The organism is Draconibacterium mangrovi, from assembly GCF_010586825.1.
GTDB classification, from domain to species: Bacteria; Bacteroidota; Bacteroidia; order Bacteroidales; family Prolixibacteraceae; genus Draconibacterium; species Draconibacterium mangrovi.
In genome coordinates, this window is record NZ_JAAAGB010000001.1 from 288,358 (window position 1) to 346,028 (window position 57,671).

A 57,671-nucleotide genomic window follows, 5' to 3' on the forward strand; every position below is an offset into this window, starting at 1 on the left:
TGTTCGATCCGTTATCAAACTTCAATTGGTTCAGGATAATTCTGTATAAGCGAAGGAAAAATATTTTAATAATAATTTATCGAATGCTGTATTTCACTTCTAACAAATAACAACACAATTCAAATAAACATAAAAATTGAAATTAAACCGATGCTGTGACTACTATCGTAACATCCTTCAATAATTAATAATAACTTTACCTAAACGTTAGGTAAAATAGAAGTGCGATTAAAGGATTTGCTTCAAAATTCCTTTTTAGAAAGGCAATTGCACGATATAAGTGATTTTCGACAGTTCTTTTTGAAAGTCCAGTTTGTTTTGCAATTTCATCGTTTGTTAATCCTTCTATTTTACTAAGTTTAAAAATTTCTTGTTGCTTTTGAGGTAACTCATTCACTAAATTAAAAAGCTTCTGTTCCGTTTCATTGTAAATGATTGAATTCCATGTTTGATTTTCAGAATCTTCCTGATTGTTTAGAATGTAATCTGGAAAGGTATATTTCAACTTTCGTTGTCTCATAAAATCGTAAATGGCATTTACTGATACTTTAAAAATAAAAGATTTGATATTTTGTGATATATCGATCAATTTTCTTTTTTCCCATATCTTTATGAAAATTATTTGAACCAATTCGTCTGCATCATTTTTACTTTTCAAATATGAATGGGCAAATTTAAATATCCTTGGTGCGTATCTTTTAAAAAGCTCTTGAAAGGCCTTTTCTTCTTCTCTTTTGATTAGGATTACAAGTTCATGATCAGATATATTGTCATATTGATTCATTAGAAAGAAAAATTAGTTAGTTTCTAATAAAATTCCGGTCGTGTAAAGTAAGGTATATTTATTTAAAGTTTTATACATTTATATTAATTGAGTTTTTCCTTCATACGCTGATGCCTTTCATCTGAAATACATTAAAAAGAAAATTACATAATCTCTACTCCTGAATTCAGACATAGTATAATCACGGCTACAAAAAATCCTAAATTATTTTCAATTCCAAACACCTTCGTTTAGTTCTAGAGTTGCTCAAGTCCATAAAAGAAATCATTCTCTATTAAAAAGAGCACATCAATTATCAATCTGGTAATAATTCTGAACCCATTACATCTGTTTTCTTTGTCTTTTTTATCTCTTCCGCAAGTTCTTCAAGTGTTTCAAGTAGCTTATGAATATGATTTGCCCTTGTTCTGGGATTTAATAATGTAACTCTTAAATAAGTTTCTCCTTTTAAAGCTGTTTGCACAATGTAAAAGGTTCCATCGTTAATCAGTTTCTGACGCATCAGTGCATTTAATTCATTGGGATTATCACAATCAACATATCTAAAGCACAAAATATTTGAATCTGGTTGATGAGCCGTGTCAAATTTTGGATGGCTATTAATAAGTCGGGCAAATTCTTTTGTTAAATCATACTGATAATCAACAAAATCTTCAAATATTTTATCTCCAAACTGTTTAAATAGGGTATATACTTTTAAAACGGTCATACTTTTAGTACACTCGTAAGTACTTTTTCCACCATGTTGCCATTCGAAATTTTGTTTTTCCCATAAATATTCAGCCTCTTGCCTGAATGTTTCAAAGGCTAATGTTCTGTCTTTTAATAAAACAGCAGTAGATATGCTTGGTGTTAACATCATTTTATGAAAATCCAGAACTATCGAATCTGCATATTTACTGCCATTTAACAAATGTTTATACTTTTTTGAAAAAATGGCAGGTGCACCATGAGCACCATCTGCATGAAACCAAACCCCTTTGGATTTACAGAACTTACCGATAGTTTCTAAGTCATCGTAAGTTCCAGTTGAAGTAGAAGGTGCAGAGGCAACAATACAGAATACCTGATAACCTTCTGATACAGCTTTGTTATAATACCTTATTAGCGTATCAGGATTCATTTTATAGTTCTCATCGGCAGGTACTTTTATTATCCTTTCCTTACTTAATCCCATTGTTATTGCTGCTCGTTCAATACAATAATGCGATTGGTCTGAGGTTATAATGCATAGTTTATCGGTATCTATATCTCCTTTACTAACGTGATAGAGGTAATGTGATTTTGCCGTAAGAATTGCGGTTAATGTGCCAAGTGTACCACCCGAGGTAACAAAGCCTCCGGCATTATTACCCATATCAAGTTTATCGCACAGATGTTCGCATACAACTCTTTCTAATGTATTTCCAACCATTCCAACTTCATAAACACCCATTCCGTTACTTAAAAAGTCAATAACAAGTGAGGCCAAAACGCTTGGAAGCGCAGGAACGGCTGTCTGATGACCCATATAATGAGGATGATGATATAAAATTGATTTTTCTATAACATCCTTAAAGAAATCCAAAGGCTCGCTTTGTTCTTTAAAGCTGTTTTTCCAGTATGCGTATTGTTCCTCTGGCGTTTTATAAGGAATCACATTTCTTTGACTGGCAGTTTCAAAGATATTTGTCAGGTGTCCAATTAAATTGAGTCCGGTTTCCTTAAAGTTGTTAGCATCAAATGCTTTAGCTAATATATCTGAGTTCATATCAATATTATCAATGTTAATACTAGTTGTAGGTTAATAAGTATTCTGAATGTTAATCATTTATCAACAACATATTTGGCCACTGTTTTTTTTGTGAGAGGCATAACAACCATTACGACTGGTAATGCAACTATATAGGAAAAGAACCAGGAATTTAACCATGTTGTTACGAAATCGTAGGAGAATCCCATACTTTTTATAGTTCCTATGAAAGTAACAACTGATGTCATAATCAGAACCATAATGACCAGAACAACTTTCATCTCATGCTTTCTTTGAATCTTCATTTAACTTTTATTTAGTGTGTATAATCCAGAATTGTTATATTATTGCCAAGCGTTTTTGATATACTATCCTTTATTTTCTCTGCATTAGGACAGGCAAAATCTATTGGATTACCTCTGGAAATACATGATGCAATGGCAATTATTTCAGCGCCTCTGTCAACTAACATTTTTGCACGAGAGATCGTCTTTTTACCGGGACATCCACCGCATGTTACTATTCCAATAATTTGACACTCACCATAACCGGAAAATGCTATTTTCCCTTTACTTGCAGCAATAATACAGGCCGTAGCAGGACACATGTCTTCAGTTTGTTGACAACGAATAATTCCAATTCTTCTCATCTACTTTTAGTTGAAGTATTTTTCTTTTACCCATTGATAATCCGGGAGGTCGTTGCAATTCCATTTTGCTAAGATTGTTCCCTTGTGAAGAAGTACTAATCCAGGATTTGCTCTAACTATTGTTTTTAATGGAATTTGGTCAACAAAACAGAAATCATATTTGATATTCCATTTAGACTTGAATGTTTCCATTTCATCTGTAAATGCTGAAGATAAACCAATAAGTTTCTGATTATCTTTTTGTACATTATCATAAAAGCGATTAATGTTTTGCATATTTTTAGTTTTAGTTTGATGCAAATCATAAGCTACAATCAGAAAATAATATCCTTGGTCAGAAAGAACTTCTTCTTTTATATCAGTATCATCTTTAGAGAGAATCATAAAATCAGTTATTGGAATTTCGTATCCCTTTTTTACTAATTTGAGCTCTGACGCACTGATGAATTTCCATTTTGAACCACTATACCAATAGGTAGAATCTTTTGCATACACAGAACTTTCTATTGAAATTTCCTTTCCACTCAATGTGTCTTTTATTGTATAGTACTGTTCATAAATATCACTTGGTGCACCCTCCGGAAATTCCATACTCTTTGGTATATTTGTGCCAATTTTGTAAGGACGAAAGTCCATTATTGGCAGGTGTTGATAATTATAAATTGAGAAGCTGCTTATAGTAATAACTACAGCAATTGAAGCTGTCCATTCCATTTTGGGTTTTAACCAGATTTTTATCTTGTCTCTAAATAGAAAAGAGAATGAAACTAGTGTAATTAGAATAACATTTTTAAAAAATGTTTGCCAATTTGTAAGTACTAATGCATCACCAAAACATCCACAGTCATGAACCGGATTGGAAATTGCTAACCATAGTGTAAGTGGTGTGAAAATCAACATAAACAACATTGCTCCCCAATTGGCTAACCTATGTTGAATAAATGTCAATAGTGAAATGCCAATTAGGAATTCTAAACTCGCTAATAGAATAGCTAGAGGAAATGCAAAATTGCATAACCAAGGCATGTGAAATGCATTAAAATAATCGATGAATTTGTAGGTTGAACCTAATGGATCAACTGCTTTTACAAAGCCTGAAAAAGTAAATGTGAGTCCGGCTATAATCCTTGAACTATAAGCGCCCCACTTAATTAGTTTATTTGATATATCCATGTTTTTAACTTCAATGTTTTGATTATTACCGCCAACTGTATTTTGCATACTCTGTTACAACCACGATTCATGTAATAAAAGCCTTTGAGAATATCCCAAAGGCTTTATTATTTAGAAGTAGGTGATATTAATAATCAGACTAAAGAAAATTACCCCTGTAAGAACTTTTAAGTCAGTTTTATTTCTATTACCTAATCTCTTGCAAATTAAGCAACCTCGTAAATTTTGATTTCAGGTGCTTTGTCAAACAGTGGAGATAATTCTTTTACAACATCATTATTAAAAATATCTGTTTTCAAATAAGCATTTGCATCTTCTACTGATTCGAAACCATGAAGCACTTGAACATCTTCATCACGAATTAGCAAATCCTTTGATGTTGCACCTTTGATTTCATTTAAAAAAGGTTGTTTGTATTTGTTGTAAACTCCAGCTGCTGTTGGCCTGTTTGTGTTACTCACATACATTGTGATTTCTAAAAAAGCTTTTGCCATTTTTTTAAATTTTAATTGTTTTGTTATTAATTACTGACACTGCAAAGATGTTGTATCCTGACTAGAGTGGTGGTGTACAAAAGAGAATCAAAATGGTAAATTTGGGAAATGCTAATTATTGGCAGGTATTAGGTGCAGTTTTTAGATGTACTATCTTAAAGATTGAGAAGATAACAGCTGCTGATTTAATGAAGAGGAATATTATATGAGTGATAATAATTTGTTCTCGTCAAACCATTTTTCTAAACTATTTCTGGCATCTTTAAGTTTGCTTTCCCAAAGTTCAACAGAGTTTTGACCAATAATATCAGTAATATATTTCACAGATATAAAAGGAATTTTAAATTCTTTACATACAAAAGCTTGAGTGTAGGCTTCCATATCAATAATATCCCCATTTATTTTTTCTGCATTGGTAACAAATGAATCTCCGGTGTTGCAGATACCTTTTTTCTCGTATTTGTCAATCCATTTTTTTATAGGAAGGTTCTTGTGAAATAAATCTTGGCCGTCAATTTCAAATTCTAAACCAGGTAACCTGATAGTTTCGTAATCTCTATCAATAAAATGGGTAGAGATAAAGATATCCCCAATTTGATGCTTTAAAGTTCCGGCTGTGCCTATGTTAAGAACTAAATCAGGTTTTAATTGACAAATATTCTTTGTTAAGATATGTGCTGATTTTGTTTTTCCTACACCGGTATATATGTGCTTGATTGCAGAATTTGCAGCCCCAATAGGAATGAACTCTTCTTTTACTGCGTGTGTAATAAAAATGGTTTTCATATGTCTTATTTAAACATTGTTTAAAAGTTGACAAAGCTTAAATAATATGAAAAATTACGAAGGGTAGATTTGGGAAATAAAATGGTAAATTTAGGCAATGTTCACTTTAAACTCCCGAGGAGACATCTTTACGTGTCTTTTGAAAAATTTGACAAAATATGAGGGGTCTTCAAAACCCAATTCAAATGCTACTTCATTTACATTTCTCTCGGAATATGACAATAACCTTTTGGCCTCAAGAATTAAGCGTTCATTAATAATCTCCAACGGAGTTTGATGAGAAATTTCTTTTGTGCAGTTGGTCAGTGTTTTAGTTGATACATTTAGCAATCCGGCATATTCTGCAACGGTATGAATTTTATGAAAGTTTTCTTCCAGGAGTTTTCTGAAATTCACAAACAAAATATGCGAAGGATTATTCATTGTAAGGGCACTGCAGTTATTTCTTATTCCAAACCGCTGAGTAACTATAAGAAACAGGTGTAGAAGTACTTTAAGATAATCGCTATGAGCAAACTGGTTTGGGGTCCACATTTCAGTTTGAATTTGATTTACGATATTATGAAGTTCATTACTGTCTGATTCCTTTATTCTAAATACGGGTTCTTTCTCAAAGGAATGAAAGATATTATGTTTTAGGAATACATCAGTAAAGTTCTCATTGTAGGCCATAAACGACTCATTAAAATGAAGGATACAACCTTCCTGATAGTTGTCATCAAAATGATGTATCTGACCTTTTGAGATAAAGAATAGTGAATTGTCTTTGATATCATATTCGTTAAAATCCACATAGTGTTTCCCCGTTCCTTTCATAAACCAGACCACCTGATAGAAACTATGAACGTGCGGTTTTTGTGTATTATGAGCTTTTTGAATGAGATACTCCTTTAACGGGAATATCTCAAACTGTAGCTTATCAGGTTCATCTTTATGGAGATGATATTTTTGTATCTCGAGCTCAGACATAAATGAGTTATTTCAATAGAAAACAAAAATAGTATTTTCTCTTCCTTGACGACTTTAATAAATACTACTTTTAAATAATCTCTTACCGGTCAATCAAGAGCATGGCTTCTCGCTAAAAGAATTATCATTTCAACTAAGCACACTAATTATATGTTTTGACGCTTACATCAAGTTGGTCCAATGTTCGACAAAAAAGAAAAGAGATACTTTATTATCATTCATTTACTTCTTCAAGTTGAAGAACACGGCTTGAGTACTCGTTTACTAGTGGTAGCTCTAGTCCCAATTCCATCAACAGATTGCCGCTAAATACTTTCCCGTCTACGGAAAGGATTTCTTTATCGTCCTTATTTATTTCCACTATTCTATATCTTTTGTTTTTGTCCAAACCCGACATGCGAAAACGAGGAATTACTTGACCATGATAATGTTCAATTTTAAATGCAAAAAATACAGCACGGTCTTTCTCTGGAGTGCAATACATAAGAGAGGCAACGCCTTTATCATCGTATGGAGAGATCAAACGGTACAAATCTCCCTGCTGGATAACCGGACGAATTTCTTTATAAGTATTGATTGCTTCCCTGGAAAATTCCCTTTCTTCATTTGTCATATCTTTGGGTTGCATCTCCATTCCCAAACGTCCTGTCATCGCCACATCAAAACGAAATTTTAGAGGCATTATTCGTCCTGTTTGATGATTAGGAGAAGAACCAACATGAGAGGCCATTGCAACGGCTGGGTAGAAATAGGACACTCCCCACTGCATATATATTCTTTGCAGGGCTTCCGTATTATCACTTACCCAAAATTCATCGAAATTAGGCAATACTCCATAATTTGCACGTCCTCCTCCGCTGGCACAGGCTTGTATTACTAGGTCGGGATATTTAGCCCGGATTCTTTCCATTATTTTTCTAAATCCCCTATGGTAGTCAATATAAAGATGGGATTGTTTACCGGCTGGTAAATAGGAGGAACCATAATTGGCAATATTCATATTAGCATCCCATTTTATGTAAGCAATGTCCGGATTACGGGTCATCAGGTTGTCGATAGTTGTGTATATAAAATCCTGTACTTGCGGATTTGATAGGTCGAGCACCAATTGAGTTCCTCCACGACCGGGCCGGGGTTCACGATTTGGCTGACAAATAATCCAGTCTGGATGCTTTTCGTAAAGCTCACTTACCGTATTTGTCATTTCCGGCTCAACCCATATTCCGAATTTTATACCGTTTTTTTCTGAACTTTGCACCAATGCATCAATTCCGTTAGGTAATTTATTCTCATCTACAACCCAATCTCCTAACGACGAGTTATCGCTGTTTCGTTGATATTTGTCTCCAAACCAACCATCATCCATCACAAAAAGCTCGCCTCCCATATCTGCAATATCCTCCATCATCTGTTCCATACCTTGCTCGCTGATATCGAAATAAACGCCTTCCCAACTATTCAACAAGATATCTCTCTTTTGCTTGCCTCCATGAATTTTTCCATTTCTCGCCCATTCATGAAAATTTCGACTTACGCCCCCAATACCTTCATCACTATATGTTAAAGCCAGTTCAGGTGTAACAAAAACTTCATTTGCTTCCAGTGTGTATTCTGAAGCATCTTCGTTAATACCTGCAAAAAATGAGTGATAATTGCTGTCATCGGTGTCAAAACGAAGGCGGAAATTACCTCCCCAACATAGTGCAGCGCCAATTACCTGACCTTCCTGTTCCTGTGGCTTACCATTTAGAGAGATCATTACCTCCGCATGATCAGTATGTGAATTGCGCACACCATCTTTATTTTTAATTACTTTCATGCCTGGTTGTAGTGGCTCCGTTACCACTCTGCTTTCATTTGCCCAGGAACCATATAAATGAGAAATCCATACATCGTTTTTACGAATGGGTAGATAGGCAGATGCAAATTGCTGTAATTTCACATCCCCCTTCTCGTTGTGCATTATTTCACTCCAGGTTTCAATAATATCAGAGTTCTTATATGATTTATATACAACCTTAATTTCAAAAGGGTATATCTTGTCTCTCATTGTAATTCCTGTAAAGGTAGCTTCGTCACTTTCTGTTTCATTTATGTCAGAAATAACCATATCCAACGATAAGTTACCATCAGCATGTTGCACCTGCAATGCTGATTCTGATGAACACTCAATACCGAATACAGGGTAAGCAGGACGATTGGCTGCAACTCCTGTGTCATAAATCTGTGAAACTTCATTTAAGGATATCTTTTCTCCATAGTAAATGAATTGCAACTCCTCTCCAACACGTGCGGATAGCACCAAAGATGTATTTTCTGTAGAAATTAACAAATCTCCTTCTGCTGCAAACATTACAACAGAAAGCAAAAGGCCAAGCGCTAATAATTGTATCTTTTTCATTAGTTTAAATTTAATAACTTTAAAAGGTGACTCATATAACTCGCATAAGCACGCTCCTCTAAAGAAAGAGGCACTTAATTATGCTCGTTTCATTTGTGTATTTTTAATTCTTAGTTTTTCTCATTTCCCGAAGTTCAAGGGTAATCTTTTCCATAAACTTATCACTCAAACGATAAGCCATAAGAAATAAAACAGCAACTCCTGCACCTATTGCCGGGTATATACTGATCAACATCCGTATTCCGGTAATTGATTCTTTAGATTGAACCGTGTTCGCTTCAAAACCATAAGCAGCTAGTATCCATCCGGTGATTGCGCCTCCCAATGTCCATCCCATTTTCTGTGACATGCTGGACGACGAAAATATCAAACCGGTAGCACGACGACCAGTTTTGTATTCAGAATAATCAGATATATCAGCATACATACTCCAAATCAGAGGTAAAACAATGCCCGCTGCTAAGCCGATTAATAAATTCAATATAAAAATCAGCAGTATTTGCTCGGGCTTCAAAAAGAAGAGCACTGCACTTAGTGCTGCTGCCAATAGCATCGCATAAATAAAAGCATTTCTTTTCCCTAGAGAAATGGATGCCGGATTTGCAAATAATACTCCAAGCATATTACTTCCTAGCCACACAGTCATATAAGCACCGGATAATTTCTCCCACGCAACCTCGCCTAATAAGGGCAGATTCTGATCCTGTATATAGTACTTAAAATAATACTGAATACTGCCATCGCGTAGCGAGTTAAATATGAGTACAGAAATGCAAGCTCCCAGCATGATAAACCATTGTCCGTTCTTCGCTAAATCCTTTAAATCGCTCTTAATGGCAACTTTTTCACTAACGGGTTTCAAACGCTCCTTTGTCCAGGCATAAGTCATGATGAAGAAAAAAGCGGCTATAATTGCATAAATTATTACCGACAACTGAAAACTACGGGCATCTGATAATTCCAAAGAGTTGAAGAATTGTAACAGATGAGGAATAGAGGCTGTCATTACCATACCTCCGGCATAAGCACCGATGAACCTAAACGATGACAAACTCGTTCTTTCTTTCGGTTTGTCTGTCATCACACCCAGTAGTGAAGAATAAGGTACATTCACAACAGTATACACCATCATCATCATTGTGTATGTAATGTAAGCATAAATCAACTTTCCACCTGATCCTAAGTCTGGCATGGAAAAAGTAATAATTCCAATTAGACCAAAAGGGATAGCCCCCCATAAAAGAAATGGTCTAAATTTCCCATGTTTAGTTTTTGTCCGGTCGGCAATAATTCCCATAAGTGGGTCATTAATACCATCCCATAAACGGGTCAGTAATAGCATGGTCCCAACGCTTTGAGGAGTAAGATTAACGATGTCGGTATAATAATACATTAAAAACATCGAAAATATCTTCCAAAACATAGAAGAGGCAAAATCTCCGAAACCGTAAGCGACTTTTTCTTTAAGTTTAAGAGCTTCTGTCATTTTTTATCTCCAATTTTGAGATCCGTTTTATTAGTTCAATCAAGGCACGGCTATTGTGATAAGGGCATTTCCAGAATCCAGCTTTATCTTCCTTCAAATTTGGAAGTCCGCCATTGTTTATACTCCAAAACCACTCTCCATTTTTAGTATCCAGCAAGTTCTTTTTAATGTATTCCCAAATCCTTGTCAGGTTCTGAATATACCGTTCATCACTGCAAATCTCCCACGCATCCATAAGTCCAACCATTGCTTCGGCCTGCACCCACCAATGGCGATCTTTATCAATATGATCTCCTTCTTTCTCATACCAAACGGATCCATCCGTATCAGTTCCTTCATCCAGTGTAATATCAACTAACCGAAGTGCTGATTTCCGAACAGACTGAATAGCAGCAACATCCTTTGTTTCAATAGCGGCTTCGTTCAACAACCAGGCTCCTTCAATATCATGCCCGTAAGAAACAATGTTTGATTGAACTGTCCAGTCCATATCAAAAAACAGATTGAAATGGCCTGTTTCCCGATCAATAATTTGGTTATGAAACAGATTTAACAAAACCAGAATACGTTCTTTTAAATGCTGATTAGGCCAGGCTTTGTAAAGATTCGTGTATGGTTCCAAAATATGCAAATGTGTATTCATTGACTTGGGAAAATTCGCATCTTTAGGACTCAGACGCATATCCTTCAGAGGTTGAAAGTTGCGACTTAACGCTTCAAGATAACCTTCAAATTCGAAATCTTTAAACTTACTTTCCAGCAAATCAAACAAGCTTAACGCATATTCAAGGCTTTCCTCCTTGCCTGTTACTAAATAATATTCTGAAAATGCATATATACCAAACCCCTGTACATAAGCCTGTTTACGTGTATTTAATGGATTCCCAAGGTAATCACACTCCCAATACAAACCACTATTTTCCTTATCCCAAAAATAATGCACCAAATAGTCGTATGCACGATCAGCCATTTTCAGGTATGTCTGCTCTCCATAATTGCGGAAAGCTGCTGAAAAGGTCCAGAGTAGCCGGGTGTTTAACACGGCCCCTTTACCTGCCCCGGAAATAACTTCTCCGGCAGAATTAATTTGCCCAACAAAGCCGCCATGTTCCGCATCCACAGCTTTGGTGCTCCAAAAATCGAGAATCTGGGACAACTCATTCTTAAGCTCTGGTAGCATAAGCTGCAGTTGCTGTCTCTTATCTTTCAATTTTATCTTCATTACAACTCCATTAAACTAAATTCATAAAGTCGTGATTTCTGTTCACCAGATCATTGATAGTTTGAACTGAAAAATGCGAATGAAGTTTATCCTGGGGCGAATTCACGCAATAATCAACCAACTTTTCAACCGTTGTTGTTGCCACATGCATACGAGTATCAGACGATGCATAATAAATAAACACTTTCCCATTTTCGTCCATTATCCATCCATTTGAGAAGACAACATTCGACACATCACCAACACGCTCGTTCTTGAGAGGTGCGATAAGATGTCCGTGCGGTTTATGTGTAATTATCCACGGACGTTCCAAATCGGTCATAAACATATACAGTGTGTATCGTAACCCTGCAGCTGTATTACGTACCCCATGTGCTAGTTGTAACCAACCGTATTCTGTGCGAATCGGTGCAGGCCCCAATCCGTTTTTAACCTCGTAAACCGTATGATAACTTTTTGCATCAACGATAACTTCCTCCAGTACCTCTGGTTTCTCTATATAATCACACATCCCAAATCCAATTCCACCTCCTTTACCGGTATCAATAAAACCATCCTGAGGGCGGGTATAAAAAGCATATTTGCCTCCAATCAGGTGCGGAAATAGAACCACATTACGCTGTTGACCACTGGTAGAAATCAGATCCGGCAAACGTTCCCATTTGACCAAGTCCCGTGTACGGACAATACCTGCAGCAGCTATCGCACCAGAAGTATCACCTTCTGGTGCAGTCGGGTCTTTTCGCTCGGTGCAGAACACGCCATAAATCCATCCATCATCATGCTGGGTCAACCGCATATCATACACATTTACATCGGGTTCTTCTGTTTGAGGGAGCGTAACAGGTCTCTCCCAAAACTTGAAATTATCAATGCCATTTGGGCTTTCTGCCACTGCAAAAAATGATTTACGGTCATTACCTTCTACACGCACAAGTAAAACATATTTATCGTTGAATTTAATTGCCCCGGAATTGAACGTCGCATTAAAGCCAATACGTTCCATGAGATAGGGATTAGTTTCTTTGTTCAAATCGTAACGCCAGTGCAAAGGGACATGTTCGCGGGTAAGAATTGGAAATTCATGGCGATTATAGACACCATTATCGCTGAACAAAGCATTGTTTTTCCTTTCAATCAGGTTTCTATGCTTTTGTGTAATCAATCTCAACCTTTCATCAAACAGGGTTTCTGTATTATTCATTGTATATCGTTTATTTTTTAATTTGATTAAATTCATTAAGGAGTAAAATGTTGGGTTGACTTAAAAGTTCCTTCGCATCTGCAGCTGCCTGATGACCGGGAAATGGAAAGTAGAAGTGCTTTTCTGAATCGTTTCTCCATAACATAACATAACTAAGATTTTCTTTTACAACCGAATCACTCAGAACAGCACCTAGTTTCTTTGAGTACCATGTTGAATCGTTTACCAGCTCTAGTCCGGTTTCGGTCAACGCAGCCAGTTTCCCTTTCTCTTTAGCTACTTCAATAACTATGTGTAGCTTATCTATTGCGTTCTTCTCTCCACCCGATTGTTTCAAATCGTGATAATTATCCATACCTAAAATATCTACATAAGCATCACCCGGATACCACTGCAGATATTTTTCCTGCGAGTCGAAATTACAGTCGGGCGAATAGGCAACAACCATATTATTTAGTCCTTTATTTCGTAAATAACTGATGGTGTAGCGAAATAATTTCTGAAATTCAACTGGAGTACAAGAATTGGATCCCCACCAGAACCAAGCTTCGTCCATCTCGTGCCAGGGGCGAAAAATGAAAGGAATTGATGAACCAGATTTGTCTTTCAGGTCTAAAAAGAATGCTGCAATTATATCCAGTTGGTTATTAAACTGCTGATGAAAATCTCCACCCGGTAAAATATGTTTCACAACCACCATGTCTCCATGCCACGAATCCACGGAGTCGATTGGTGAATACGGATGCCAGCTAAAAGTATTGATTCCTCCCCGTTCATTTACCCATACAACAAAATCATGAATCTTCGAGAACGGCACACTATCCAGATTTACGTTTCGTCCGAGTTCAATTCCTCCCAGTTCCCAGCCAAATAAAGCCGGATAATCTCCTGTAAGTCGCTTAACATCAGATTCGCCGTCTATGTACTCCCAGCCAACTCCGTAAGCCAGATCATCCTGATGTCCAAACAATATTCCTTTTCCTTGAATTTCATTCAAATCATCGATTAATTTCTCTCTGGTTGTATCTCGTTTGAGAACTGTCTGACATCCATATAATAAGCATATTAAAATATAGAGCAAGATGCGTTCTTTCTTCGTTATCATAATTGATGTGATGTGATTACTTTAAGCTTGGCATTTGATCAAGTGTAATGACATAATTCTGTTCAAATGCATTCTGCCACCAGGTAGCGTTAGCGTGTACATGCTCAGTTCCGGCGAAGTCTGCTTCCGATGTATCATTTGTTCTTTCGTAATCGTACCACGGCATAAAATACGACCATTTAGCACCTGCACTCCATTGTTCCGAAATTGTTGGAACATTACCAAACTCACTTAAAGTGACCATTTTGGTTGGATATCTTGCCTGAACAGAAATGAATTGGGATGAAACTTTCGAAGCATCTGATACATCATAAATATCACGTCCAATAATATCTACATATTCATCCCCGGGATAAAAATCATCATCTTTGGTTTGTGTGGTCCAAACCCAAATGAGATTATTCAAGCCCTGCAACTCAAAATAATCAAACATATATATCCAAAGCTGTTTAAATGATTCTGCCCCATCTGCACCCCACCAAAACCAGGCTGAGCCACCATTGTACTCATAAATATTTCCTGCGGCTTCGTGTAGAGGTCTCCATACCACAGGAATATCTTTGATTTGCAGCAATTTGAGATATCCTGCCATTTTATCGAGATCAGCCTTTAAAATTTTGTTCTCCCATGTGCCCTCCATCAAGGCATTTTCTGCACTAAAAGTTGTTTCTGATGTTGTTGATGTGTATTCATTGGATCCATCATATGATGGAACATTCCAATGCCAACAGGCACTAACTATTCCATTATTATTCCACCAGTCCTCTACAATTTCAGTATCCGAATAATCAATCCAATTCGCCGGAGACCATCGCAGATGAATGTAGTCGAAAGTATGCATTGCAGGATATTTTCCGGTATGTTGGTGAATCCATTCTGCTTCGTTAGTATTCCAACTAACATTTGCGATAGTTGAAGAGATAATTTTATTACCATAGTTTTCCTTTAAAAAGTTGTAAACGTTAACAGCCTGAGCCGAAGGATTGGTTACCGCAAGTGTTGGATTGATTTCCACAATTATTTCAGGCTTTGTTGAGAAACTATATGCATAAGCCTTAGCATAATTATTAGCCAAATCAAGAATTGAAGTTGCAGAAATGTTAACTATGTAATCTGTGTTCTCCTCCATGTCAGCACTAAGTGTCAGCACTCTTCCATCTACACTTGCCTCAACATGTTGATTATTCAAGGTAATATTATATGCTTTCCCCAGCTTTATTTCCTCGCTGTATTTTATAACCAAACTCGTCTCCACCGATACAGCTGTTGCCCCATCTTCAGGCACACACTGCATCACTTCGGGAGCAATAACATCATCAGGAACTTCTTCCTCTTCTTTGCCGCATCCAAACAGCAATACCATCAGACACAATAATCTACAATACCTACTCATAAGAAATTCAGATTAAGGATAGTCCCTCCGTTAGCAAACAGAGAAGACTATCCATATAAAAACTAACTAGACTATTAATTAAATCGGGTCAAAACGTAGATTATCAATACTTATACCTGCAGGTATGATCCCTCCATACAATCCATTCGTTCCTGATGACAAGTCGAAAGTACCTGTTAGTCCCCAGGTACTCACAGGTACAGAAACCGTAATCCAGTCTCCACCTGTTTCAGATGGGAACAAATTAGGTCCATACCAATAACTCCATTGATCTGCAAAGACAAACTGAAGTTGGGCATTCTCGGCACCAGTTACCCCTTCTTCAATACGAATATCGAATTTCAAGATGTAATTTTCTATATTCTGAATTACGGGAGCCGGAGCCCCACTTGACTGATGATTACAATTCAATGCCCATCCATCAAATGACGATGTGTAACGAATAAAGGTGTTTCCATTTTCAGTAAGAATTTCTGAGCTTCCGCTCCAACTGTTATCCCACGATCCATTGTGATCGCCATGTTGCTCAAAATCCATTACCATAATAGTTGCGTCAGTAATCGGATCTGTTCCACCAATAAATATCTCTGGAGACAGACCTTGCTCTCCTTCATATGTAATTAGAGTAATATTTCCATAACCTGTTGTGGCATCCTGAGGTACATATACCTGCACTGTTTCATCGGTTTTTATACCATAAGCAGTGGCCTTAATGTTACCCGGGAAAATAAGTTCTTTTATTAATAACAAATTAGTTCCCTGTATCGTTAGTATTTCTCCAGGAGTTCCTTTATTTTCTGCAAATCCTGTAATTTCAGGTAAGTTGGCAGTAATAGTAATTTCGGAAGGAGAAGATATTCTTACACCATTTTTAGCAACAAGCTCTATTATTCCACTGGAAGCTCCCACAGGAATACGAACCTGCAGTTGAGTTTCCGATTGATTTTCAATAGTACCTGAAAGGCCCCCACTGAAAACTACATCCACAACCAAATCCAGATCAGTTCCTTTAATGATTATGCTGTTATTTGCTTTTGCTTCCTGAGGAGCGAATGATGAAAATCCGGGATCAATCAGTGTTAACTCAGGCCCATTAACTTCTTTCGAGGCTTTTGTTAAAAAACGTACCACACCACTTATTGCTTCATCTGGAACGACAACTGTCATTTCTGTGCCAGTTTGATCTGAAATTGTACCCTCTATACCTCCTTCAAAAATTACTCTTTCAATCAAATCAAGATCGGTACCTTTTACAATGATTGACCCACCATTCTTTATCGTGGTTGGAGAAACATTAAGCTCAGGAACCACCATTATTAGTTCAGACTCTGACTTCACTTCGACCCCGGAAGCAGGAATGATGATTAGTGAACCGTCCTCAGTACGTTCTGGAACATTTATTTCAATTTTGGTTGCAGTTTGAGTTTGAAAAGAATCAACCTTAAAGTCTCCTTTAAAAACAACACTTTTCACCAAATCAAGATCAGAACCAGTTATGGCTACTAAACTACCTGCTTTTACAGGATTAGGTGAAATTGTTGAAATAGAGGGTAGAACAACGGTTAAATCTGAACTGGAATAAATCCAGGTCGGAATTTCTTCACCTCCTGACAATAGGTCTGCTCCGTCTGAAACAATTATTTTACCGGTTTGTGCTTCTTCCGGAATGGTTAATTCTATCGCCTCTCTGGTTTGTTTTAAAAAATCCTTTTTGAGAACATGAATCCCATCCGCCAAAATCACTTCTTCAACATTATTCAGGTATTCTCCCGAAATAGTTAATTTTTGACCGGCTTTAACTTGCGCTGGTTCAAATCGATCTATGGATATTGGTTCAGAATAACTAAGTACCGACTGCGAAGAAATACTTCCTTCAGGAATATTTAACTTTACTATTCCCGGCTCTGCAGATTGCGGGATTGTTATCCTTATCTCGTATTGAGTAACAACTGTTATCTCGGTTAAGCCAGTTGCTCCAGGTATATCAATGCTTGTAACCTGATCGAGGTTTGTTCCAATAAACCGAAGCTCTCCTCCTCTCATAGCAGGAGATGGTCCAAAAGACTTAAGAGTAACTTCCTTACTTCCCAGCTGGTCTGTATCCAGCATCTCATCATCTTTCTCGCAAGCTGTAAAAAACATGCCTGAAGAAAGCGTCGAAAGAATTAATATTAGCGTTAATATATAATGTTTATTTTTCATTTCTATTTTCATTTAGATTGTACATTTATTCGGCAGGTACGACGCGAATGTTATCTATACATATTTCAGGATTACAGGTGGTTCCAGGATTAATACCGGCATGAACAAAAAACGTTAACCCTCCATAATTTCCTTCAGATGCAAGCTCAAGCGGATATCCAAATCGTGTATATTTAAAATCAGAAAGAGGAATTGAGACTGTAACCCATCCTTCCGTTGTGTACGAACCAGTAACTGCCCATGGTTCCCACACACCTCTCGGCATTGAATCATCATAAATATATGCGTTTGTTCCACTCAATCCCCAAGGTGTAAAAATCATTTGCATGGCTCCGGCAGACCAAGCCTGAGGTACATTAATCTCGAATTTCATTACAGCTTCCTCAACGGGAGTATTGAAAAGGTCTCCTTCCGGACGTCCGTTGGAAACACCCCACAGATTGAAAGAAAAACCGTCCTCATTCCAGGTAGCTCCTACCTCTCCCTGCATCTCTCCATTAAAATATACATAGTCACCGGAAATGCCTTCCACCGGATTGTCGTTACGAATTACACCAGAACGCCATCCTCCTGAAGCATTCAGATTGTCCCAGTCAAGAATCATTCCCCGATCATCCAGGTACTGAAATTTTGAGCGCCCTGTTCCATAAATTGAGGCAACATTGATGTAGCCTTTTTGTGCACCTTCTGGAATTATAAACGATACTTTTGTTTTCTCAATACTCGTAATTTGCGTAACCGGAACATTTCCTGCCATATTTATGGTTAAAGGCACATTTGGATCATCAATAAAATAATCGCCATAAATACTTACCTCGTTACCAACATGCGCATATTCACACGACATACTATTTACAACCGGATTTGGAACCAGTACGCTAAACTCATATGAAACTGTATCTTCAGAGGACACCATATAAATTTTATTGCTTACCTCGTCAGGAATTGTTTTTGGAACATTAACAATTAGGGTGTTATCGGTAATAAAACTTGTATTTAAAACAGCTTTTTGGTCATTGAAATACAACTCTCGGATACTACGCAAATTACTACCTACCAAACAAATAACATCATCCATATAGGCTGCCACAAGTAAAGAATCTGCAGACTCCGGATCTGTTAATCTCACATAAAACACCTCAGGATTTCCATCGGTCAATTCAAATTCATAGCTATCATTCTCGCAGGATGACAATAATAGCAGTACGCTACCTATCAATAAGAAAACTATTGATTGGCTTATCCTTTTTATATATTCGTTTTTCATAATCTTCAACTTTGCTTTTTTAATAAGAATACTCACTAATGTCGTGTTCTACAGCAGGTTCCATAAGATGCTTATTCATCGTTAAATCCGTATCAGGGAACGGGAGCGTAAAACTATCATCAGTAATATTCGGAATTACTGGATTCTTATCGTAATAAGTAACATCAGTATCCAGGGTGCCACTTTCATAAAAGGAGAACAAACCTGTATATGAACTTCTTCTTTGCGCTTTTAATTCGGCAATTGCCTCTTGTGGTTGGTAATAATGAAGCCTTACATAATCGTACCAACGGTCACCTTCGCAAGCCAGCTCTAATCTTCTTTCTTTCCAAATTTTATCAAAACTTAATGAAGTTGCCGCTAAGCTTGTTCCAACAAACTCAGAATAATCCATACCGTAAGCACGAGCACGAACTTTATTGAATACTTCCAGAGCTTTGGCGTCAGAACTTGAAGCATCGTTGCCAAGAACGGCCTCGGCGTAAATCAAATACACATCAGATAACCGTAATAAATGTGTACTTAAACTTGTTGCCATTCCCTGCATTCCATATCCAATTCCAAGAACATGATCGTTATTGTTTCCAACCAAATGTTTAACGCAGTTTGCTCCGGTAGGCGATTGTATTTCATTTAGTTCATTCAAACAAAAATCGGCCCAATCGAAACCACCTTTATCGGCCCAGAAATAGTCGTAATTATCACTATACATCATCATAGTAGCTTTTCTACGTCTATCGGTATTTTCTCTGTTTAAACTTAATGCACTCTCATTGAATGCATCCTGAAGGTCAACCGACGGGCCATTGTATCCTCCCCACGTATCAGCAAACTCTGAAAATTTAGGAAGTGCCAAATCAGATTGTAAACTATTATTTTGAGTCCATGGATCGCGACTTGCTTTCCATTTCCATGCTAACAGACTTTCCTGACTATCGTTATTTTCGAGACGAAAAACATCGGAATAAACCGGCAATAGTTCGCGCCCACTATTATCAATAACTTTCAAGGCGTATTGGGCTGCTTTTTGAAGATCATCAGCATTTCGTGATCCATCTATACCATAACCCGATTTTGTAAGATATACTTTAGACAATAATCCATAGGCACTATATCGGTCAATTCGTCCTGTCTCATTTTTTTCAGGAAGCCATTCAATTGCCTGTTCCAATGTCATGATTATATAGTCGTAAATATTTGGAATAGTGGCTTTGTATTTGCTATTATAATCACCCTCTGAGATTTCGGCCGAATTGCTATGAACGATAGGTACTTCCCCAAATATTCTGACCAAGTAAAAATAAGCCATCGCTTTCCAAACCAATGCTTCACCTTTTACAGTAAGCTTTGTTTGTTCACTGACTTCGGGACCTGCTTTCAAATCTATATTTTCCAATGTACCATTACAATATGCATTTACTGCCCACAATGACGCAGACATATTGACCAGATCCTGATCGGTAGAATTAATGGTAAATGTCATGTATGGAGATGCTCCCCAATAAAAATTACCAGACAGTACTTCCCCAATCTTGAAAAACCCACGTTGAAAATCATACCAGGGTGAATTATAAATCGGGTTAACGGCCTGAAAGCACTGTTCATCTGTTTGATAAAAATTATCTACATTGTAGTTATCGATAGTTGGCCGGTCGAGAAATTCTTCGCATGATAACAATCCTAAAACAACCAAAGCCATCGATAATATTTTGCTTAAAATATTTATTCGTTTCATATTTTATTCATTTTGAAAATTAGAATGATACGTTCAATCCCAATGACACAATGCGAGGAATTGGATATTTACCATTGTCCAAACCATAGACATTCTGATTAACCGTACTTACACCGATCTCTGGATCATAACCGGTATATTTTGTAAAGGTGTATAGATTCTGGATATTCATATAGATACGAAGGTTCTCTAAATGATACCTGTTCGTAATTGCAGCAGGAACCGTATATCCGAGTGTAATATTTTTGATACGTAAATACGATCCATCTTCAATATACCGATCACTAATTCTGTCGTTATCATTCGGGTCATTAGCAATTGCTCTAGGTACTTTTGTGTCTGGATTTGTTACCTGAACATTAGTAATGTCGTCATACCAGCTTGAAATACCATTAGATTGATCATATACTTTATCACCATTAATAGGTTCGAGAATAGCACGTTGGGTTACCTTATCCAGTTGGTTATCCCAGATTGATTTCATATTCGAGAGGTTAATCGCCGTGTAGTTCAAGATTTTGTTCCCGTATGTACCATTAACAAAAACAGTCAGATCAAAATTTTTATAACGAAAAGTATTCTCTAATCCGTAGGTAAACTTTGGCATTGGAGAACCAATATTTGTTCGGTCATAGGCATCAATAATACCATCTTTCACACCATCAGGCCCACTAATATCTTCAAATTTCAAATCGCCAACCCAAACTGTATTATACCTGTTAAATACACCATCCGATGGGTATTTATCTGTTTTAGGCGAGTTCTCAATATCTTCCAAATCCGTATAAACTCCTGCAACTTTATAACCATAAAAGTTGTAAAGCGACTCGCCCACGTTTGTTACCGTTACCACATCCGACCATTGTCCATACCCCTCAATATGAGCATTGTCGGTGCCATCAAGGGCAACAAGTTTATTTCGGTTTGCTGAAATCTGAAATTTTGTATCCCATTGAAATTCTCCGGTTAGATTTCGGCTAAACATGCTAATTTCTATTCCTTTATTATTTATTTCTCCATAATTTCCTTTAGGTGGTGCCAAGGCTGAAGATTCATTACCGCGTGTTCCCATGTATGATGGCAACTGTAGATCCATTAGCATATCTGCCGAGGTTTTATCATAAACATCAACTGTCAAATTAATCCGATCATTTATTAAGCCAAGATCCAATCCAAGGTTTAATTGTTCTTGTGTTTCCCATTGAATATATGGATTAGCGATATTAGATTGTCGATAGCCCATCCCAAGACTGGTCGGCATTCGGCTTATTGAAGCTCCCCAAAGGTATCCACCAATATTCGAATTACCTGTTTGCCCCCAACCAAATCGGATTTTTCCATTGGTAATCACCGGTTTCATCCATTCCAGAAACTTTTCATTAGTAAATCTCCAGGAAACTGCAAAAGCATGAAAACTTGCCCATCTGTTTTTAGGGCCAAAATTGGAAGAACCGTCTCTTCTGTATGTATATGTCCCATAATATTTATCGTTATAATTATAGGTACCTCTTCCGAAGAAGGAAGACATAGAGGTTTTATTGAATGCATGCCCGATAACTGGATCATTACCAAGTGCAGGATTATGTATTTCATTATCTGGAAGACCGGTAGCATAAATACTCATATACTCCCAACTTGACAACCAGGCATCTTGTCCAGCCATCAGGGTATAGTTATGCATACCAACTTTATTATCATAAGTTAGATAATTCTTAAGTTGGTAAAATGTACCGTTATTCCTTCGTATAGAGTTTTCATTAATACTTCTGGTCCAGTTTCCATAGGTAACAACGGGCAAAAAATATTCACCTTTTGAGCTATTAATGTCATATCCCAATTCGGTATGCCAGGTAAGATTTTTTAAAGGTGAAATATCCATAAAAATGTTACCATTTAGTTTCTCGCGTTGAAGAGTTAGATCCTTATCTAATGTATTTGCAATAGGATTCACCCTGGTATAACCTTCACGTATTACACTTGCATAGTTACCTTCAATATCATAAATAGGAATATCAGGTGGGGTAAGCAGCGAATAATTGACAACTCCTTCTGTTCCTTCGGCTAGGCCTAAATCTTCATTAGTATTCGCATAGTTTATTGTCAAACCAAGTTTCAACCATGGTTTTAACTGAGCATCAAGGTTTGTACGTACCGAATAGCGTTCGAAATTTGAACCAATAATTGTACCTTCCTGGTTCATGTACGAACCCGAAACGTAATATCTTATAGCATCAGTACCTCCACTGGCTGATACCTGATGCTGCTGCATAAAAGCCTCTTGAAAGATAGCGTCCTGCCAATTGGTTCCTGCCCCTAATAATGAAGGATCAAGAAACTCATTACGACTTTCCAAGGCATTGTTTTCCATTGCAACTGAATTACTATATTCAGCAAATTCACGAAGATTCATCATCTCAAGACGAGTTCTTTGGTCCTGAACACCAATCATTCCTTCATAAGTAAATTTTGCTTCCCCGGTTTTACCCCTCTTGGTGGTTATAAGGATAACGCCATTGGATCCTTGAGCTCCATAAATTGCAGTTGCCGATGCATCTTTTAAGATCTCTACAGACAAAATATCAGATGGGTTTATTGTTGATAACGGAGAAATGGATGACACACTTCCATTACCCAATTTATCTCCGAGTCCCCAATCAGAACCACTTGTTCCTCCACCTTGCAAAATAACCCCATCAACAACATAAAGCGGTTCTGCATTACTATTGATTGTGGATTGTCCTCGAACACGTATAGAAACCGATGAGCCCGGAGCACCTGAAGTTGCCATTGATGTTACACCGGAAGCTCGTCCTTGCAAAGCCTGATCAAGATTTGTTATAACCGAAGCCTTTATATCTTGCTCTCCCATTGATACAGACGCTCCGGAAAGATCTCCTTTTTTCATGGTTCCATACCCCACAGCAACAACCTCTTCCAGACCGATGGCATCTGCTTCCATTATAACTTCAAAGAAAGTCTTATCTCCAACCTTATGTTCCTGCAACTTCATCCCGATAAATGAAAATTGAAGGGTAGCATCTGGAGATACATCATCCAAACCAAATTCTCCGTTAGAATCGGAAACTGTTCCCTGATTTGTTCCTTTAATAATTATAGTAACACCAGGTAGCGGTGCTCCTGTCTGGTCACTTACCTTTCCTTTTACAACATGTTCCTGTTGAAAGGTACTGGAAGTTCTTGTGGTTGAATTGGTGGTTTTAGCCCCGATAACAGCACTTGTTCGAGAAACGAGCAGTACTGTTATAAAAATAATAGTTAAGTAATTTGATAAATTACGATAATTAGATCCAGGTAAGGACCTTTTCTTTTTTTTCATACTTTTATACTGTTATAAGTTAGTGTTTGCCCTGTATGTAGTAGTCAGGGTAAATGTTAAACTCTTCAGGGGAATGTTGGCGCATTTCCCTGTTTTCTCAATTTTTTAGGTTTTCTTCATAAGTTTTAATGATTTATTTTGTTTATAAATGTTGTTATGGATTATGCTTTTGCCATGCTGATGGCAACTTGCCGTAGAGATCTTTAAAATGTTTAGAAAATTGTTTTGGAGAAAATCCAATAGAATAGGCTATTTCGGAAATACTCAATTGGCTTTCTTCTACTAGTTGTTTGCCTCTTTTTATACGAATAATACGAATAAACTCCAAGGGTGATTTACCAGTAATAGTCATAAGTTTTTTATATAAATGCCCCCTCGACATTCCAATTTCAGCACTTAATTCTTCAACTGAAAAATCCTGATTATCCATATTTTCTTCCACCAAATGAATAGCTTGCTTAATCAGTTTCTCATCCAAAGAACTTATTGTGATATCCCCAGGCTCAATGTCAACTGTCTGAAATTTATGATGACTATTTCTCCTCCACTCTAAAAGTTTTTCAATCCTCAACAGCAAAATCTCAACATTAAATGGCTTAATAATGTATTCATCTGCTCCTTCCTTTAAACCTTCTAATATATGTTCCTCGGCTGTTCGTGCGGTTAGTAGCATAACAGGGATATGCGAAAAGCGAATATCTCCTTTAATTCTATTACAAAGTTCAAGACCATCCATCACAGGCATCATAATGTCACTGACGACCATTTTAACTGACCGTTTATCCATTATCTCCAGTGCCTTTGCCCCATCGCGTGCTTCAATAACCGGATAATTATCTTTTAGACAATTGCGAATAAAATGTCGGAAGTCATCATTATCTTCTACAATCAATATTGGATCTTCTTGTATTTCACCTTTCGTTTCTTCTACAGTGGATCCAATCTTCTCCTCTGATTCGATTATACTTTCCAGATTCTTTAGGATTGGAAGTCTAACTGTAAAGATAGCCCCCTGAGGTTCATTCTGTTTAACCTCAAGCTCTCCCCCATGCAATAAAACATACTCTTTGGCGATATGTAGTCCAATTCCTGTGCCTATATAAGTTGACTGGTGTGTTTCCTGATAAAACCGGTCAAATACCCTGCTTAAATTTTCTTCTTTTATTCCAATACCGGTGTCGACAACTTCTATAACAGCATATTGTTTACCTGCCTCTGTTATCGTATCAAGAATAACAGTAACACTACCTCCTTCGACGTTGAACTTAAAAGCATTCGACAACAAATTTGTTAGAACACGTTGTAACTTGCTTCTATCAAAGTCGATTTCGATAGAAGATGACTTTAACTGAACGATAAATGAAATTCCTCTTTTTATTGAATAAGGCCTAAAAGTATTGCAAACTTGATTTATAAAATCATTTAAGTTACCATGAGATAACTTTAGTTTACTTCTTCCACTATCCAATTTACGTAAATCAAGAAGTTGGTTAACTTCGCGCATCAAAAGTTGAGCATTTCTATATATTAGCTCCAACTCTTCTATAATGTTCTTCTCAAAATTGGCGGATGAAATCAATCTTTCTAATGGAGTAATTATAAGCGATAAAGGCGTCCTTAAATCATGACTGACATTAGTAAAAAAACGCATCTTCTCCTCTTCCATCTCTTTCTGGTTGGCAATTTCCATTTCCAATTTATGCATTTTAATCTTCAGCATGTTTTTCCGGCGAAAATATATGACCAGTGCAATAGCAGTAAGAATGATCATTATAAAATATAAGAAATAAGCTATTGGAGAAAGCCAAAATGGTGGCCTCATATTTATTAATAAAGAAGAATATGCGCTGTTCTTATTTTCATCGGAAGTAACGGTCTTAACTTTTAGGTTATATATCCCAGGAGAAAGCTCATTAAAATATATTGTATTACCTCTAAATTGTATCCATTCCGAATCGTCATTCAAACGATAAGCGAAGATGGTTTTATTCAACGATCGAAAATCGAATGATGACACATCGATCGCAAAGTTATTATACTTGTAATCCAGAGAAATTTCATTTAGCAATTGAATATTTTCCTTCAATATAACTTGCTTATTTTTCCATGATTCTCCTACTTCAATTCGATCACTACCAATATACAATGCCGTGAATTCGATCTGCTGGTTATAGTTAAAATCTGGTATCGATTCCGGCAATACACGAATATAGCCTCCTATTCCACCCATTAAGATTTCTCCATCCTTATTACATAAAATAGAATGGTTATTAAAGGTTACATCACCAAGACCGTCTTCATCATAATAACGATAACATCTAAAATGATATGTCTTTGAATTCAAGTCATAATCAACGACTATATTTGTGACACCGTAATCAGAGGTTAACCATAAATTTTTATCCAAATCCTCCGAAATTGCCCTAACGAAATTATTTGTGAGGCCATTCTCTACTTTTAAGTGTGTAATAAAGTTCTGATTATCATCTAGAACAGAAATCCCATTTTTCCCCCCAATCCAGAGTAGATTTCGACTGTCTTTGAATATGCAATTTACATAAGAATCCTGCCCTAATCCATCATGATCGACGTTTAGTACACGTACAAAATTATCAGAAGCTACATCCCAAATACATGCCCCGGCAGTAGTTCCAATGTAGAGTTTATTTCCTTGTCGGCAGTAAAGATCCGTAATTCCATTCGACTGTAAATCACTATTTTGAATACTATATTTAGAGAAACTACCATTGTTTGAATAACAAAACAATCCTTTCGCAACTGTACCTATCCAAATATTCCCTTCAGCATCCTCTTCAATTGCTCTAATATACCGAAGAGGATTCTCCTCTCCCGCTTCAGTCTTATAAGCTACAACATTAAACTTTTCATTTTCATAATAACAAACTCCTCCACCATACGTTCCAACCCAAATACGCCCTTTAGAATCAATGAATGAACAAACAACTAAATCTTCAGGTAGAGTTCCTTGTTCGAGGTTGAAAATAGTAGATTTACCAGTGATGACATCAATTTTTGAAATTCCTTCCCCATCAAAGCCAAACCACAAATTACCCTTATGATCTTCAAGGATACAACTAATATCATCTTCATTACTTACATTACATCTTTCAAAGAAAGACTGGTCAATGGCTGTATAACCAATTCCTCTTTTACTGGTCCCAACCCACATAATATTTTGACTGTCATAATAAAAACACTTTATATGATTGGAAGGTATAGAGAACGAATTTTCTTGATCATACTTGATATTTCTATATGATTTTTCATGCAAATTGTAAACCGTTATTCCATCACTATCCGTACCAATCCAAATATTACCATGACCATCATCCATTATGGATGTTATAAAACTGAAATCTTTATTATCCTTATTACGAAAGGCTTTTAGCTCTTTTGTTTCAGGATTATAATGCTGTAAAATATCTTCAGGAGAATGCGATGTATAAAACCACAAATTAAGGGAATGGTCCAGATACATCCTATGATGAGGGTAAACCGACAACGATAATCTTGAACGCTCTACTATTTTATTGTATTCATGGTTCAATTCTCCAATCATGCCATCTTCAAAAAGAAAGAAAGCATGACCTTCCCTGCACTCAATCCATTCTAGTTTATTCCCATAAGGTAAAATAATACAAGCCTGCCAATTATTATTTAAATCACAAAATACTAATGTATCTTCCGTTTGGCACCAAAGGTTTCCATCATGGTCTATAACAAGAAGATTTATATTATTCGAAGGAATGGATAAAGATTGAAGTACAGGAGTAATATCCTCCTCAAGTATATCTTTTTCCCGATTGTACCGGTAATATTTATTTCCCGCCTGTATCCAGATATTTTTATTTGCATCCTCATTAATTGAATACACGTCGGGACCTTCCGGAATCAACGGATAATTTTTAAAATTATATCCATCAAAACGACTAAGTTTATTTACCGTGACAATCCACATAAATCCATAGCTGTCCTGCACTATATCATGAATATAGTTATCTGGCAATCCATCTTTAACACTTAATGAATTGAAATTAAAGTTGGCTGCCTGAACATTTCCAAGACACAAAAGACAACACAGTATGAAAAATAATACCCTTCTCACAGTTAAAATTATTTTCAATTTCCATTTAAATGTAGCGCAATACATTTAATCAAAAAAATTGAATTTTATAACAGTGTAAAAGTCCGTAACTTTTGACAAAGAGGGATTCCCATTTGTATCTGACTTGTTCCCGAATGTATGATGTGACATAAAGGACCATCAAGAATACAAATCCATCTATCCTTAAAATAGCCAAATTGTTCCATCAAAATGAGTCTACCTCCAAATAATAGTCATGACAAACTTTCATCTTACAAAAGATTCACAAGAATACAAATCTGTTGAAATTTTGAATGTTAAGAATAAATATTAGAATTCATTCGAGAGTCTAAGTATTTGTTTTTATGCTGAGCAAAAAAATAGTAGTCACAATACACAAACATGCAAACCAATCAATTATAGGAAAGGGCGTTTATAGCCAAAACACTGATAATAAACATGCGACTAAAGGTTCTGTAGAAGTTAATAAACTTGTTTTTTGTGCCCCTAATATTTTAGTTGCAGATAAATAGGAGTTGAAAGCGACTACAGAACCTAAAAATATGACAAATAAGATGGATGCAAATGTTTCTGTATCCCAACGTCCTCCTATATCCCAATTGCTTTAACGAAACTGAAGATAATCCCGGCTCTAAGAATCCCCCAACCTATTAATATAATTGCAGAGTTATGTTCATTAAGCAGTTTTTGGGGCTGTAAAGAATAAAATGCTAGAATAAGTGGATGAACACTTATTCACGTTAAATGACAAGCTCCATACGTTCTTGCGAATTAATTCGCTTAAGGTTGATCATACAGATAGCCGGTATTACCCTTGTTGAGTTGGAGACTTACCATAGTATTTGCGGAATACCGTACTAAAGTAGCTGACGCTAGAGAAACCACATAGTTCGCTGACTTCTGTGACCGTATATTTTCGAGATTGAATCAGATCTAAAGAATGATCCAAACGAATAGTCTTTATAAAATCGGTGGGAGACTGATTCGTCAAAGACTTTATCTTTTTGTATAATAACGAAGGACTTACATTCATCAAAGCTGCAAAATCATCCCGCGAAAACTCAGAGTTAGCCATATTCTCCCTTACAACCTCTCCCATTCTCTTCAAGAATTTATCATTCAATTCATTTTCAAGGATTGCCTCATCATCCTCGCCATGCTTTATTATTTTTAATGCCTTTTCTCTGACCAGTTCACGGTTCTGAATGATTGATTTTATTCGCTGTTGAAGTAAAGAAACGTCAAACGGTTTTGTTAAATACTCGTCAGCACCAAGCCCCAAACCTTTCAATTGTTGAGATTTATTTGATAGCGCTGTCAGCAATACAATAGGAATATGAGAGGTCTCATAGGTTGACTTTAACTTCTCACATAATTCGTAGCCATCCATTCGAGGCATCATAATATCAGATACAACTAAGTCCGGTTCGTTTTTCTGAATGATTTCCCATGCTTGCTCTCCGTCAATTGCTGTATCAACGATAAATTCTTCCTCCAATGTAGATCTCAAAAACTCACGTAACGAATCGTGGTCCTCGACAATCAATATCTTCATATTATTTTGGGCAGACGATTTCACTTCGCTTAACAGCTTTGTTTTTCTCTGATCTTGCCCGGACCGAACGCCTGCCAACATTTCATGCTCTATTTTATTTTCGCTCACACATCCATCTGGCACCGTTTTAACGGGTATAGAAACAAAGAAACTGGATCCCACGTTTTGTTGGCTATAACAGCTCACCTTTCCTTCATGCAAGCTGACGTAGTTCTTCACCAGCAGAAGTCCAATTCCCGATCCGACTATTTTTGAGTTGATAGCGTTATCCCCCCGGTAAAATTCGTTGAATAATTGCCGCTGTGCCTTCTTACTAATTCCGATTCCGTTATCCTGAACTTCCAAAATCCATTTACCTCCTGATATGTTAAAAATCACATTTAAAGGGACATCCGAAAAAGAATACTTTATAGCATTTGAAATTAAGTTGTCAATTACTTTTTCGATCATGACTTCGTCTATGGCCGTATAGAATTCAGGCAACTCAGATTTAAATTTCAAGTCGATATTTTTAGTTTTTGCGTACGACTCAAACATCGTAACCCGATTTCGGACTAACTTAACAATGTCCACTGAGGACAACGAGAGTCTTTCTTTGCCAATGTCAACTTTTTGAAAATCCATAAGCTGAGTGACAACCTTAGATAATCTCTGCGTCTGCTCTGTTGCCATGTGTAAGTATTGTGAACCTTTTTCGGTTAATCCTGCTTCTTTATTTAACTCCTCGATAGGTCCTTTGATAAGTGTCAACGACGTCCGCATATCATGCGCAGTGTTAGCAAAGAACCGAATCTTCTCATCCGAATGTCGTTTTTTCAGACGGTCAACATAAAAAGCAAATAGAAATACCCCCAGCCCTAGTACAAATACAAACACAGATATCCGAAATAACAACGTTTCCCAAAATGGTGGAATTATACTGAGCTTTATTGAACGTTCCGCCATGATATCAATCATTGAGCTGTCAAACATCCGAATTCGTAAGACGTAGTTTCCACTTGGAATATTAGAATATGACAATATCCTGTTATTCCCTGGTTTACTCCATTGCTCATCCAAACCTTCGAGCTTCCACGAAAATTTCGAACCAGGCGATACCACACCAATCGGGATCAACTCGAGACTAATGGTATTCTGAAAATATCTTAACGATATATCCTGTAGACTATCCAATGGTTTGGTTAACTCTATTTCGGACAGTTCCCGTATCGATCGACCAGAAATCGTAAGATCTTGAAAGAATATTCTGCCATGATCCTTTACAGGTACAATAGTTTTAGGATCAAACATAACTGCCCCCCTGTTTGTACCCCAGATTAATTTCCCATTTGACAAAATAGTGTGGGCCCCCTGATTAAAAGACACATTACTCAACGCAATCAAAGAACTAAACGTTAGCACCTCATTGTCTTCTTCTCTCAGTCTACATAAGCCCTGCTCCGTTCCTATCCAAAAATATCCGTCGGCATAATCAATACTGTTTACAAAATTTGAGGGGAGCCCGGACTCTGCCGTAATATTCTCCGTCTCTTTCGTCTCTACATCATATTTGACTATACCATCTCCACTTGTACACACCCAGATCGTATTATCCTTTTTATACAAGTCATAGACCAAGTACCCATCTACTAATGTTTCTGTCGTACCCTCTTTCTTATCAAACAGCAACAGCCCATAAGTAGTCCCAATCAATAACTTATCCTCATTATACTCGAGAAGTACTTTAACAGTAAAATCCCTGAACGACCGAAATTGGTTTGTTCGGGGGGAGTAGGAAATCAAGTCTCCCCGAACCCCACCAATCCAAATATTGCCCTGTCGATCTTTGCAAATATCAAAAACAAAATCACTATTGAACTTGCCGTTTGATTCTTCGAAGGAGTAATGTTTCAACTCCTTACCTGATTTTAGATCCAGAACATAAACTCCGGACGAGTAGGTACCTGCCCAAATTTGTCCAATATTATCTTCGCAGAGATCGTGAAAAACCTGGGCATGCTCTTTCTTATTATGATAAAATGATTTCCACAGATTTGTTCTTACATCCCATCTACTGATCCCGTTATTTGTAGCAAACCATAAATTTCCGTCTGTGTCTTCGAATATACAATTAACGTCATCGTTGACAAGAGAATTTGGACTGTTAGGAACGTGATCGATTTTAGCTACAATTGAATTTGCCTGATCAAAAAATGATACTCCTCCACTGTATGTACATATCCACACGCGACTATTTTGATCACGATAAATATCGTAAACTCCGTTACCTTTTAATGAGTTCGGGATATCTGAATCTTCCTTACATACGGAAACGACCCTTTGATCATTTACATCTATTTCCCAGAGCCCCTGTCCATCAACGCCTATGAGAAGAGTTGAATCTGAAATTGCCTCAACTGCCAGTATCGGCTGATTTGGCACTTCGTCAAACTTATGCAGTTTTAAATTATCATTATCGGTACTTAGCAAATAAAAACCATCGGCCATGGTACCGATCCATAAATCTCTATGTTGCCTGTCGTATCTTAAACACGAAACAAAGTAGTTTTTCTCCAAAGGAAAATCATAAAAACTAGTTAACTGAAAATTAACGACATTGAAAAGTTTTATCTTATCATCAACGACAAAGAAAAAACGATCTTCGTCATACCACTCTAAAGCTTGAATGACCTCATTTTGTTCCAGTGACTTCAATCCTTTCTGTACGTCGTAACAAAACAAGCCAAATGACGAGGCCGCCCAAATACGATCCTGAATGTCAACAATAATCTCATTAACTATCAGATACGGATTATTCAACCGATTAGACATGTTCACTAATAGTAAAAACCTATCCTGAATAGAATCGTATTTAAAAATCTGACCGTTATTGGTGTAGGCGTATAATTCATCGTACTTATAAACTAACTTAACCGTTATAATATCCTTGGTTTCGTAGGGAATCTCATAAATCCTGATATCGTTTTGAGAATACCTTACGATCCCCATTTTTGAAGAAATCCAGATAAAACCATTCACATCGCCGCACACGCTATTGGTTTCACGGATGGAAATACCATACTCCTCATTCAAATTATAAAATTGAACGTTTGCCGTTGTTCTTTCCTGAGACACAACGATTGCCAACAGTGTGAAAAAACAAACAACAAGTATCCGAATTCTTGATTTCATACCCCGTGATTTATATAATAGAAAAAATAGTAAATATGCAGCTCGAATCCTCTAAATTATCATCGGACAATACTTATTTTAATTATATTCAAATACACGAAGCACTCATAGGCCGAATAGGTTGCATCAAACTTTTAGTGAACATTTAAAAAGATGTTATTCAAGTATAAACAGACGGGATCGGTCAAGTGACAAGTTTTTTACTTCATGATTTAAATCAGAAATTCAATTTTAGAGTTATTTTTCTATTATTATTGTTTTTACACTTTTCGACTCAACATCAATAACTATAGAATCCTCTTCTTTAGTTAGTTCTTCAAATCGTCTGTTATCATCAACTGTTGAAGTATAAGAGATTATAGTCCCACTATTGGAAGGAAAATTGATATTGACATTAGATATTGCGTAGTCCTCCGAATTTGATAAAACCAGAACATATTGAGTTGCACCTTTAAAGGCTGTCGCTTGAAATTTTGAAGAACTGTTAATTAGGTTTGTTTCAATGCGAACGAAGCCGGGGCGAATATATTTTGAAAAATGAGAAATTGCATAACCTCTTTTTAGAACCGTTCCCCGATCAGTTCCTCGCTCTCCATCCCCTAAAAATGAATAATAACGCCTGATGTACCACCAAATATAGGCATTCCAGTTACACTTTAATCCCTGTTGAATTTCATCGACCATTTCCATTGATTCATTCCAGATAATTGATTTTTTTGTTGTAGACGTCCAATTTAATGGAGTATTCCCACTGTCTAGGTTCAATAAATGTTCGGTCATCCAGACTTCTTTATCTTTATCTTCAGCTAAAGGATAATTTGCAATTACACATCCGTAAATATGTCCACCTATTATGTTCAGATTATTGACAGCTATAGGATCGTTTAATATTTGATCGGTATAATTTTGTTTAAAATTGAAACATTCAGCTGCAAGTACCTTAGCCCCTGTTATTTCTCCGGCATAATTTTTTACCAAATCCAACATTTCTTCAGATGTATATTCGCATCCTTCATAACTAACCTCCAAATCGGGTTCGTTCTGCAATGAAACGACATCAATGACAGCATTATTCTTTTTCATATATTGAATAAATTCATTGATGTAGGTTATGAAATCACCGTAATGTTCTTTAAGAAGATATCCTCCCCCGACTATACTATTATTACTTTTCCATTGAGCAGGAGGCGACCATGGAGTGGCAAGAACGATAACGTTTTTTGAGTTTGCGTATTTTATGGTATTAACCAGTCCCGGCCATTCATTTTTGTTAGAAGGTAGGCGAATTCTAAATATCGAAAAACCCAATGAATTTCCTTCGATATCAAGCGCTAAATCCATTTCACTTTCGTTTAAATAATCATTTCCCCAAATAGCATTGGCTCCGCCAAATCCGGTAATTGTTTGGAATGTTTCGGACGGATCAATTCTAAGGGATACGACTCGCTTCTCCTTAGCCTTTTGGGTAAAAATTACGGTATCAGATATTTCTCCATCAAGTGATTGGATGATAACCGGCTGTTTATTTAAATCATAATTGCTATTTGCATTGTAGTAAATTCTCACTTCTGTACTTTCATTTTCCTTTGTAGTTGAGCCACCGTAATCAGGTGATGCACTGCGAATATAATTAACACCTGAAATTGGTTCTCCTACCTTAATTTTCCAAAGCGTGTTGCTGGAAGTTACCCTAATTTTAGTAACTCCCCCATCTTCACTAAGATTAACTATTGAATTGTCGATTACTGAGACATATCGGTTTTTAGCAATTTCCTCTTCCTCTTTTCCGCAGGATAATAATATAAAAACAATAAGTGAGATTGCGAAAATATTAATTTGTAGCAATTTAATTCTCATTATAGAAATAACCTTTAATTTTCTTACTTACATTGAGGTTATCCAAACACGTTTTTTCTTTCTCGAAAAAGTAAAATACCGTTAATGATTAACTTCAATAAATAAGTCCTAGTATTAAAGTCCAAATGTAAGTGCAAAGAGTTAGAGAAGATTATCAGAGAGTAACAAAGAGCTTTGCCTGCGTAACATGTGCTCAAGTATTCCATTTTCGATTCTAAAAACCGAGCAAATCTTTACTTCTTATTCTTCTTTATATATTGGGTAGGTGTACATTTATAATATTTCGAAAAAGCATTGGAAAAATTTGAAGCTTCGGAAAAACCAACTTTATAAGCAATTTCAGAGACTTGCATATTAGTGGATACAAGTAGTTGTGCCGCTTTATTCATCTTAATTGTTCTGATATAATTATAAACGGTTTGGTTGGTTAGTGCAGCTACTTTCCTATATAATTGCATTTTACTCATTGCCATTTCTGAAGCTAGTAAACTTGGATTGAAATTTAAATTATTCATATTCTTGTTAATTGCCTCATTAACCTTTTCAATAAAAATCTCATCTGTTTTATTTGTCGCGATTTCCGAAAAGTCTAAATTCTTATTCTCAGCAAACAATCTACGCAACTTTCTACGTTGATCAATTAAATTTGAAATCTTCGCCTGTAAAAGGGATATTTTAAATGGCTTGGTTATATAATCATCTGCCCCTATTTCATAACTTTTCAGTTTAATATCATCAGCATATCGCGCAGTAAGCAATATGACGGGAATATGACTAGTTCGAATATCTGTTTTAAGCTGTTTGCACATTTCAATGCCATCAAGTTCTTCCATCATTACATCGCTTATAATAATATCCGGGATGTTTTCAATGGCAGTATTTAAGCCCTCTCTGCCATTACTTGCATTTAGAACAATGTAGTAATTTGAGAGCTCAGAAGAAATAAATTCTTTTAAGTCATTATCATCTTCAACCAATAAAACACTTGTTGATGTTTTTTCTATTTTGGCTGTTTGTACATTTCTATCAATAGTTTTAATGATTGCTAATTCAGGTGTTTTTGTTAAACTACCTTCTGGTTTTTCAGTTATAATTGGCAAAGTAATAGTAAAACACGTCCCCTTGCCTTCTTCACTCTGCACAGCAATAGTTCCACTTTGAATTTCTATTAATTCTTTGGTTAATGATAAGCCTATACCGCTTCCGGCAATAGTAGCTGAGAGATTTTGTTTAACTTGATAATACGGCTTAAATATATCCTTAATTGAACTCTTTGGAATGCCATAACCTGTATCGGTGAAGCTAATTGAATAATACCTTTTTTTTGTTTCAGGCAAACCTTTAGGTTCTTCCAAATTAAACTGTACGTTCACCTCTCCAGAATCAGGGGTGTATTTAAAAGCATTTGATAACAGATTTAAAATAACCTTTTCAAGCTTGTCGGCATCAAAATAACTGAGGATCGGTTGCTTAGGAACTTCATAGCTATATTTAATATTCCGCTTTTCAGCGTGTGCTTCAAAATTTGCGAAAAGCCGTTTAGAAAATTCAATGATGTCGCCTTGTGATAGTTCTAACTTCAGATGACCTTCCTCCAGCTTTCTCATATCCAGCAATTGGTCAATTAACGACAAAAGACGTTGCACATTTTTATGAATTAAGCGGTAGTAGGAGGAAATTTTAGTCTGCTCAAGCTTTTTATTCATTAACGCGTCCAATGGCGAAGATATTAAAGTTAACGGGGTTCGTAATTCATGACTAATATTTGTATAAAATTGCAGCTTTAACATATCCATTTCATGAATACGTTTTGCATTCATTTTCTCCATATTTAATTCATATTTCTTCCTTTCCTGATGAAGAAAAAAACGGTAACCCAACGAAATAATTATTAGAGTAAAGACGATATAGACTGCGTAGGCTATTTTACTTTTCCACAAAGGCGGTTTTATTGTAATAATCAGATTGATTTCGGACTGGTCCCTGCTGTTGCCATCAACCTTTGTCCTTACTTTAAAAATGTAATCACCTGGCTGCAAACTGGTATATGTTTTCTTTCTTTGGCGATGTAGTTCATTCCATGAGCTTTCAAGTCCTTCTAAAATACATGTATATTGGATGTCTCTTTCATGAATATAGTTAAGCACGGCAAACTCTATTGTAATGTAATTTTCGTCGTGACTTAGTATGACTTCTTTTGTTTTACTGATATGAGTTATTAGCGGTGATTTTGAAGCCCCGATATTTGCCTCTTTATTAAACAGTTTAAAATTTGTAAATACAAGATTGTGATCAAATTCGGGCTGGTCAATTTCATTTGGATCAAAAATACTTATTCCCAGAGTGTTACCCAATATTAGTTTGTTATCAACCCAACAACTAGCTTTAAATAAGAAATCATTCGATAGAATTCCATCTTCGGTGTTATACATTTTAAATGTTTTTAAAACCGGGTTATATCTGCATACCCCGTCTGTTGTACCTAACCACAGTATTCCTGACGAATCTTGTGATATGGAATTGACCCGCGAATCATGAAAACCATTTGATGAGTTAAATTCTTCATAAATACCGGTTTGCGGGTCTAACAAACAAATACCCCCATCAAGCGAAGAAAACCAGATGCCGTTTTTATCATCGAGTAAAACATCCAGTATATTTTTATTTGCTATACTTCTTCCGCTAGTGGAGAAAAAGTCAGATGTGAAAATATAACCGGAATCTGTTGGTGTTATCTTACTGATACCTGCCTGTGATCCAGCCCAAACATTTCGTTCAGAATCTTCAGCTAAACTCATTATTACATTCTTTTGCAATGCAAATTCATCTTCTGAGTTGCTCAAGAAATTCTCAAATCCCTTAGGTTTCTCCTTATTGGTGTTTGGTTCCGAGTGTTTATATAAGCTCAATCCGTACCAGGTGCCAACCCAAATATTACTGTTTTTATCTTCCAACAGACACATAATGTAGTCGTTTAGTATTGAGTATTTTGGAAATGGATTTGGGTGATACCTGTAGTTTATAATACTTATTGGATTTAAAGAAGAATCACCAAATGTCAATTTTATAATTCCGTCTCCCTCGGTTCCTAGCCACAAACTACCATCGGAGTCTTCGGTTATTGCCTGAATAACACTGCCTATTGGCCTTCCATTTAAACTTAAAGGAACCTTATGAACTCTTCCGTTTAATTTTCTAGCACAATAGAGTCCTTGCCCAACTGTGCCCAGCCAAATTTTATCATCTTTGCCCTTATAGATTGATCGAATACCGATAGTCGAGTTGTGTTCATCTGGTATGGAATAGTTTGTGAATAAATTTTCTTTTACACTAACCAGTACCAATCCTTTTTCGGTACAAAACCAGATGCTTCCGTCTTTTGCTTCATAAATTCTATAAACAACATTTGAATTCAGGCTTCTATACGCCTCATCTTTATTACTTAACAGTATTGCCTCCGTTTTTTGGTTTAAAGAATCCATTAAAAGTACGCCCAAGTTGGATATACTCACCCAATACCTATTCTTGCTGTCTTTAAATAAATATTTTAACTTCGAATCGACAAGCCCTGAACTAAAACTATCACTACCAAACTGTTCATCTCGCGTATCAAATATTTTCAGTCCATCATCAAATTTACTTACAAGAATATTCTCTTTATCAGCCCAAATTGATGAATTAGCTCCAGTCAACTCGAATCTTTTAATTGAATCATTAACGGGGCTGTAAGAGCATAGTTCTGAAAATGTTAAAAACCATAAATCCTGATTTCTATTTTCGATTATTTCAAGAATATTGTTCGATTTAATGTTTGTGTTTAAAACATTAAACCATTTTTCAAATTTGAATTTTATTTTCCCTTCATCATAACCTGAAAGTTTAATATTCATTAATCCCATATCTGAACCAATCCAGAAACTGATACTGTCTTCTTTGTAAAGACTTTGAACCTGAATATTGGATAATGAAATCTCAGAGTTGCAGTTTACGGTATCAAATATTTCCTTATATGTATTCAATAGGAATAAACCGTTTTTTGTGCCAACCATAAGGTTTCCCGGTGCAATTTCGATTATTGCATTTACAGGGACTTGAGGAAATCCTGAATTATTTTTGAGGGTAAACCTTTTGAATGAATTCTGATCGAACTTACACAATCCGTTAATCATACCAAACCAAATAACACCTTGAGAATCTTGTGTCACGCAGTTGACCCTTCCCTTTGTAAAACCATATTCAGCATTTAGATCACGGATTACAATCGTTTTATCGCCTGCCACAGTTTTTTGTATGAATGAGGTAAAAAAAAATATTACAACAAAATATTTCATTAACGAAAAGATTCAGTTTGTGTATAACGATTTAATGGAAATGGTATTTTAAATCCAACTATTCTAAAAAATCACTATTGATTTTTACTGCGATGAATTAAGAATTAATTGGACTTAGCAAAGATATTAAATAATACTTGTATGTGTTAAAAACTAAAAAATGAATCAACTATATACACTGGCCATAATTTTTAACATCCCGATATTCAAACAAAATTACTTTAATAAAAAAGGAGACGATATAGGCAAAAAGCCGCTTAAACTCTAGACAATCTGACAAAGATGTTACCATGCCATAATTATTTTGGTACTCAAATATAAGCATTCAAGTGTTATAGAATTTAGCTTTGCCATCATCCGGATTTAAGAAATTATTAAAATTGAAAAACAGGATATATAATGATGAAGAAGGTACTACTACTGTTCGCTTTTATTTTTTTGGGAACACATATTTTTGCTCAAAAAAATCGATTTGAGAATCCAATTGCCGAACAACGTGCAGACCCTTGGATATATAAAGATATTGATGGCACCTATTATTTAATTGCGACTGTACCAGAGTATGATCGCATTGTTATCAGAAAGTCGACAACAATAAATGGACTCAAAACCGCCAACGAAAAGGAAGTATGGCACAAACATGAAAAGGGCGAAATGTCATCACATATTTGGGCTCCGGAGTTACACAGAATAAATAACAAATGGTACATCTATTTTGCTGCTTCCACAGCAGAAGATGAATGGAACATTAGAATGTGGGTTCTCTCAAATTCATCCAAAGATCCATTACAAGGACATTGGAAGGAAGAAGGACGTATCGCAACAAAAAATGATTCTTTTTCTTTGGATGCCACAACATTTGAACACAAGGGGACTCGTTACTTGGTTTGGGCTCAAAGTGTAAGAAGTTATGGTACAGGAATTATATTATCCGAAATGAGAGACCCCCTCACTTTAACCGGTCCCGAACTGATGCTCTCTATTCCAGAATATAGTTGGGAAAAAATGAAGTATAAAGTAAATGAGGGACCGGCAGTATTGAAAAAAAACGGAAGAATTTTTATCTCCTATTCTGCAAGTGCAACAAATCACAATTATTGTATGGGCATGCTATGGATAGATGATAATGCCAACTTATTAGATAAACTGAATTGGCACAAATCTCCAGCACCCGTATTTTCTACAAATGCGGAAGTTGATCGGTTCGGTCCTGGACATAATTCATTTACAACTACTGAGAATGATAGCGAAGTAATTATGATCTATCATTCGCGAGACTTTAAAGATATTGTAGGCCATGAACTAGGTGATCCGAATCGAGCAACCAGAGCCAGAGTGATAAGTTGGACAATAAATGGATTCCCAGATTTCATTCAAAACAAAGGCGATTAATTTTCATTCTTTTGAACAATATGGTTTTTATACAAAAAACTACAGAATTTATGTGAAAATTATTTATTCGCTCTTGGAAGCAAATTTTGCAGAAGCAATTATTATTTCTTTTTACGCAATAGTTTATTAAAAGAACAACAGCTCAACATGGGAATTCTAAACGATGGACAGAAATACCACCTATTGGTTGTAATAGTCAGGTAAGGACGATTATCGCCCAACTGTGAAATATCTCGAAGTAAAAACCAATACTTATAATATTACTGAATTGTTCTATATTGGTCGCTTACAAGTGTTCAAACATTAACTTTTTAAATCTTTTTTACAAAAATTCAATTCATCTTACGATTCCCTATTTCATTCTAAAGCAATGAGAGTCTATATAGAAAATAAAACTACGATTCCCTATTCATAAAATTGCTTTCAACCTCTTCATATCATCCGAAATCTTTTTATCAACTATTCTTGCGTAAACCTGTGTTGTTCTTAAAGAATTATGCCCTAACATTTTTGATACAGTTTCTATCGGTATTCCATTTGAAAGTGTAACAGAGGTCGCAAAAGAATGCCTGGCAACGTGCATTGATAAGTTCTTTTTAATTCCACATATTGTTGCCAACTCTTTAAGGTAAGCATTCATTTTTTGGTTCGAACGAACTGGCAATAATAATCCTTGTGATTCATTCCAAGCATAATCTTTATATTTCCTCAGAATCTTTAAAGCATTGGGGAGTAAAGGAATACGACACCTGTTTTTTGTTTTGTTGCGATCGATAATAATCCAATCTTCACCGTCATCACCTTTATGAATGTGATGGTAGCTCAGTTTTGCAATGTCAGAATACGACAAACCCGTATAACATGCAAACACAAAAACATCCCGCACAATGGCAAGCCTATCAATCTGAATACGTTTCTTCTCAATTTTTTTAATTTCTTTTAGAGTAAGAAAATCCCGATTTGCATCACCTCTTTTTACTTTGAAGTTTTCATAAGGATTCCGAACAATTAAACCCCTTGAAACCGCATCATTTAAAACCTTCTTTACGTGTCTATGATATCCCCATACCGTGTTCGTACCAATATTGTGTTTAGATTTTAGGTAAATATCAAAAGCATTTAGAAAAGTATAATCAACTTTTTTGATCTCAATATCTTTCCGAAAATAAAATTCCTTTACAAAATCCTTTAATCGCGTTAACGAAGTACGATAGTGTTTTAAAGTTCCTTTGGAATAGCCTTTCCCTAACTTTTTTTCAATTGATTCGATAACTGATTCAAATAGTTCAATAAAATAATCCTTCGAACTGGCACCTGTTATTTTCTCTTTGATTGTATAGATATCAAAATCTTCACGACCTGCTTCCAACTGATTATAGATATCATAAATTCTTGATACGAATTTCAACAAGCGATTATTAAGGATTCTAATTTCCTGCGAATTCCCGGCAATTTCCTGCCTTGATTTATCCCAACTATCTACATCCACTAAAATTGACGTTGACAACTCAATTCTTCGTCCATCCATCACGCAACGCGTATAAACAGGGCATTTACCGCTGTTTTTACTTTTTGATTTCTTTAACAGAAGACTAATTCTGATTCTCATAACTCCTAAATTTTTAAGTTTTAGGGTCTCTTTAGGTCTCTTTTTGGATAAAATTACCTCAAAAAGTGCCGTCTCACAACAGCAAATGAGACCAATTCAGACCAATTTAAATTATGAATATCAGAGAGTTACGAAAAAGAGACCTATTTTTGAGCCAAAAATCGATGGGTCTCGATTTAGTCCCCTTTTTTTTGGTGTTTTTTGACTCACTTTGAATTACTGCAAAAGAAAAAAGCGCTGTAAATCAACGATTTAAGCGCTTTTGATTCGGAATGATTTCCGACTTGGTGACTCAGCTGGGGCTCGAACCCAGGACCCCATCCTTAAAAGGGATGTGCTCTACCAACTGAGCTACTGAGTCATCCTTATAGTACCTTTGTTTCTCAAAGGCGGGTGCAAAAGTAATCATTATTTTTTTTCACACAAATCACAAAGCTATTTTTTTCAAAAAAATTGAAATTTCGTCACTTCCGGCCAACAACACTTACCCGCACCACACATATTTTCGGCTCTCATTACAAGGGCTTTCCCCACGTTTACAACAACTTACAACACATTTAGTTTTAGGGCCGATTTTATTTCAGAAGATTTATTTGATGAGAAAAAATTTAAATATTAGTTTTGATTTTTCTTGAAAACTAAGTTTGAACAGAGCAACAACTTAATACCGCATCAATTTGATTAGTACCGAAGGATATATTGTACTGGCTATTGTTTTGATAACCATTATTGCCCTGGCAAAAGAATTGATGCGCCCAGGCCTTATCTTTTTTTCTTCCGCAATTATACTTATGGCAACGGGAGCGATTACAGATAAGGAGATGTTGGCCGGCTTTTCAAACAAGGGAATGATTACCATTGGTATTCTTTTTATAGTAAGCGAAGGAATACGACAATCGGGTATACTAAACCGACTGGCACAAACCTATCTGCCCCGAAAAAGAAGAAAAATGGTTTCGCTGATTCCGCAAATTATGCTTCCTGTTTCGGTGCTCTCTGCTTTTCTAAACAATACACCGGTGGTTATTATTTTTGCGCCTATCATTAAAAGATGGTCGGAGAACCTGAACCTTTCATCAAAGAAATTTCTGATACCACTTTCGTACGCTACCATTTTTGGAGGAATGTGTACACTTATCGGTACATCTACCAACCTTGTGGTACACGGTTTAATTCTGGAGAACGGACACGAAGGTTTTAGTATGTTTGAACTGGCAAAAATTGGCGGGTTTATTGCCATTGCCGGTACTATTTACATGACTGTTTTTAGTAACCGACTTCTACCCGGCGAGAAAATCTTCTTTAATTCAAAAAGCTCAACCGAATACAAGGATTACCATTACGACATTATTATTACCGAAAACAGCAACCTGATTGGCCTTGAAGTAAAAAATGGACGAATGAAGGAGTTAAAAGGCCTGATCATTCAAACCATTAACCGCGACGGAAATATTATTGAAACGAAAAAAGGTTCGTTTAAACTTATGGCTGACGACATTCTGCTGGTGGCCGGAAAATCTGATCGTTTAAATTACATCCTTGCGAATTCAAATGTAAAGCTAAGTGGCATCGACCTGATTAAGAATGTACCCAAGGAAAACCTGAAACAATACGAGGCTGTTTTATCTCCGCGTTTTCCGGCAATTGGCAAAAATATTCACGAGTTTAACTTTTACGATCACTACCAGGCGGTGGTGCTTGCCATACACCGCAACGGGGAGCGCATTACCAGCAATAAAGACAAGTTACACCTGAAAACCGGCGACAACCTTGTTTTACTTACCACCGAAAAATTTATCGAAAACTGGGGCGATTCAAAAATCTTTCTGCTCACCTCGTACATCCGCGATTACCGAAGTACAGGTACTTTTTGGAAAAAGTGGCTTGCCTTTATCATTCTTATCGGTATGGTTGTGGGAACAACAATCGGCAAATTTATTTCATCACCCGATGGTGTTACGCTCGACATGTTTTTCTTTGCCTCAATTGCAGCTATGTTATTGATTTGGTTAAAAATTATGCCTCATCAAAAATACACAAAGGCTGTCAGTTGGGATGTACTAATTACCATTGCCTGTGCTTTTGCCCTAAGTAAGGCCATGCAAAATTCCGGTGCCGCCGAAGCCATTGCGCGAACAACCATTAACTTCTCAAAAGGATTTGGTCCTATCGGAGTAATGGCGGCACTTTATATTATTACAGCTATTTTTACCGAAATCATTACCAATAATGCTGCAGCGGCACTGGTATTTCCGATTGCACTCGCGGCATCTCAACAGCTAAATGTCGATCCGAAACCATTTTTTGTAACCATAGCCATCGCAGCATCAGCAAGTTTCTCAACTCCAATCGGCTATCAAACAAACCTGATTATTCAGGCTATTGGTAACTACAAATTCCGCGACTATTTAAAAATTGGTCTTCCGCTGAATTTAATCGCATTTATCTTATCAATGTTACTTATTCCGTATTTCTGGAGCTTCTAGTTTTTCTCTCATTCTGCCTCTTATTTAAATTCATTCTTAAGAAAGAAATCGATCACCGGACAAAACCCTTCATTCCTTAAGCCAACCGGAATAAAATTCTATATTTGCATTCGTTTGAAAATAAGAGTACGAAATTAATACAGCTACAGCCTACTATTGGTAGATATCAGCATCATACCCAAAAAAGTAATCATACCGGGCTGTAAAAACTAAAATAGAAAAGAATGGATAATTATTCATTAACCAACCTTCGCGAACTGGAGGCAGAAGCCATCCACATCATCCGCGAGGTGGCAGCCGAGTTCGAAAATCCAGTAATGCTTTATTCCATCGGGAAAGACTCATCAGTGATGGTTCGCCTGGCCGAAAAAGCATTTTATCCCGGAAAAGTTCCATTTCCGTTGATGCACATCGACTCGAAATGGAAATTCCAGGAAATGATCGATTTCCGCGACAGCTATGCGAAAGAAAAAGGCTGGGATCTGATCGTTCATTACAACAAAGAAGGTTTTGAAAGTGGCGTTGGTCCGTTTACTCACGGAAGTAAGGTACACACCGACATTATGAAAACACAGGCGCTGCTGGCAGGTCTGAATAAATACAAATTTGATGCTGCCTTTGGTGGTGCCCGTCGTGATGAGGAAAAGTCGCGTGCGAAAGAACGTATTTTCTCGTTCCGCGATAAATTCCACCAGTGGGATCCGAAAAACCAGCGTCCTGAGCTTTGGAATATCTATAACAGCCGCGTTCAGAAAGGTGAATCCATTCGTGTGTTCCCTATCTCGAACTGGACTGAGTTGGATATCTGGCAGTACATCCGTTTGGAAAATATCCCGATCGTTCCGCTGTATTACGCCAAAGAACGTCCGGTGGTTGAAATGGATGGCACCCTTGTTATGGTAGACGACGAACGTATGCCAAAAGAACTGCGCGACAAAGCAGAAATGCGCATGGTACGTTTCCGCACATTGGGTTGTTACCCGCTTACCGGTGCTATTGAATCGGAAGCTGATACTATCGAAAAAATTGTGGAAGAAATGATGACCGTTACCGTTTCGGAACGTACAACTCGTGTTATCGACTTCGACCAGGAAGCAAGTATGGAACAGAAAAAAAGAGAAGGGTATTTCTAGAAACTGGATTCTGGATATTGGTTACTGGATTCTTGATCGATCGAGTATCCGGTATCAAGCATCGGGTATCTAGTATCAAACATCAAGTATCAAAAAGATGACTACAAAAAAACTTAACATACAAGAGTTTCTGGATCAAGACCAGAAAAAGGATTTATTACGCTTACTGACTGCAGGATCGGTTGACGATGGCAAATCAACGCTTATCGGACGCCTGATGGCTGACAGTAAAATGCTTTACGAAGATCAGCTTGAAGCTTTGCACCGCGACAGTAAACGTATCGGCCATGCCGGTGAGGAAATTGACTATGCCTTGTTGCTCGATGGTTTGAAAGCCGAGCGCGAGCAGGGAATTACCATCGACGTCGCTTACCGCTACTTCTCTACTGCAAAGCGTAAATTTATTATCGCGGATACTCCGGGACACGAGCAGTACACCCGTAACATGATTACCGGTGGATCGACTGCCAACCTGGCCATTATTCTTATAGATGCACGCTACGGAGTAATTACCCAGACCAAACGCCACACTTACCTGGCCAACCTTCTGGGAATTAAACACGTGGTGGTAGCCATTAACAAAATGGACCTGGCCGATTACAAGCAGGAACGTTTTGAGGAAATAAAAGCCGACTACAAAGCATTTGTTACCCAATTGGATATACCTGATGTAAACTTTATCCCGCTGTCGGCATTAAAAGGCGACAACGTGGTAGATAAAGGTGAGAATATGGATTGGTACCATGGTCCTTGTCTGCTGGAGTTTTTGGAGAACGTTCATGTAAGTTCCGACCGCAACTTCGACGACCTGCGTTTCCCGGTTCAGTATGTTTTGCGCCCGGATATTAAATTCCGTGGGTTCTCAACTTCTGTAGCTTCAGGTATCATAAAAAAAGGCGATGAAGTAATGGTGCTGCCTTCGATGAAAAAATCGAAAGTGGAAAAAATCGTTACTTACGAAGGGGAACTGGATTATGCTTTCCCACCACAATCGGTAACCGTTACACTGGAAGATGAGATTGATATTTCGCGTGGCGATATGTTGGTTCATCCTGATAACCTGCCGCGTGTAGAGCGTCAGTTTGAGGCCATGCTGGTTTGGATGGATGAGACTGACATGAACCTTTCCACCCAGTTTTACATCAAACATGCCAACAACAATACAAAGGCCCGCATCGACGAGATAAAATACAAAGTGGATGTAAACACGCTTGAGAAATCGAACATCGAAAAGTTCAAGCTGAACGAAATTGGCCGTGTGGTGATTACCACTACAAAGCCACTTTACTTCGATCCGTATAAAAAGAATCATCAAACCGGTTCGTTTATTTTAATCGATCCGGTGACGCATAACACCGTAGCGGTGGGTATGATCATCGATAAACTGGGCAGTAGCAGCTTGCCTTCGCGTATTACTGATGTGGATAAGGCTAAAATTGCCTTGGGTGAAGCGCTGATCAAACCGGAAGAATACGTACAGAAGTACAACCAGAAAGGTGAAACCATCTGGATTACCGGCCTGCACGGTTCAGGTAAAAACGAGCTGGCTTTTAGTCTGGAGAAAAAACTGTTCGACAACGGTGCAACAGTGGTGTTGATCGACGGAAGTTCGGTACGCTCAGGATTAAGCCGCGAATTGGACTTCTCTCCTGCCGACAGAGCAGAGAACCTGCGTCGTGTGGCACACATTTGCAAAATGCTGAACGACCAAGGAATTATTACTATTGCTTCCTATATTTCTCGTAACGAATCGTTGCGCGATCAGGTGGCAGAGATAATTGGCAAAGACCGTTTCCATCTATTCTACATGGATGCAGATCTGGATTATTGCAAAAACAATAAACCGGAGTTGTACAAGCTGGTGGAAGAAGGGAAAACTACTGGTTTACCAGGCGCTGATTTGGAATACGAAGCACCAACAAACGCAAAACTGGTTTTCAAACCGGAGCAAAACGAAGAAAACCTGGATGCTATTTTGGATTACTTAGCAATGAACAAAGTATTTCCTAATCATTAGGAATTATTGAAATGAAGATATTAGTTACTGGAACGGCCGGTTTTATTGGATTTCATTTAGCCAATAAATTGCTTGAGCAAGGAGTTGAAGTTGTTGGTATCGACAATATCAACAACTACTATTCCACCGGGCTGAAATATGCCCGTTTGGCCGAAGCAGGTATTTCGCGTGAAGCTGAGAACTGGCATAAAAAAATTGTCAGTACAAAAAATCCAGCATATTCCTTTGTTCGGATGAACCTGCAAGACCGCGAGCAAATCGATCAGCTTTTCGAAACCGAAAAGTTCGATAAGGTTTGCAACCTGGCTGCTCAGGCCGGCGTGCGTTACAGCATCGAAAATCCACGCGCTTATATCGACAGTAACATTGTTGGTTTCATCAATATTCTTGAAGCCTGCCGCCACAACAACATTCAGCATTTGGTTTATGCCAGTTCGTCGAGTGTGTATGGCAACAGTGCAAAAATGCCGCTCTCGGTTGATGATGCCGTGGATAACCCGGTGAGTTTGTACGCGGCTACCAAAAAGAGCAACGAGTTGATGGCACATACCTACAGTCATTTATATGGTATTCCAACAACGGGGCTGCGCTTTTTTACGGTTTACGGACCATGGGGACGACCCGACATGGCCTACTTCTCGTTCACAAAAAATATCCTGGCCGGAGATGCCATTAAGATATTTAACCATGGCGATCTGTACCGCGACTTCACCTACATCGACGATATTGTTGAGGGAATCACTAAAATATTAAATGCGCCCCCACAAAAAGCTACAAGCCACAAGCCACAAGCTTCAAGTACCAAGCATCAAGTATCCAGAATCAAGAATCAAGCATCCAGTATCCCATACAAGGTGCATAACATTGGTAACTCAAGCCCGGTAAAACTGATGGATTTTATCGAAACCATTGAAAAAGCACTGGGACAGGAAGCCGTTAAAGAATACCACGACATGCAACCCGGCGATGTGTATAAAACCTACGCCGATGTAAGTGCACTGGAAAACGACTTTGGCTACTCGCCCGATACGCCGCTGGCGGAAGGGATTGCCGAGTTTGTGAAGTGGTATAAATCCTACTTCAAATAAAAGGCCGGGGCACGAATTAAAATCGCGCCCCGATCTTTTTTAAATGAGACATTTGATGAATTAAAGAAGGAGAAATCATACAGGGTTAATTCTTCTACACCTATCAAACCAGCAAACAATGATCAACAACAAGCAAATTGATTTCGCATCGCACCAACAATCAACGGATCCTGTTTCCTTGAATCTTACCCAACGCCTACTTGTTAATGCCACCCGCTTATTCAAACCCAATACCACAACCTGCAAACTCGATTATTTTGAAAAGATGCTCAACTACCTTCGGGCAATTGGTTTGTATGTTTTAGCAAATAATCGGGATATTGAGCTTAAAAATCCCGGTATACAGAAAATGGCTGACGTTGATTACAAAGACAGAATCAGCACATCGCTTACCGAATTCCTGATTCACTTCGGAATTCTATCATTTTCGGGAAATAAAATGGAAATCAACAAAGACTATAGCTCGCTCCTGGAAAATGACAGGATAGGTAAACTGATTCGAAACGACGGGACCTTATCCAATAAATCGTCGAGCCGCAAAGAAAAGCGACTAATTAATGATTTTCGCTTTGTGCGCGATCTGGTGCAGAAATACAATAACCCCGGGTACAACTTTCAATCGATTACAGGAAAGGAAAGTGAGATATGGGAAAGCCTGATAACAGAACGAAAACTGGATTACGAAGTCAGGCTGAGCGAAACTCTTTATCATCTGGTTGATTTAAGAATACCTCAAAAAATAGAGAGTCCTTTTGATGAAGCTTATTACACGGAATCGGGGCAGAATGCTTTCCAAAATTTCACCCAATTTCGTTTTCTTGACTATTTACGCAACATCACCAAAGGCAACAGTGCCATAAACCTGTTTGATTTAGGCTGTGGATATGGCAATTATGTGGAAGTGGTGCAGCAGAATTTCCCGGAAGCATTTATTACGGGTATCGAGAAAAATCCCAAAGTATTTGCCGACACCAATGACAAATTTGCCAACGCAGAGAATGTGGAAATCATTAACGACGATTTTTTTCAATATGAACCCGGAAAAAAGTACGATGTAGTTCTGATGAATTATGTGTTGTTCTATTTCAATTTTACCGACAAAAAGAAAATTATCGACAAGGCCAAAAGCATGCTCGCAGAGGGTGGTTCTATCGTTTTGTGCCAGTACTATTCCGGTATCGAATCCTTAAAAAGAGAGCTGGCCAAATCACAAAACGACGATTCAACGGCCAAGGAAATAGAGATGCACTACAGCGACAAAATTTTGTATGCCAACACACTGTGGAATGACGCCGTTGACACCTTTGCCGAAGCCGTAAAGTGGAACGAATTTAAAACAATTGTTTCCGAAGCTGATCTTTATATGGCAAGCATGACCAATGCCGATCCGTTTTACTATTCACTTTTTGTTGAACTAAAACATCAATTGTAACTACAAAAGTTCAGACGCTCCTTAAAAAAAACGCGCAGAGCAGAATCGGATCTTTTGTGTTTAGAGCTCACCCAAAAAGTCTTGGGTAGAAGAAAAAATATTTTGCTTCAAATTTTAGCTATGAATCAAACACCAAGCAAAAAAAACTTCCTTTTTGCCCTATCAGGCGGATTCTACTCTTTGGCTTAGCCCAAAGAGTAGACAGAAAACCCAAGGCTGCGCCCGTTTCCCTCGGAAAAGCTACGCGATGCCAGCTAAAATTCCTGAAAACTTCCCGATTCTGCGATCGGGACAGGCAGTCGTACCTCCTCAAACATCAGTAATTTTTTAACGCCGTCAACGCTTGTTTTACGGCTCACAGGACGAGGCCAGGCTCCGATATAGCAGGCGTTGCATTAGTGGACGGCCTCTTTTGGTCGTTGCCCGGAGTTGAAGTAAAACCTTAGTGAGATCGGGAAGCTCCGAGGAATCGAGGAGATCACCCGTCCGAACTTAGGTTTTACAAAAACGTAGGGTAAGGACCAAAAGCAGCCTTGAACTTTCTGCTTCGTCTTTGCTTCAAGGCAAAGATGAAGGCTGCCGGCAGGCGTAAGATATTAATCGTTCTATAAATTAATCTATCAGTTTTTTTTTGAGCGGTCCGTTTTTAACCTCGTTAACAAGCAATAACACTTCATTAACAGAATTAAGGTTCCGGATTACTAATTTTATGAGATAATCTTAAATTCTATTTCATGAAAACGTTTACCCTACTGCTGTTTAGTTGTGTAATACTTCTTTTTAATGCGCCATTTGCACATGCTTCAACACTTCAGAAAAAGGGAGTTCCCGAGGTTGAAGAGCTCGATAATGCGCCCAACCTGTATAAAAGCGACAACATGTTTTTTAGCGGTCAGCCCAATCTCGAAACTTTTGAGTGGTTAAAAGAACAGGGGGTTGATTTGGTGATCAATCTTCGAACAGAAGGTGAAAACGAGGATTTTGCAGAGGAAGCATTTAACGAAGAAGAAATGGTTGCCAAACTGAAAATGAAATACATTTCGCTGCCCGTTGCAGGATACGATGGTTATACGCCTGAAAACCTGGAGAAATTTGCAGAGGCGCTGGATGGCAAATACAAAAAGGTACTAATTCATTGCGGAAGTGCCGGCCGGGTTACTTATTTTATGATGGCCTACCTGGTTGAGTACAAAGGATACAAACTGGCAGATGCCATTGCCTTTGGCGAGCAGATCAAGTTTTCGTTTCCGTTGGAATATTTGCTTAAGGAAGAGGTTGACTGGAAATTAAAAAGGTAAACAGGAGGCTAATAATAGCCGTTTTTTTGCCATCGGGACATCCCGAAACACATAAATGAATTTAAAACTGACCGTCGGGATTACCCGAAGGGAAGAAATCAACCAAAATGCGACTTTCGGACTTTCCCGAAAGGCAGAACTCAAGTCAAAACAAGCTGTCGGGTCTTCCCGAAACCTTGAAATGAACTTAAAACACATCGTCGGGGACTCCCGGCATCATTCTTTTCATCATTAACAAAAGTAAAAAAACAGAATGTTCTTTATAAAAATGACGGAATCTTAAAAACAATTCAACGGGTGACTAAAGTTAAAAACAACTAGTCACCCGATGAGTTATAATATCCCGATGAACTTCGTTATCGGGATTAATTCAACTAACAGAATTTGGTTCTCCGTCTACCGACGGATTCCAAATCCTGAGTTTCATTAAAAAGGCAAGCCTGTAAGCCGGGTCCTGTCAATCCTGACATTTATCGTCAGGAAAGCTTTATCATTTATCTAGTCCCGACATCACTGCCGGGATCCTGCAGCCTACCCCTCCAAAGTCTCTTGTGCGTTGAGAGCAAAACGGGCCGTTTCGCTGTACCGCAACAGCGGCATACACTTTGGATATACATGGCTTTGCAACCCGTAAGACGTACGGCTGGTGATGTTGCCATCTCCACCGGTGCGCTTTTACCGCACCTTTTCACCCGTTCCCTGCCGTGGACACGCCACAACAAGGTGGTTATTTTCTGTTACGTTGCTATCCCCTTTCAAAGATCTTCCCGCTAGGAAGCACGGCGCCCTGCGTTGCCCGGACTTTCCTCCCCGACGATAAATGTCGGGGCGATAAAGCGGCTTGCCGGTGCAAAAGTAGTAAAACGATTAAGGATAATTGATAAAGGATGAATAAAAAGCATGAATTGAAAGGATTAATTGAATTTACGTTGATGCAACTTTTTACGCGATGAAACAAAAATAGCAACCAGTTCCGATGCTTCCTTTTCAAGGATATCTCGTTGTTCAGAATTGAACAGTTTCAGATTATCAATTAATTCAAGCCAGAATAATGATTCATCAGCTTCTTCAATTACAATGCTGATTTTTGAAACAAATGCAGCTGTCGATTGTGCCAATTTCGCGGCTCTGTAGTTTGCTGCCACCGACGATGAACTTCTTATTAATTGTCCTTGAATATGTTTTCCCAAATAAGTATTCGGCAAGCTTTCTGCTAAACGAATACAATCTATACAAAAGCTTTTTGTTCTTTGTTTGAGGTCTTTTTCTTTGTTCATGATTAAAGTTTTTTGGTGATTACATTAACAAATTACATAATCTCCCCAATAATCCCTAATCATTAATCCTTCAAATTCATCTTTAATCCTTCATCAATCATCCTTAATCCTTTCAATTCATCCTTTCCTCAGAATAACCATAGTTGCGCCATAGCCATACTCCTTAAACGAAGCATCCTGAAAATAGTATTTTTTGAATTTGCGTTTCAGCAGGTTGGTGACCTCCTGTTTTAAAACGCCCTGTCCTACACCATGAATAAATACAACCCGTTTCGTATGGTTTTTAATGGCCAGGTTCATTTCCGATTCAACAGCATCCATTTGTATATCCAGAATTTCCCGGTTACTTAAACCTTCCGATTCGTCGAGCAGCTCGGTAATATGCAAATCAATCACCATTTCTTCGACATTGCGCTTTCGTTCCTTTCGTTTTGGTGCTTCAACAGGTTCTTTTGCCTTAACCACTTTTTTGAAATCATCCTGCGTTAGTTTATCCAGCTCTGTCTGAAAAGTATCAGAAGTGATCTTTAAAACCAAAGCATTCTTTTTGAAATATGAATTTTCGCGGAAAGTCGATTCTTTGTAAAACTTCACCGGATTTACCCGGAACTTCTTCACCATTGGCAGGTTCCATTCGCTTTCAGTTTCGCGGAAATAGATCAGCTGAAACCCAAAATCAGGCAGGTCGCTAAAATCCTCCTGTACCAAAGCGTCAATCTTTTCTCTTGAATTCGAACGAACCGAACCTTGTTTTATGGCCTCAACACCATCGGTTTTTATATAGGAATAATTGAACAGCACCGTATAATTGCTGTCGTTAACCAAATACAATTCGATTTCTCCCGACAGCGGATTTTTTGGATTGGTAGGAACAAAACAGAAATAAAACTCTGCCGCATTTTTGCCGCTAATGATTTCGCCTTTCGGCTCGATGAATTCCGGTTCGGGCTGCACTTCCGCCGGTGTTTCCTGCTTTGTACGGGCAGTACTGCTAACATTCAGCTCAGGTGCACTTACATTCACCAGCTCTCTTATCAGGCAAGGCACTTCAAAACCATCATCGCCTTCAACATTTACCGTATTTTTATTTACAAAACCGGTTACTACCCCACCACCAACATCGTTTAAAAACTTAACCTTATCGCCTACTTTTATCATCACTTTCTTACTTTCCTGCAAAAGTAGCATTAATATTTATCATTAAGGGCTAAAGCCCATTTGGGAAGCACCATTACGAAGCCCGGGATAAAAAAGCTGACTTCAGGAAGGGCTTCAGCCCTCACTACCACATTGATTACAACAAAAAAGAAATTCTTACTTTTGCAGTCCTAAAAGACAATTGGTTTGAACAGATACAAAGACATAAAGATTAGCGATTACACTTACAATCTGCCCGATGAGCGCATTGCCAAATACCCGCTTACTGAGCGAGATAAATCGAAGTTGCTTGTCAGGCAGAACGGTACAATAACACAGGATATTTTTGAAAACTGCGCCAATTACCTTACAGAAGAAACGCAACTGGTTTTTAACAATACCCGCGTAATTCATGCTCGTTTGTTTTTTTACAAAGAAACAGGTGCCAAAATCGAGATCTTTTGTCTGGAGCCCATTGAACCGGCCGATTACCAGGTAGCTTTTCAGGAAACAGAAGAGGTGACATGGAAATGTATGGTGGGCAACTCAAAAAAATGGAAAGAAGGTTTCCTGAGTCAGACTTTTAAAATCGATGGACAACCCATTGAACTGACCGCTGCCAAAATCGGACAGGAAGGCAACTCTTTTCACATTCGTTTTGTGTGGAACGGCGGCGTGCACTTCTCCGAGATTATCGAACACATCGGGCAACTGCCCATTCCTCCTTACCTGAACCGCGACACCGAAGAAAGAGACAAGGAAAGCTATCAAACTGTTTATGCAAAAATCGATGGTTCGGTGGCAGCACCAACAGCAGGCCTGCATTTTACCGATCCGGTAATTGCGCAACTGGCTGGTAAAAACATTACCACCAACGAAATTACCCTACATGTGGGAGCCGGCACCTTTCAGCCCGTAAAATCGGAAACCATTGAGGGGCATACCATGCACCACGAACAGGTAATCATCCCGATTGATATTTTGCGTTCGTTTGTTGAAAATCCCAAAAAGATTATTGCGGTGGGAACCACTTCGGTGCGCTCGCTCGAAAGTTTGTATTGGATTGGCCTGCAACTGGAAGAACAACGGTTCAATCCGTTTCATCCCGAGGTAAAACAATGGGAGCCTTACGAAAACGAAGCAAAGATTTCAATTGAAAAAGCTTTACAGAATATCATTTATTTCCTGGTTGAGAACAACGAAAAGGCTATTCGTTTTTCTACGCAGATCATCATTCTGCCGGGATACGATTTTAAACTGATCAGCGGAATGTTTACCAATTTTCACCAGCCACAAAGTACGCTGCTATTATTGATCAGCGCATTTTTGGGCAACAAGTGGAAAGAAGTTTACGATTATGCATTGGCCAACGACTTCCGCTTTTTAAGTTACGGCGACAGCAATCTCTACCTCAAATAAACTACCTTTGAGTAAAGCTTTTACGCTAACATTTTTTAAGACGAAATATTTGCATAAAAGCGAACTTTAACCATATTTGTGCTACTATGCAGAGAGATAAAATCGACAGCTTTTCCTCCTTTATTTCCGAGTCAGTAAAAAACTATGCGAACAATGAAGCATTGGGCTTTATTGATGGCGACTACCTGACCTACGCAGAAATGGGGAGAAAAATCTCCGCTGTTCAGGCCTTTTTGGAAAAACTTGGTATTGACGAGGGCGACAAGATGATTATCTACAGCCAGAATATGCCCAACTGGGGAGTTGTGTATTTTGCCTTGCAGTGCTCCGGAATTGTTGCTGTTCCTGTTCTTCCCGATTTTAGTCCGGTGGAACTGGAAAATGTGATCAAACATTCCGAGTCGAAAGCTATGTTTATCTCTTCAAGCCTGCAATATAAATTGAACGATGCTGATACATCAACGCTGGATGTTCTCGTAAAGATCGACGATTTTAGCCTTTTAAAAGCTGAAGATAAGTCGGTGGTTTTCGATGAAAATGCAAGCAGCGACAAAGCCTATCAGCCGAAAGAAAATGAGCTGGCGGTATTGATTTACACCTCCGGCACAACCGGAAATTCGAAAGGTGTAATGTTGTCGCAAAAAAATATTTTGGCGAATGTTGTTCAGTCGGCGGCTGTTCAGGAGATTCGTGAAGAGTTCCGCTTTTTATCGGTGTTGCCTTTATCGCACACCTACGAAAATACAATCGGATTTTTACTGGCCATGTACAAAGGCGCCAGTGTAACCTATTTGCACAAACCGCCAACAGCAAGTGTTTTGCTTCCGGCGTTAAAATCGGTGCGCCCGCACATTATGCTTACGGTTCCGATGATTATCGAAAAGGTGTACAAAAGCAGCATTTTACCGGGGATTAACAAAAAAGCGGTAACACGATTGTTACATCGTTTTAAACCAACACGAAAGTTGGTTCACCGATTGGCAGGGAAAAAACTGATGGAAACTTTTGGTGGCCGACTTGAGTTTTTTGGCATTGGCGGCGCCAAACTCGATGGTAAAGTGGAACGTTTTCTGCGCGATGCCAAATTTCCGTATGCCATTGGTTACGGTTTAACCGAAACAGCCCCACTTGTGGCAGGATCGAATCCAACCACAACACGTTTCAGAGCTATTGGCCCAAAGGTGATCAACAGCGAAGTAAAAATTCATGATCCGAACCCGGTAACCGGCGAAGGCGAAATCTGGACAAAAGGACCGAACGTAATGTTGGGCTACTACAAAAATCCGGAAGAAACACAACGTGTATTAACCGAAGACGGCTGGTTTAAAACCGGCGATCTTGGTGTTTTCGATAAAGACGGCTGGTTAAGTCACAAAGGCCGGTTAAAAAATATGATCGTTGGTGCCAACGGCGAAAATATCTACCCCGAGGAAATTGAATCGATCATCAACAATTTCAGACATGTGGTGGAATCGATTGTGGTTCAGAAAAAAGGGAAACTCGTGGCGCTGGTTCATTTTAATCGAGAGGAACTGGAGCAGAAAGTAAAAGAAATGCGTTCTGAACTAGGAGACAAAATGGATGAAATCACTCATCACGTGGATGAAAAAATTGAAGAGTTAAGTGTCGAATTAAAACAATATATCAATTCGCGGGTGAACAAGTTTTCCAAAATTCAGGATTTTATTTCGCACCCTACCCCTTTCATAAAAACGGCTACTCAGAAAATCAAACGCTACCTGTATCACTAAACAGGCTTTTACAGATAGTGGCAATTGTTTCAACCCTTTCAGGGCTGAAACTCATACGCACTCTTCTTCCGCGCGTTTCACACACGGTTATTTACGTTTAGTCCTTGCAGGACAACTCGCATACTGTTGACACGTATATCCTAATACCTGGTAAATACCCTCCTGATTTGCAGATAAGCTGATGGGGCAAGTTTCTTCCAACCAAATTCATGCAAAAATGTCCTGAAAGGACTTAATATGAATAACCGCCGGTAAAACCGGTGGTAGTTAATGAAGTGTATTCTCAGCCCCGGCAGGGGTTGAACTCATTCACCATCTCCTGCCATGCGTTTCACACACCGTCATTTTCGTTTAGTCCTTTTAGGACAACACAATCAGTTATCAATTCACTAAAAATTTAATACTGATCCCTTATTTAGAATCGACCCAAAGAGATAAAACTTTACATTCGTGGGTTTATTTAAAAATTCAAAAAACTTATGACTGATTATTTCAAGCAATACCCGAACAAAGAGGGATTTTACAAGGAATATGGTGGTTCGTTTATTCCACCCGATTTGCAAAAAGAAATGGATAACATTACCAATGCTTACCACAGCATCAGCAAATCGCATAATTTTATTTCTGAATTGCGCAGCATTCGCAAACACTTT

General features: G+C 37.7%; 36 protein-coding genes, 1 tRNA gene and 1 other RNA gene (1 of these 38 running past the window's edge). 10 read left to right on the forward strand and 28 right to left on the reverse strand.

The features are described 5' to 3' along the window. Positions 1-196 precede the first annotated feature (196 nt). The 23 genes from G4420_RS01160 to G4420_RS01270 form a co-directional block, all read right to left on the reverse strand. Entirely contained in the window at positions 197-784 is a 588-nt protein-coding gene (locus G4420_RS01160; protein ID WP_163321790.1) for an RNA polymerase sigma factor, read from the reverse strand. A gap of 295 nt (positions 785-1,079) precedes the next feature. Then, a complete protein-coding gene (locus tag G4420_RS01165; RefSeq protein ID WP_163321791.1) occupies positions 1,080-2,534 on the reverse strand; it encodes a pyridoxal phosphate-dependent decarboxylase family protein in 1,455 nt (484 codons plus the stop codon). Positions 2,535-2,590: 56 nt separating this feature from the next. Continuing rightward, entirely contained in the window at positions 2,591-2,821 is a 231-nt protein-coding gene (locus tag G4420_RS01170) for a DUF2798 domain-containing protein (protein WP_163321792.1), read from the reverse strand. Between the two features lie 11 nt (positions 2,822-2,832). After that, complete coding sequence (locus G4420_RS01175) at positions 2,833-3,165, reverse strand: CGGC domain-containing protein (RefSeq protein ID WP_163321793.1); 333 nt, start codon at positions 3,163-3,165, stop codon at positions 2,833-2,835. A gap of 6 nt (positions 3,166-3,171) precedes the next feature. Then, positions 3,172-4,386 carry a BT_3928 family protein gene (locus G4420_RS01180; RefSeq protein WP_163321794.1) on the reverse strand — a complete coding sequence of 405 codons (1,215 nt, stop codon included), beginning with the start codon at positions 4,384-4,386 and terminating at the stop codon, positions 3,172-3,174. Between the two features lie 158 nt (positions 4,387-4,544). Then, positions 4,545-4,832 (reverse strand): hypothetical protein, encoded by a 288-nt coding sequence (locus G4420_RS01185; protein ID WP_163321795.1) that lies wholly within the window; start codon positions 4,830-4,832, stop codon positions 4,545-4,547. Positions 4,833-5,033: 201 nt separating this feature from the next. After that, positions 5,034-5,618 (reverse strand): 5'-methylthioadenosine/S-adenosylhomocysteine nucleosidase family protein, encoded by a 585-nt coding sequence (locus tag G4420_RS01190; RefSeq protein ID WP_163321796.1) that lies wholly within the window; start codon positions 5,616-5,618, stop codon positions 5,034-5,036. A 90-nt stretch (positions 5,619-5,708) separates the two neighbouring features. Further along, complete coding sequence (locus G4420_RS01195) at positions 5,709-6,587, reverse strand: helix-turn-helix domain-containing protein (RefSeq protein WP_163321797.1); 879 nt, start codon at positions 6,585-6,587, stop codon at positions 5,709-5,711. Positions 6,588-6,801: 214 nt separating this feature from the next. Further along, the gene (locus G4420_RS01200) at positions 6,802-8,988 is read right to left on the reverse strand and encodes an alpha-galactosidase (RefSeq protein ID WP_163321798.1); all 2,187 of its coding nucleotides are present in this window, start codon (positions 8,986-8,988) and stop codon (positions 6,802-6,804) included. Positions 8,989-9,091: 103 nt separating this feature from the next. Further along, positions 9,092-10,474: an MFS transporter gene (locus G4420_RS01205; RefSeq protein WP_163321799.1), complete on the reverse strand. Its 1,383-nt coding sequence runs from the start codon at positions 10,472-10,474 to the stop codon at positions 9,092-9,094. Continuing rightward, the gene (locus G4420_RS01210; protein WP_246241509.1) at positions 10,458-11,696 is read right to left on the reverse strand and encodes an AGE family epimerase/isomerase; all 1,239 of its coding nucleotides are present in this window, start codon (positions 11,694-11,696) and stop codon (positions 10,458-10,460) included. Before G4420_RS01210 ends, G4420_RS01205 begins: the two co-directional genes overlap by 17 nt. Positions 11,697-11,706: 10 nt before the next feature. Beyond that, entirely contained in the window at positions 11,707-12,900 is a 1,194-nt protein-coding gene (locus G4420_RS01215) for a glycoside hydrolase family 130 protein (protein ID WP_163321800.1), read from the reverse strand. A 10-nt stretch (positions 12,901-12,910) separates the two neighbouring features. Beyond that, positions 12,911-14,005, reverse strand: a complete 1,095-nt coding sequence (locus G4420_RS01220) for a glycoside hydrolase family 26 protein (RefSeq protein WP_262888294.1) — start codon at positions 14,003-14,005, stop codon at positions 12,911-12,913. Positions 14,006-14,021: 16 nt separating this feature from the next. Continuing rightward, entirely contained in the window at positions 14,022-15,398 is a 1,377-nt protein-coding gene (locus tag G4420_RS01225; RefSeq protein ID WP_163321802.1) for a glycosyl hydrolase, read from the reverse strand. Between the two features lie 78 nt (positions 15,399-15,476). Further along, positions 15,477-17,600: a glycan-binding surface protein gene (locus G4420_RS01230; protein WP_163321803.1), complete on the reverse strand. Its 2,124-nt coding sequence runs from the start codon at positions 17,598-17,600 to the stop codon at positions 15,477-15,479. Between the two features lie 25 nt (positions 17,601-17,625). Next, complete coding sequence (locus G4420_RS01235; RefSeq protein ID WP_163321804.1) at positions 17,626-18,867, reverse strand: glycan-binding surface protein; 1,242 nt, start codon at positions 18,865-18,867, stop codon at positions 17,626-17,628. Between the two features lie 19 nt (positions 18,868-18,886). Next, positions 18,887-20,602: a RagB/SusD family nutrient uptake outer membrane protein gene (locus tag G4420_RS01240; RefSeq protein WP_163321805.1), complete on the reverse strand. Its 1,716-nt coding sequence runs from the start codon at positions 20,600-20,602 to the stop codon at positions 18,887-18,889. 19 nt (positions 20,603-20,621) lie between these two features. Beyond that, complete coding sequence (locus G4420_RS01245) at positions 20,622-23,939, reverse strand: SusC/RagA family TonB-linked outer membrane protein (protein ID WP_163321806.1); 3,318 nt, start codon at positions 23,937-23,939, stop codon at positions 20,622-20,624. Between the two features lie 154 nt (positions 23,940-24,093). Continuing rightward, positions 24,094-28,065 carry a hybrid sensor histidine kinase/response regulator transcription factor gene (locus tag G4420_RS01250; RefSeq protein WP_163321807.1) on the reverse strand — a complete coding sequence of 1,324 codons (3,972 nt, stop codon included), beginning with the start codon at positions 28,063-28,065 and terminating at the stop codon, positions 24,094-24,096. A 412-nt stretch (positions 28,066-28,477) separates the two neighbouring features. After that, on the reverse strand, positions 28,478-28,657 hold the full coding sequence (locus G4420_RS23500) for an EamA family transporter (RefSeq protein WP_163322834.1): 180 nt from the start codon (positions 28,655-28,657) through the stop codon (positions 28,478-28,480). A gap of 216 nt (positions 28,658-28,873) precedes the next feature. After that, positions 28,874-32,791, reverse strand: a complete 3,918-nt coding sequence (locus G4420_RS01260) for a hybrid sensor histidine kinase/response regulator transcription factor (protein WP_163321808.1) — start codon at positions 32,789-32,791, stop codon at positions 28,874-28,876. Between the two features lie 237 nt (positions 32,792-33,028). After that, positions 33,029-34,648: a glycoside hydrolase gene (locus G4420_RS01265; RefSeq protein ID WP_163321809.1), complete on the reverse strand. Its 1,620-nt coding sequence runs from the start codon at positions 34,646-34,648 to the stop codon at positions 33,029-33,031. 233 nt (positions 34,649-34,881) lie between these two features. Next, positions 34,882-38,979 carry a hybrid sensor histidine kinase/response regulator transcription factor gene (locus tag G4420_RS01270; protein ID WP_163321810.1) on the reverse strand — a complete coding sequence of 1,366 codons (4,098 nt, stop codon included), beginning with the start codon at positions 38,977-38,979 and terminating at the stop codon, positions 34,882-34,884. 399 nt (positions 38,980-39,378) lie between these two features. Between G4420_RS01270 and G4420_RS01275 the strand changes: the two genes are divergently transcribed. Then, positions 39,379-40,371, forward strand: coding sequence for a glycoside hydrolase family 43 protein (locus tag G4420_RS01275; RefSeq protein ID WP_163321811.1), 993 nt, complete (start codon positions 39,379-39,381; stop codon positions 40,369-40,371). 409 nt (positions 40,372-40,780) lie between these two features. On the opposite strand, the gene G4420_RS01280 is transcribed toward G4420_RS01275, so the two are convergent. Next, complete coding sequence (locus G4420_RS01280; protein ID WP_163321812.1) at positions 40,781-41,980, reverse strand: site-specific integrase; 1,200 nt, start codon at positions 41,978-41,980, stop codon at positions 40,781-40,783. 285 nt (positions 41,981-42,265) lie between these two features. Continuing rightward, positions 42,266-42,341, reverse strand: a tRNA-Lys gene (locus G4420_RS01285). A gap of 316 nt (positions 42,342-42,657) precedes the next feature. Between G4420_RS01285 and G4420_RS01290 the strand changes: the two genes are divergently transcribed. The 6 genes from G4420_RS01290 to G4420_RS01315 all read left to right on the forward strand — a co-directional run bounded on the left by G4420_RS01290 (position 42,658) and on the right by G4420_RS01315 (position 51,434). Next, entirely contained in the window at positions 42,658-44,466 is a 1,809-nt protein-coding gene (locus G4420_RS01290; protein WP_045026925.1) for an SLC13 family permease, read from the forward strand. Positions 44,467-44,690: 224 nt separating this feature from the next. Then, positions 44,691-45,599 carry a sulfate adenylyltransferase subunit CysD gene (gene cysD, locus G4420_RS01295; protein WP_045026923.1) on the forward strand — a complete coding sequence of 303 codons (909 nt, stop codon included), beginning with the start codon at positions 44,691-44,693 and terminating at the stop codon, positions 45,597-45,599. Between the two features lie 88 nt (positions 45,600-45,687). After that, positions 45,688-47,616 (forward strand): sulfate adenylyltransferase subunit CysN, encoded by a 1,929-nt coding sequence (cysN, locus tag G4420_RS01300; RefSeq protein ID WP_262888317.1) that lies wholly within the window; start codon positions 45,688-45,690, stop codon positions 47,614-47,616. 11 nt (positions 47,617-47,627) lie between these two features. Further along, the gene (locus G4420_RS01305; protein WP_163321814.1) at positions 47,628-48,704 is read left to right on the forward strand and encodes an NAD-dependent epimerase; all 1,077 of its coding nucleotides are present in this window, start codon (positions 47,628-47,630) and stop codon (positions 48,702-48,704) included. Positions 48,705-48,822: 118 nt separating this feature from the next. Beyond that, positions 48,823-50,136 carry a class I SAM-dependent methyltransferase gene (locus G4420_RS01310; protein ID WP_163321815.1) on the forward strand — a complete coding sequence of 438 codons (1,314 nt, stop codon included), beginning with the start codon at positions 48,823-48,825 and terminating at the stop codon, positions 50,134-50,136. A gap of 734 nt (positions 50,137-50,870) precedes the next feature. Further along, entirely contained in the window at positions 50,871-51,434 is a 564-nt protein-coding gene (locus tag G4420_RS01315; RefSeq protein WP_163321816.1) for a fused DSP-PTPase phosphatase/NAD kinase-like protein, read from the forward strand. 427 nt (positions 51,435-51,861) lie between these two features. Here the strand turns inward: G4420_RS01315 and rnpB are convergent. From rnpB to G4420_RS01330, 3 genes are all read right to left on the reverse strand, one after another. Beyond that, an RNA gene (gene rnpB, locus G4420_RS01320) (RNase P RNA component class A) lies at positions 51,862-52,282 on the reverse strand. Positions 52,283-52,348: 66 nt separating this feature from the next. Continuing rightward, the gene (locus tag G4420_RS01325) at positions 52,349-52,711 is read right to left on the reverse strand and encodes a four helix bundle protein (RefSeq protein WP_163321817.1); all 363 of its coding nucleotides are present in this window, start codon (positions 52,709-52,711) and stop codon (positions 52,349-52,351) included. Between the two features lie 117 nt (positions 52,712-52,828). Then, a complete protein-coding gene (locus tag G4420_RS01330; protein ID WP_163321818.1) occupies positions 52,829-53,899 on the reverse strand; it encodes a DUF2027 domain-containing protein in 1,071 nt (356 codons plus the stop codon). 156 nt (positions 53,900-54,055) lie between these two features. Between G4420_RS01330 and G4420_RS01335 the strand changes: the two genes are divergently transcribed. The 3 genes from G4420_RS01335 to trpB form a co-directional block, all read left to right on the forward strand. Continuing rightward, the gene (locus tag G4420_RS01335; protein ID WP_204273562.1) at positions 54,056-55,267 is read left to right on the forward strand and encodes an S-adenosylmethionine:tRNA ribosyltransferase-isomerase; all 1,212 of its coding nucleotides are present in this window, start codon (positions 54,056-54,058) and stop codon (positions 55,265-55,267) included. An 86-nt stretch (positions 55,268-55,353) separates the two neighbouring features. Then, positions 55,354-57,018 carry an AMP-binding protein gene (locus tag G4420_RS01340; RefSeq protein ID WP_163321819.1) on the forward strand — a complete coding sequence of 555 codons (1,665 nt, stop codon included), beginning with the start codon at positions 55,354-55,356 and terminating at the stop codon, positions 57,016-57,018. 479 nt (positions 57,019-57,497) lie between these two features. After that, positions 57,498-57,671 carry the 5' end (the start) of a tryptophan synthase subunit beta gene (trpB, locus tag G4420_RS01345; protein WP_163321820.1) on the forward strand. The gene runs 1,026 nt beyond the window's last position, so the window shows 174 of its 1,200 coding nt (coding positions 1-174); its start codon is at positions 57,498-57,500; the stop codon falls past the right edge of the window.

Bases quoted from the DNA above. Each gene is read 5' to 3' on its own strand.
- G4420_RS01160 (WP_163321790.1), bottom strand. From the start codon at position 784: ATGAATCAATATGACAATATATCTGATCATGAACTTGTAATCCTAATC.
- G4420_RS01165 (WP_163321791.1), bottom strand. From the start codon at position 2,534: ATGAACTCAGATATATTAGCTAAAGCATTTGATGCTAACAACTTTAAG.
- G4420_RS01170 (WP_163321792.1), bottom strand. From the start codon at position 2,821: ATGAAGATTCAAAGAAAGCATGAGATGAAAGTTGTTCTGGTCATTATG.
- G4420_RS01175 (WP_163321793.1), bottom strand. From the start codon at position 3,165: ATGAGAAGAATTGGAATTATTCGTTGTCAACAAACTGAAGACATGTGT.
- G4420_RS01180 (WP_163321794.1), bottom strand. From the start codon at position 4,386: ATGCAAAATACAGTTGGCGGTAATAATCAAAACATTGAAGTTAAAAAC.
- G4420_RS01185 (WP_163321795.1), bottom strand. From the start codon at position 4,832: ATGGCAAAAGCTTTTTTAGAAATCACAATGTATGTGAGTAACACAAAC.
- G4420_RS01190 (WP_163321796.1), bottom strand. From the start codon at position 5,618: ATGAAAACCATTTTTATTACACACGCAGTAAAAGAAGAGTTCATTCCT.
- G4420_RS01195 (WP_163321797.1), bottom strand. From the start codon at position 6,587: ATGTCTGAGCTCGAGATACAAAAATATCATCTCCATAAAGATGAACCT.
- G4420_RS01200 (WP_163321798.1), bottom strand. From the start codon at position 8,988: ATGAAAAAGATACAATTATTAGCGCTTGGCCTTTTGCTTTCTGTTGTA.
- G4420_RS01205 (WP_163321799.1), bottom strand. From the start codon at position 10,474: ATGACAGAAGCTCTTAAACTTAAAGAAAAAGTCGCTTACGGTTTCGGA.
- G4420_RS01210 (WP_246241509.1), bottom strand. From the start codon at position 11,696: ATGAAGATAAAATTGAAAGATAAGAGACAGCAACTGCAGCTTATGCTA.
- G4420_RS01215 (WP_163321800.1), bottom strand. From the start codon at position 12,900: ATGAATAATACAGAAACCCTGTTTGATGAAAGGTTGAGATTGATTACA.
- G4420_RS01220 (WP_262888294.1), bottom strand. From the start codon at position 14,005: ATGATAACGAAGAAAGAACGCATCTTGCTCTATATTTTAATATGCTTA.
- G4420_RS01225 (WP_163321802.1), bottom strand. From the start codon at position 15,398: ATGAGTAGGTATTGTAGATTATTGTGTCTGATGGTATTGCTGTTTGGA.
- G4420_RS01230 (WP_163321803.1), bottom strand. From the start codon at position 17,600: ATGAAAAATAAACATTATATATTAACGCTAATATTAATTCTTTCGACG.
- G4420_RS01235 (WP_163321804.1), bottom strand. From the start codon at position 18,867: ATGAAAAACGAATATATAAAAAGGATAAGCCAATCAATAGTTTTCTTA.
- G4420_RS01240 (WP_163321805.1), bottom strand. From the start codon at position 20,602: ATGAAACGAATAAATATTTTAAGCAAAATATTATCGATGGCTTTGGTT.
- G4420_RS01245 (WP_163321806.1), bottom strand. From the start codon at position 23,939: ATGAAAAAAAAGAAAAGGTCCTTACCTGGATCTAATTATCGTAATTTA.
- G4420_RS01260 (WP_163321808.1), bottom strand. From the start codon at position 32,791: ATGAAATCAAGAATTCGGATACTTGTTGTTTGTTTTTTCACACTGTTG.
- G4420_RS01265 (WP_163321809.1), bottom strand. From the start codon at position 34,648: ATGAGAATTAAATTGCTACAAATTAATATTTTCGCAATCTCACTTATT.
- G4420_RS01270 (WP_163321810.1), bottom strand. From the start codon at position 38,979: ATGAAATATTTTGTTGTAATATTTTTTTTTACCTCATTCATACAAAAA.
- G4420_RS01275 (WP_163321811.1), top strand. From the start codon at position 39,379: ATGATGAAGAAGGTACTACTACTGTTCGCTTTTATTTTTTTGGGAACA.
- G4420_RS01280 (WP_163321812.1), bottom strand. From the start codon at position 41,980: ATGAGAATCAGAATTAGTCTTCTGTTAAAGAAATCAAAAAGTAAAAAC.
- cysD (WP_045026923.1), top strand. From the start codon at position 44,691: ATGGATAATTATTCATTAACCAACCTTCGCGAACTGGAGGCAGAAGCC.
- G4420_RS01305 (WP_163321814.1), top strand. From the start codon at position 47,628: ATGAAGATATTAGTTACTGGAACGGCCGGTTTTATTGGATTTCATTTA.
- G4420_RS01310 (WP_163321815.1), top strand. From the start codon at position 48,823: ATGATCAACAACAAGCAAATTGATTTCGCATCGCACCAACAATCAACG.
- G4420_RS01315 (WP_163321816.1), top strand. From the start codon at position 50,871: ATGAAAACGTTTACCCTACTGCTGTTTAGTTGTGTAATACTTCTTTTT.
- G4420_RS01325 (WP_163321817.1), bottom strand. From the start codon at position 52,711: ATGAACAAAGAAAAAGACCTCAAACAAAGAACAAAAAGCTTTTGTATA.
- G4420_RS01330 (WP_163321818.1), bottom strand. From the start codon at position 53,899: ATGCTACTTTTGCAGGAAAGTAAGAAAGTGATGATAAAAGTAGGCGAT.
- G4420_RS01340 (WP_163321819.1), top strand. From the start codon at position 55,354: ATGCAGAGAGATAAAATCGACAGCTTTTCCTCCTTTATTTCCGAGTCA.